Source organism: Leifsonia sp. NPDC102414 (assembly GCF_044765685.1).
Taxonomy (GTDB): Bacteria; Actinomycetota; Actinomycetes; order Actinomycetales; family Microbacteriaceae; genus Leifsonia.
The window spans coordinates 233,996-290,192 of record NZ_JBIWKN010000004.1 but is presented as its reverse complement, the minus strand read 5'-3'; the positions used below and the strand labels follow the sequence as shown (position 1 = coordinate 290,192).

At 67.3% G+C, this 56,197-nt stretch carries 58 protein-coding genes (2 of these 58 cut by a window edge); 11 read left to right on the top strand and 47 right to left on the bottom strand.

The window, feature by feature from the left end:
- Positions 1-1,665, bottom strand: the 5' portion of a protein-coding gene (locus ACIRCZ_RS16760; RefSeq protein ID WP_402854969.1) for a DUF4012 domain-containing protein. The gene continues 72 nt to the left of window position 1, outside the view; 1,665 of the gene's 1,737 nt are visible here — the first part of the coding sequence; its start codon is at positions 1,663-1,665; its stop codon lies off the left edge, out of view.
- Positions 1,666-1,981: 316 nt separating this feature from the next.
- On the opposite strand from ACIRCZ_RS16760, the gene ACIRCZ_RS16755 reads away from it, so the two are divergent.
- From ACIRCZ_RS16755 to ACIRCZ_RS16745, 3 genes are all read left to right on the top strand, one after another.
- The gene (locus ACIRCZ_RS16755; RefSeq protein WP_402854967.1) at positions 1,982-3,250 is read left to right on the top strand and encodes a nucleotide sugar dehydrogenase; all 1,269 of its coding nucleotides are present in this window, start codon (positions 1,982-1,984) and stop codon (positions 3,248-3,250) included.
- A 105-nt stretch (positions 3,251-3,355) separates the two neighbouring features.
- Positions 3,356-4,816: a hypothetical protein gene (locus tag ACIRCZ_RS16750; protein WP_402854965.1), complete on the top strand. Its 1,461-nt coding sequence runs from the start codon at positions 3,356-3,358 to the stop codon at positions 4,814-4,816.
- A gap of 31 nt (positions 4,817-4,847) precedes the next feature.
- On the top strand, positions 4,848-6,035 hold the full coding sequence (locus ACIRCZ_RS16745) for a hypothetical protein (RefSeq protein WP_402854963.1): 1,188 nt from the start codon (positions 4,848-4,850) through the stop codon (positions 6,033-6,035).
- Here ACIRCZ_RS16745 and ACIRCZ_RS16740 read toward each other — a convergent pair.
- The 15 genes from ACIRCZ_RS16740 to ACIRCZ_RS16670 form a co-directional block, all read right to left on the bottom strand.
- Entirely contained in the window at positions 6,006-7,040 is a 1,035-nt protein-coding gene (locus ACIRCZ_RS16740; RefSeq protein WP_402854961.1) for a glycosyltransferase family 4 protein, read from the bottom strand. The genes ACIRCZ_RS16745 and ACIRCZ_RS16740 overlap by 30 nt on opposite strands.
- Positions 7,037-8,464: a hypothetical protein gene (locus tag ACIRCZ_RS16735; protein ID WP_402854959.1), complete on the bottom strand. Its 1,428-nt coding sequence runs from the start codon at positions 8,462-8,464 to the stop codon at positions 7,037-7,039. Before ACIRCZ_RS16735 ends, ACIRCZ_RS16740 begins: the two co-directional genes overlap by 4 nt.
- The gene (locus ACIRCZ_RS16730) at positions 8,461-9,621 is read right to left on the bottom strand and encodes a glycosyltransferase family 4 protein (RefSeq protein WP_402854957.1); all 1,161 of its coding nucleotides are present in this window, start codon (positions 9,619-9,621) and stop codon (positions 8,461-8,463) included. Before ACIRCZ_RS16730 ends, ACIRCZ_RS16735 begins: the two co-directional genes overlap by 4 nt.
- On the bottom strand, positions 9,618-10,559 hold the full coding sequence (locus tag ACIRCZ_RS16725) for an NAD-dependent epimerase/dehydratase family protein (protein ID WP_055894894.1): 942 nt from the start codon (positions 10,557-10,559) through the stop codon (positions 9,618-9,620). The genes ACIRCZ_RS16730 and ACIRCZ_RS16725 overlap by 4 nt, the downstream gene beginning before the upstream one ends.
- Complete coding sequence (locus ACIRCZ_RS16720; protein WP_402854955.1) at positions 10,556-11,215, bottom strand: acetyltransferase; 660 nt, start codon at positions 11,213-11,215, stop codon at positions 10,556-10,558. The genes ACIRCZ_RS16725 and ACIRCZ_RS16720 overlap by 4 nt, the downstream gene beginning before the upstream one ends.
- Positions 11,212-11,841, bottom strand: coding sequence for a sugar transferase (locus tag ACIRCZ_RS16715; RefSeq protein ID WP_402854953.1), 630 nt, complete (start codon positions 11,839-11,841; stop codon positions 11,212-11,214). Before ACIRCZ_RS16715 ends, ACIRCZ_RS16720 begins: the two co-directional genes overlap by 4 nt.
- Positions 11,838-12,974, bottom strand: coding sequence for a DegT/DnrJ/EryC1/StrS family aminotransferase (locus ACIRCZ_RS16710; RefSeq protein WP_402854951.1), 1,137 nt, complete (start codon positions 12,972-12,974; stop codon positions 11,838-11,840). The genes ACIRCZ_RS16715 and ACIRCZ_RS16710 overlap by 4 nt, the downstream gene beginning before the upstream one ends.
- Positions 12,971-14,740, bottom strand: coding sequence for a polysaccharide biosynthesis protein (locus ACIRCZ_RS16705; RefSeq protein WP_402854949.1), 1,770 nt, complete (start codon positions 14,738-14,740; stop codon positions 12,971-12,973). Before ACIRCZ_RS16705 ends, ACIRCZ_RS16710 begins: the two co-directional genes overlap by 4 nt.
- A 266-nt stretch (positions 14,741-15,006) precedes the next feature.
- A complete protein-coding gene (guaA, locus tag ACIRCZ_RS16700) occupies positions 15,007-16,593 on the bottom strand; it encodes a glutamine-hydrolyzing GMP synthase (RefSeq protein WP_402855095.1) in 1,587 nt (528 codons plus the stop codon).
- 22 nt (positions 16,594-16,615) lie between these two features.
- Positions 16,616-17,065, bottom strand: coding sequence for a DUF3817 domain-containing protein (locus tag ACIRCZ_RS16695; protein ID WP_055894888.1), 450 nt, complete (start codon positions 17,063-17,065; stop codon positions 16,616-16,618).
- 4 nt (positions 17,066-17,069) lie between these two features.
- Positions 17,070-17,861 (bottom strand): SURF1 family protein, encoded by a 792-nt coding sequence (locus ACIRCZ_RS16690; RefSeq protein WP_402854946.1) that lies wholly within the window; start codon positions 17,859-17,861, stop codon positions 17,070-17,072.
- A 45-nt stretch (positions 17,862-17,906) separates the two neighbouring features.
- Positions 17,907-19,259 carry a cation:proton antiporter gene (locus ACIRCZ_RS16685; protein ID WP_055894883.1) on the bottom strand — a complete coding sequence of 451 codons (1,353 nt, stop codon included), beginning with the start codon at positions 19,257-19,259 and terminating at the stop codon, positions 17,907-17,909.
- 2 nt (positions 19,260-19,261) lie between these two features.
- Positions 19,262-19,792: a cation:proton antiporter regulatory subunit gene (locus ACIRCZ_RS16680; protein WP_055894880.1), complete on the bottom strand. Its 531-nt coding sequence runs from the start codon at positions 19,790-19,792 to the stop codon at positions 19,262-19,264.
- A gap of 87 nt (positions 19,793-19,879) precedes the next feature.
- Entirely contained in the window at positions 19,880-21,667 is a 1,788-nt protein-coding gene (locus tag ACIRCZ_RS16675) for a glycerol-3-phosphate dehydrogenase/oxidase (RefSeq protein WP_402854943.1), read from the bottom strand.
- Positions 21,668-21,703: 36 nt separating this feature from the next.
- Positions 21,704-22,822: a GuaB3 family IMP dehydrogenase-related protein gene (locus ACIRCZ_RS16670; RefSeq protein ID WP_055894875.1), complete on the bottom strand. Its 1,119-nt coding sequence runs from the start codon at positions 22,820-22,822 to the stop codon at positions 21,704-21,706.
- 44 nt (positions 22,823-22,866) lie between these two features.
- Between ACIRCZ_RS16670 and ACIRCZ_RS16665 the strand changes: the two genes are divergently transcribed.
- Positions 22,867-24,012, top strand: a complete 1,146-nt coding sequence (locus tag ACIRCZ_RS16665) for a MalY/PatB family protein (protein WP_402854941.1) — start codon at positions 22,867-22,869, stop codon at positions 24,010-24,012.
- A 9-nt stretch (positions 24,013-24,021) separates the two neighbouring features.
- On the opposite strand, the gene ACIRCZ_RS16660 is transcribed toward ACIRCZ_RS16665, so the two are convergent.
- The 4 genes from ACIRCZ_RS16660 to groES form a co-directional block, all read right to left on the bottom strand.
- Complete coding sequence (locus tag ACIRCZ_RS16660) at positions 24,022-25,710, bottom strand: ABC-F family ATP-binding cassette domain-containing protein (RefSeq protein ID WP_402854939.1); 1,689 nt, start codon at positions 25,708-25,710, stop codon at positions 24,022-24,024.
- Positions 25,711-25,822: 112 nt separating this feature from the next.
- Complete coding sequence (guaB, locus tag ACIRCZ_RS16655; protein WP_055894870.1) at positions 25,823-27,325, bottom strand: IMP dehydrogenase; 1,503 nt, start codon at positions 27,323-27,325, stop codon at positions 25,823-25,825.
- Between the two features lie 88 nt (positions 27,326-27,413).
- Entirely contained in the window at positions 27,414-28,385 is a 972-nt protein-coding gene (gene rarD / locus ACIRCZ_RS16650) for an EamA family transporter RarD (RefSeq protein ID WP_402854937.1), read from the bottom strand.
- 86 nt (positions 28,386-28,471) lie between these two features.
- Positions 28,472-28,768, bottom strand: a complete 297-nt coding sequence (groES, locus tag ACIRCZ_RS16645) for a co-chaperone GroES (protein ID WP_055894868.1) — start codon at positions 28,766-28,768, stop codon at positions 28,472-28,474.
- Between the two features lie 151 nt (positions 28,769-28,919).
- Here groES and ACIRCZ_RS16640 point away from each other — a divergent pair, with 151 nt between their 5' ends.
- Complete coding sequence (locus ACIRCZ_RS16640; protein WP_402855092.1) at positions 28,920-30,110, top strand: SAM-dependent methyltransferase; 1,191 nt, start codon at positions 28,920-28,922, stop codon at positions 30,108-30,110.
- A gap of 76 nt (positions 30,111-30,186) precedes the next feature.
- Here ACIRCZ_RS16640 and ACIRCZ_RS16635 read toward each other — a convergent pair whose 3' ends face one another.
- From ACIRCZ_RS16635 to glmS, 8 genes are all read right to left on the bottom strand, one after another.
- Positions 30,187-30,846 (bottom strand): DUF4190 domain-containing protein, encoded by a 660-nt coding sequence (locus ACIRCZ_RS16635; protein ID WP_402854934.1) that lies wholly within the window; start codon positions 30,844-30,846, stop codon positions 30,187-30,189.
- A gap of 217 nt (positions 30,847-31,063) precedes the next feature.
- A complete protein-coding gene (tsaD, locus tag ACIRCZ_RS16630) occupies positions 31,064-32,134 on the bottom strand; it encodes a tRNA (adenosine(37)-N6)-threonylcarbamoyltransferase complex transferase subunit TsaD (RefSeq protein ID WP_402854932.1) in 1,071 nt (356 codons plus the stop codon).
- Positions 32,131-32,637, bottom strand: coding sequence for a ribosomal protein S18-alanine N-acetyltransferase (rimI, locus tag ACIRCZ_RS16625; protein ID WP_402854930.1), 507 nt, complete (start codon positions 32,635-32,637; stop codon positions 32,131-32,133). The genes tsaD and rimI overlap by 4 nt, the downstream gene beginning before the upstream one ends.
- Positions 32,634-33,254: a tRNA (adenosine(37)-N6)-threonylcarbamoyltransferase complex dimerization subunit type 1 TsaB gene (tsaB, locus tag ACIRCZ_RS16620; protein ID WP_402854928.1), complete on the bottom strand. Its 621-nt coding sequence runs from the start codon at positions 33,252-33,254 to the stop codon at positions 32,634-32,636. Before tsaB ends, rimI begins: the two co-directional genes overlap by 4 nt.
- Before the next feature lie 9 nt (positions 33,255-33,263).
- Positions 33,264-33,815, bottom strand: coding sequence for a tRNA (adenosine(37)-N6)-threonylcarbamoyltransferase complex ATPase subunit type 1 TsaE (gene tsaE, locus ACIRCZ_RS16615; RefSeq protein ID WP_055894859.1), 552 nt, complete (start codon positions 33,813-33,815; stop codon positions 33,264-33,266).
- Complete coding sequence (gene alr / locus ACIRCZ_RS16610; protein WP_402854925.1) at positions 33,812-34,975, bottom strand: alanine racemase; 1,164 nt, start codon at positions 34,973-34,975, stop codon at positions 33,812-33,814. Before alr ends, tsaE begins: the two co-directional genes overlap by 4 nt.
- Entirely contained in the window at positions 34,972-35,328 is a 357-nt protein-coding gene (locus ACIRCZ_RS16605; RefSeq protein WP_055894856.1) for a holo-ACP synthase, read from the bottom strand. The genes alr and ACIRCZ_RS16605 overlap by 4 nt, the downstream gene beginning before the upstream one ends.
- Positions 35,329-35,338: 10 nt before the next feature.
- Positions 35,339-37,189 (bottom strand): glutamine--fructose-6-phosphate transaminase (isomerizing), encoded by a 1,851-nt coding sequence (glmS, locus tag ACIRCZ_RS16600; protein WP_055894854.1) that lies wholly within the window; start codon positions 37,187-37,189, stop codon positions 35,339-35,341.
- A 43-nt stretch (positions 37,190-37,232) separates the two neighbouring features.
- Between glmS and coaA the strand changes: the two genes are divergently transcribed.
- The 3 genes from coaA (at position 37,233) to ACIRCZ_RS16585 (ending at position 38,912) form a co-directional block, all read left to right on the top strand.
- Positions 37,233-38,198: a type I pantothenate kinase gene (coaA, locus tag ACIRCZ_RS16595; protein WP_055894851.1), complete on the top strand. Its 966-nt coding sequence runs from the start codon at positions 37,233-37,235 to the stop codon at positions 38,196-38,198.
- A gap of 82 nt (positions 38,199-38,280) precedes the next feature.
- Positions 38,281-38,589: a helix-turn-helix domain-containing protein gene (locus tag ACIRCZ_RS16590; RefSeq protein ID WP_402854923.1), complete on the top strand. Its 309-nt coding sequence runs from the start codon at positions 38,281-38,283 to the stop codon at positions 38,587-38,589.
- Between the two features lie 17 nt (positions 38,590-38,606).
- Positions 38,607-38,912, top strand: a complete 306-nt coding sequence (locus ACIRCZ_RS16585; RefSeq protein WP_402854921.1) for a helix-turn-helix domain-containing protein — start codon at positions 38,607-38,609, stop codon at positions 38,910-38,912.
- Here the strand turns inward: ACIRCZ_RS16585 and glmM are convergent.
- The 3 genes from glmM to rplM are packed head-to-tail and all read right to left on the bottom strand — an operon-like array spanning position 38,909 to position 41,289.
- Positions 38,909-40,270, bottom strand: coding sequence for a phosphoglucosamine mutase (glmM, locus tag ACIRCZ_RS16580; RefSeq protein WP_402854919.1), 1,362 nt, complete (start codon positions 40,268-40,270; stop codon positions 38,909-38,911). The genes ACIRCZ_RS16585 and glmM overlap by 4 nt on opposite strands.
- A 27-nt stretch (positions 40,271-40,297) precedes the next feature.
- On the bottom strand, positions 40,298-40,795 hold the full coding sequence (gene rpsI, locus ACIRCZ_RS16575; RefSeq protein WP_055894843.1) for a 30S ribosomal protein S9: 498 nt from the start codon (positions 40,793-40,795) through the stop codon (positions 40,298-40,300).
- Between the two features lie 47 nt (positions 40,796-40,842).
- Positions 40,843-41,289 carry a 50S ribosomal protein L13 gene (gene rplM / locus ACIRCZ_RS16570; RefSeq protein ID WP_055894840.1) on the bottom strand — a complete coding sequence of 149 codons (447 nt, stop codon included), beginning with the start codon at positions 41,287-41,289 and terminating at the stop codon, positions 40,843-40,845.
- A gap of 259 nt (positions 41,290-41,548) precedes the next feature.
- On the opposite strand from rplM, the gene ACIRCZ_RS16565 reads away from it, so the two are divergent.
- Complete coding sequence (locus ACIRCZ_RS16565; RefSeq protein WP_402854916.1) at positions 41,549-42,751, top strand: sensor histidine kinase; 1,203 nt, start codon at positions 41,549-41,551, stop codon at positions 42,749-42,751.
- A complete protein-coding gene (locus ACIRCZ_RS16560; protein ID WP_402854914.1) occupies positions 42,748-43,410 on the top strand; it encodes a response regulator in 663 nt (220 codons plus the stop codon). Before ACIRCZ_RS16565 ends, ACIRCZ_RS16560 begins: the two co-directional genes overlap by 4 nt.
- A 7-nt stretch (positions 43,411-43,417) precedes the next feature.
- On the opposite strand, the gene truA is transcribed toward ACIRCZ_RS16560, so the two are convergent.
- Entirely contained in the window at positions 43,418-44,287 is an 870-nt protein-coding gene (truA, locus tag ACIRCZ_RS16555) for a tRNA pseudouridine(38-40) synthase TruA (RefSeq protein WP_055894834.1), read from the bottom strand.
- Between the two features lie 77 nt (positions 44,288-44,364).
- On the opposite strand from truA, the gene ACIRCZ_RS16550 reads away from it, so the two are divergent.
- The gene (locus tag ACIRCZ_RS16550; protein WP_402854911.1) at positions 44,365-46,407 is read left to right on the top strand and encodes an acyltransferase family protein; all 2,043 of its coding nucleotides are present in this window, start codon (positions 44,365-44,367) and stop codon (positions 46,405-46,407) included.
- 19 nt (positions 46,408-46,426) lie between these two features.
- Here ACIRCZ_RS16550 and ACIRCZ_RS16545 read toward each other — a convergent pair whose 3' ends face one another.
- The 15 genes from ACIRCZ_RS16545 to rplF form a co-directional block, all read right to left on the bottom strand.
- A complete protein-coding gene (locus ACIRCZ_RS16545) occupies positions 46,427-47,458 on the bottom strand; it encodes a GNAT family N-acetyltransferase (protein ID WP_402854909.1) in 1,032 nt (343 codons plus the stop codon).
- A gap of 81 nt (positions 47,459-47,539) precedes the next feature.
- Complete coding sequence (rplQ, locus tag ACIRCZ_RS16540) at positions 47,540-48,094, bottom strand: 50S ribosomal protein L17 (protein ID WP_402854907.1); 555 nt, start codon at positions 48,092-48,094, stop codon at positions 47,540-47,542.
- Between the two features lie 53 nt (positions 48,095-48,147).
- Positions 48,148-49,143, bottom strand: coding sequence for a DNA-directed RNA polymerase subunit alpha (locus ACIRCZ_RS16535; protein ID WP_055894825.1), 996 nt, complete (start codon positions 49,141-49,143; stop codon positions 48,148-48,150).
- Positions 49,144-49,265: 122 nt separating this feature from the next.
- Positions 49,266-49,664 carry a 30S ribosomal protein S11 gene (gene rpsK, locus ACIRCZ_RS16530; RefSeq protein WP_055821293.1) on the bottom strand — a complete coding sequence of 133 codons (399 nt, stop codon included), beginning with the start codon at positions 49,662-49,664 and terminating at the stop codon, positions 49,266-49,268.
- A gap of 41 nt (positions 49,665-49,705) precedes the next feature.
- Entirely contained in the window at positions 49,706-50,080 is a 375-nt protein-coding gene (rpsM, locus tag ACIRCZ_RS16525; protein WP_055894822.1) for a 30S ribosomal protein S13, read from the bottom strand.
- Between the two features lie 169 nt (positions 50,081-50,249).
- Positions 50,250-50,363 carry a 50S ribosomal protein L36 gene (rpmJ, locus tag ACIRCZ_RS16520; RefSeq protein ID WP_021759549.1) on the bottom strand — a complete coding sequence of 38 codons (114 nt, stop codon included), beginning with the start codon at positions 50,361-50,363 and terminating at the stop codon, positions 50,250-50,252.
- Positions 50,364-50,441: 78 nt separating this feature from the next.
- Positions 50,442-50,663 (bottom strand): translation initiation factor IF-1, encoded by a 222-nt coding sequence (gene infA, locus ACIRCZ_RS16515; protein WP_011186713.1) that lies wholly within the window; start codon positions 50,661-50,663, stop codon positions 50,442-50,444.
- A gap of 186 nt (positions 50,664-50,849) precedes the next feature.
- Positions 50,850-51,680 (bottom strand): type I methionyl aminopeptidase, encoded by an 831-nt coding sequence (map, locus tag ACIRCZ_RS16510; protein ID WP_235500463.1) that lies wholly within the window; start codon positions 51,678-51,680, stop codon positions 50,850-50,852.
- Between the two features lie 6 nt (positions 51,681-51,686).
- Entirely contained in the window at positions 51,687-52,295 is a 609-nt protein-coding gene (locus tag ACIRCZ_RS16505; RefSeq protein WP_200949623.1) for an adenylate kinase, read from the bottom strand.
- Entirely contained in the window at positions 52,292-53,614 is a 1,323-nt protein-coding gene (gene secY / locus ACIRCZ_RS16500; protein WP_055894817.1) for a preprotein translocase subunit SecY, read from the bottom strand. Before secY ends, ACIRCZ_RS16505 begins: the two co-directional genes overlap by 4 nt.
- Positions 53,615-53,697: 83 nt before the next feature.
- Entirely contained in the window at positions 53,698-54,432 is a 735-nt protein-coding gene (gene rplO / locus ACIRCZ_RS16495; RefSeq protein ID WP_082581391.1) for a 50S ribosomal protein L15, read from the bottom strand.
- The gene (gene rpmD, locus ACIRCZ_RS16490) at positions 54,432-54,617 is read right to left on the bottom strand and encodes a 50S ribosomal protein L30 (RefSeq protein ID WP_055894815.1); all 186 of its coding nucleotides are present in this window, start codon (positions 54,615-54,617) and stop codon (positions 54,432-54,434) included. Before rpmD ends, rplO begins: the two co-directional genes overlap by 1 nt.
- A complete protein-coding gene (gene rpsE / locus ACIRCZ_RS16485; RefSeq protein WP_082581390.1) occupies positions 54,617-55,336 on the bottom strand; it encodes a 30S ribosomal protein S5 in 720 nt (239 codons plus the stop codon). Before rpsE ends, rpmD begins: the two co-directional genes overlap by 1 nt.
- Complete coding sequence (rplR, locus tag ACIRCZ_RS16480; RefSeq protein ID WP_055894813.1) at positions 55,333-55,704, bottom strand: 50S ribosomal protein L18; 372 nt, start codon at positions 55,702-55,704, stop codon at positions 55,333-55,335. The genes rpsE and rplR overlap by 4 nt, the downstream gene beginning before the upstream one ends.
- A 2-nt stretch (positions 55,705-55,706) precedes the next feature.
- On the bottom strand, positions 55,707-56,197 hold the 3' portion of the coding sequence (rplF, locus tag ACIRCZ_RS16475) for a 50S ribosomal protein L6 (RefSeq protein ID WP_055894811.1). The gene runs 46 nt beyond the window's last position; 491 of the gene's 537 nt are visible here — the last part of the coding sequence; the start codon falls outside the window, past its right edge; the stop codon is at positions 55,707-55,709.

Here is a 56,197-nt window from a genome sequence, read left to right as displayed (position 1 = left end):
CGCGTTGAGCTTCTTGGTCTTCGTCTCGCCGGCGTCGAACAGCACGTCGAGCGTCATCGTCTGGCCGGGGCCCATCTGCTGCACGCCCTGGGCGACCGCGTAGTCGCCGTCCGAGCCGATCATCGGGGCGGCGGACGGTTGGGCGTCGATCGCAGTGCCGAGCACCTTGTAGCCCTTGGGCGCGTACACACTGGTGCCGACCTGCACATAGCCCTGCGCGACCAGCACGCCGTTGCCCATTACGTACGGCGGCAGGATGTCGGCAGCGTTCGCGGGAGCCGTGCTGTTCAAAGCGACGCGGGTGAACACGTACCGGTGCTTGTCGGAGCACACTGCCTGCGAGACTTCCACCTTGGCCTTGAGGAAGTAGTCCATCTTGGACGGCGTCTGATCCATGAAGTACACGCCGAGCTTGTCGGTGTCCGCAGTGCTTACCGGTGGCTCCGAGTAGAACGGCGTCTGCTTGATCAGGTCCTGCTCCGCTTTGTTTCCCGTCCACATCTTGACTCGACCCTGCTCTGCCGACTGGAGAAGCGTGGTGATCAGGGTCTTCGGGTTGGCGCCACCGCCGAGGATCTTGGAGAACGCACCGACGGAGATGGTCTGGTTGATCCTGTCGACCGTCGCAGGGTCCGGGTACATCGTGTAGATGTCGATGAGCAGGATGCGGACCGCGTTCTCGGAATTGATCTGGAGCCCGGGAAGGACGTCGATCGGTCCGGTGGCCTTCAGGAGGTTGGCGAGCGTGACCGTGTCCATGGCGATGACGCCGTCGATGTCGTCGCCCTTGGCGGACTTCCACATCGTCTTCGCCACCTCGTAGGTGAGCGAGAAACGCGGGGTGATGGTGAGGTCCTGGACCTGACGGCCGAGCCCGTACGGGTACAGCTTCTTCACGTCCTCGGGGATAGGTACGACATAGTCACTGAAGGCGGGGAAATCCCGCCCAGAGGCCGAAGACTGCTTGACGAGACTGATCTTGCCCTTGTCGAGCTGGAGCAGAGCCATCGAGCCGGTCGTTCCGCCGTTCGGGAGCAGCTCTCCGCTGTTCTCGAACACGACCAGATAATTGCGAACACCCTTGTCGCCGAGCGCGCTAGGAAGCACGTGCAGCGCCTCCTTCGCCTGATTCATCTGCGTCGAGACTTTGCCGAGCATGGTGGAGAGCTGGGTCGTCGCCGAACTAACAGGCCCGATGGTCACAGACACATCGATCGCGGCGACCTGAGCGTGAGCCTTGTCGAGAGCGGCGGCCGCGCGATCGACCGTCGGCGTCGCCTTAACGAGGGGGGCGAGGTTGAGTCCCCCGTCTACCGGCTTCAGGTTCTCGATGGACACCGAGTCGAGCACTCCGACCAGGGGGCTGATCGTCTGTGTGACGACATCATCGGTCGAGGAGGCCAATGTTCGCACCGCTGTCAGATTGGGGCCGACGAACGGGATGACCTCTGCGGCGCGCCACACAACGTCACTTGTGTCGCTCCGCGCCGAGCCCACCTTCGGCTCCAGCTTTGCCAGCGTCGCCTTCGCCCCGGTCACGTCTTGAGCTACGACCTGCGACTTGAGGGTGTTCACGAGCGGCATGGCTTCTTCGAGCGAGGACTTGGCGGCAAGCGCACGAAGGCCGATCCAGAGTCCGCAGAGGACAATGACGGCGATGAGCACGCCTGCCCCTAAGTACCACCGGAAATGGCGGGATCGCGTCTTCCGGGCGTGCGAAATCGCCACGCGCGTAGGGCGGGATTCGGGCATTGAACCATTAGAGCAGACGACTGTCTGCCGTATCTGCAAATCCGCTCGGGGAAAGCCCTCAGAATGCCTGCGTCGAACACGCTCACGCGCTATTTGATCCCGACCAGGGCTGCACGTGGCCGAAGCACTGGGAGTCGTCTGATAATTTGTCATCGAGGGGCCGTGCACACACGCCCGCTTGTCCCGAGTGCATTCCGCGCCGGGCACTGTTGCATCCGAACCGGGGATCATGAGTTCACACAACAAGCGCGCCGTTATCGTCGGGCAGGGCTACGTCGGCCTACCTGTCGCCATGCGAGCCGTCGACGCGGGTTACCACGTCGTCGGCCTCGATGTCGATGACCGTCGAATCGCAGGCCTCCAGCGCGGTGAGTCATACGTCGACGACATCCCGTCGAGTGTGCTCTCGGCTGCCCTCGCGTCCGGCCAGTACAAGCCAAGCAAGGACTACGACGACGCCGTCGGATTCGACGTCGCCGTGATTACCGTTCCGACGCCGCTCAGCGAGGGCATTCCGGACCTCAGCTTCATCGAGGACTCGGCCCGTGCCCTCTCCACTCGGCTATCGGTCGGCGCGACCGTCATTCTCGAGTCCACGACATACCCGGGCACCACCCAAGAACTGCTCGTCCCCCTCCTGGAGGAGGGCTCTGGTCTCACAGCGGGCACGGACTTCTTCGTGGGCTACAGCCCTGAACGAATCGACCCCGGTAACAAGACGTGGGGCTTCGCAAACACCCCTAAGGTCGTTTCCGGCATCGACCCCGCGTCTCTCGAGCGTGTCAAGGGCTTCTACGACGACCTCGTCGAGACGACTGTCCCAGTGAGCGGAACCAAGGAGGCGGAGCTGACTAAACTCCTCGAGAACACGTTCCGGCATGTCAACATCGCGCTCGTCAATGAGCTGGCTATCTTCGGCCACCAGCTCGGCGTCGACGTCTGGGAGTCGATCGAGGCAGCATCCTCCAAGCCCTTCGGCTTCATGAAATTCACTCCCGGCCCTGGCGTGGGCGGCCACTGCCTCCCCGTCGATCCGAGCTACCTGTCGTGGCAGGTTCGGCGCAAGCTCGGTCAGTCATTCCGGTTCGTCGAGTTGGCGAACGACATCAACGACCACATGCCCGACTATGTCGCGCAACGGCTCATGGTTCTGCTCAATCGCGCAGGAAAAGCGCTGAACGGCGCGCGGGTTGTGCTTGTTGGTCTTTCGTACAAGCGGAACACCGGCGACATCCGCGAGTCCCCGTCGCTCAGGCTCATCGACGTACTCCGAGAACTTGGCGCAGAGATCGTCGGCATCGACGATCGCGTCGAGGACCATCGGTGGCCGGCTGACGTCACACGCGCGTCGTACTCAGCGGAGACGCTCGGCAGCGCCGACGCCGTGGTTCTCCTTACGGATCATGAAGAGTTCGACCTCGCGCTGCTTTCCGAGACCTCCGCACCCGTCCTCGATACCAAGAATCGTGCGACCGGTCCCACCGTCGAGCGACTCTGAGTCGCACAACCCGAGGACGGGATCGCACCCAAGGTTCGAGCCCCGAGCCGATTCTCGACGACCTTAGTGTAGGTTTGTCGCGCTCATCCCCGAAGGAACCCGTACATGTCTGACACTCGACTGCACCGCGATCCCTGGACGCTCGCTACAGTCGTGTGGACTGCTGTGGCCCTGGTCTACGTCACGCTGATCCCCGTCGGCAATAACGTGATCCTGTACCCGCTTCTTCTGTCTTTCGCTGTACTGGCCGCCGTCAACATCGTAAGGCGCCGGATCCGGCCCGATCGCGCCCTCATCCTTCCCGCAGCGATCTGGGCTGTTTTCCTCCTGCTCGGCATCGTCACCGCGATCGCTCGTGACGCCGAGTCCTGGGAGCGCACGCTGGTTTTCTTCCTCGTCTGGCCTGCCGTTTTCAGCGTGGTCGTCGTCGGATTCGACCGCAGGGTCGTCCGCACTATCTTCCTGGTCGGCGCCTACGTGAGTGTGCTGATCGGCGTCCTGTTGTTCTTCCAGGCCCTTGCACAGGGCGGCATCCTCCCCTTCCGGCGCTTCCCGGCATGGCTCGCTGGTCCTCTTCGCATGGCAGGCGACAGCGACAGCGGAATGGTCTCTCTTACTGCAGCCCCAATGCCGCCTCTCCTCTGGTGGGGTGGAATCTGGATCGCAGCAATGTTCTGCGACCCACGAGACCAGTATCTGCCGCCCATGTGGCTGAGGATGCTCGCAGGTTCACTCGTGATCACTGGCGCGTTCGCGTCGTGGAGACGCGGCATCGTGATCGTTCTCGTGGTCGCTCCGATTCTGGCCGTGATCGCGCTCGTCGCGTTGAAAGTGCGGAATGTCAAGAGGCAGAACGGTCCGCGTCTCTCGGTCTGGAGTTTCGTCCGGTTAGCGATCGTAGCGGCGTTCGTCGTCGTGCTCACCCTCGTCGCGCAACCGCACCTGTTCTCGATGTTCACGTCCGCAGTCCGGTCGTCGAGCACGGTCGTCGAAGGGCCGGCCCCCAGCCCCAGCCCTCCAGCGCAGAACATCAACGATCCTGGCCCGCTGACTGTCAACCAGGACAATACCCTCAGCGACGAGATCAGGAAGAACGAGAGCCACAGCCTCCTGTCTCCGCGGTCCCCGGCGGACTGGATCGTCGGACGCGGTTTCGGCGCCACGATCGACAGAGGGGCATTCGAGCGACAGATCCGTCCGTGGCAGACCGAACTCCAGTACCACGCGATCTTCTACTGGACAGGCATTCTCGGGGTGATGCTCGTGATCGCAGTCGCGGTGACGGCGCTGCTCGCAGTGCGCAAGGCGTTCCGTGTCGAGGACGGTCTTCGTGGATCCCTCTACGTTGCGTCAGTGGGTGCCCTGTGCGTGCTCATGGCGAACGCGACCAACCCATACCTGCAGGCCCCCGGCCACATGTGGCCGGTGTTTCTTCCGCTCATGATCACGTCGGCGATCCTCGTCGACGAGCGGCGCAGAACCACGCGGCAGGTGGACGGAGAAGTCGTTGGAGATACGGCGATGGCCGTCGCCTCCAACCCTGCGCCAACGAACGATCGGCACTGACTCCGTGGCATCTCGACGAGGGCGCGGGACATTGATCGTCGCCAGCACCGCATCCAATGCTGTCTTTTCCCTCGCGGTGCAGCTTCTCGGCCTTGTCACCCTCGCGCCGAGCGCCTTCGGCGTCTTCTCGTTGCAATACCTTGTGTTCGCGCTTGGGGTATCCGTCGGACTCTCTACGGTCAGCGAACCGTGGCTGCGCACAGACCTCATGAAGGGCCATCGCTCGTCGTGGCCCGACTACTCAAGCGCACTGCTCTATCTCAGCGCAGCGACTGCCGTCGTCACGCTCGTGCTCTCCATGATCGTGCCCGGGCTCGAGGTCGTCGCCGTCACAGGCGCCATCGCCGCGGGCGCAGGTGTCTACCGGTCGGGGGCACGCTACCACCAGGTGCGTACGGAGCGATGGCGGCTCGTACTCGCTGCCGACGCCATCGGGGTCTTCGTAACCGTCGTCGTCTGGGCGGCGCTGTTCTTCGCCACGGACCTCGATCGCCTACTCACCCTGTCCCTCTCGTGGATGATCGGGGGACTCGCCGCCGCCGCTGTGGCTCAGCGGCCGACGCTCCAGCGACCTCGTGCGCTCGTCGTGTGGTACCGCCGCCACCGCGAACACATTGTCCCTCTTCTGAAGGACTCGTCCCTGATGGACGTCGGGTCGATCGCGACACCGTTCGCGGTTGCTCCACTGCTCGGGCTCGCCGATTTCGGTGTCTATCGGGCAGTGTCAAACGTCGCGGCACCTGTCCGCCTCGTACTGAACCCGCTCAGGCCCGTTCTTGCCGGCGCTCCGTTGCCAACTTTTCGCTCGGTTCGGAGGATCGTCCTCGTCGTGGCGCTCTCGATCGGCTTCGGCGCAGCCGCCGCCGTCGCCCTCCTGATCATCGGATCGCTCGATATCGAACTGGGATCCCTCACCGCCCTCACCGAATACGCCATTCCGACCGGTCTGTTTGTCTCAGCGAACTTCCTCACGCTGTTCTACTACATGATCGCGCGCGCACACCTCTCGGGAAACGCGCTGTTGGCCGGTCGAATCGTCCAGACGGTCTTCGCGATCGTTCTGCCCATCTCGGGCGCCCTCGCCGCCCAACTCTCCGGAGCGATCTGGTTCTACGCCGTCGGAACGGCGCTGAGCGGGGTGTTCTGGGTCATCGTGGTGATTCGGGGGCGTACGTCGCCCGCCGCGGACCTAACGTCCGAAGACGATCTGCTTCCATGATTCTGCCCATGCGTTGAAACTGTAGTCGCGTTCAATGGCCGCACGGGCCGCCGCTCCACGCCGCGCGCGGCCGTCACTGCCCTCGTCGATCATTGCGACAAGAGCCTCGCCCCACTGAGTTGGGTCTTTCGCGGCGATCCCCTCTGTCCGATCGAGCACAGTTGCATTCGCTCCAACCGGGCTCGCGACCGAAGGGAGACCAGCCGCGGAGTACTGGAGTAGCTTGTACGCACACTTTCCACGAGTCCACGGGTCGTCGTCCAATGGCATGATGCCGAAGTCTCCACGAAGTAGGTTCTCGGCATACGTCTCCGAGCGCCAGTCGAGACGGGTGACCATCGGGTCGAGGTCGCCGAGCGGCGCAGCACCCGCGCTGATGACGATCAGACGAAGGCCACGCTCTCGATGAGCCAGGAGTAACGGTTCAGCGATGGTGCGCAGATATTGCTCGGTGCTCGGCGAACCCAGCCATACGGCTGTCGGAACGTCTTCATCGCGGTGGCTCTTGACCACATACTCCGAAGGCTCGACACAGCTCGGCACGATGGCGACCTCGCGCGATAGTCTCTCCGCTTGCTCGGCCAGGAACGCGTTCCCCGCGATCACGACATCCGCCGATGCGACGGCTCGCGCCCACGTGCGTCGCTTGGACCAGATGCGCTCGGTGCGCGTCAATGGCGAGAACATCAAAGCGTCGTCAAAATCGTAAACGCCGCGTTGGGCGTTACGCAGTAGTCGTTCCTCGATCGAGCCGTTACTGAACGGGCTGGCCTGCCGTGAAAGAAGCAGAGTCCCGTCGTGTCGCGACGCTTCACGGCGCAGTCGCAGCTCGGCTCCGACCACCCCGGGCAGTCGCTTTCCAAGCGCGCCCATGCTGTTGGCCGGAAGATCGAGATAGGTTGACCCGTTCGCTTCCAAGGCGAGATGGTCGATCCAATCGAACACTCGCACTCGAGCGCTCCCTGCGCTGCGGCTGTAGCTGGTGACGAAGCGCAGGTCGGTCACAGCGGAATCTCATTCTTGCCGGTTGCCTCGATGACCACCGTCCGATGCGTAAGCCATCGACTGGCGAGTGTGATCACTGCCGCGTAGATGATGAGGGAGATCACCAGAGTGCTGTTGATGCGTGTGACGAATGGAGCAAGGAACACGGTGGTGATGCAGACACAACTTATCCAGAACACCGTTTGCGAGCGGAACCTGCGGATGAACAGCCATCCGAATCCCGCCCCCATTGCGGCGGTCGCGACAAGAACTCCTGGCAATCGGAAGTCACGGTAGAACGGCTCCAGCCAGGTGAAGACGTTCGTCGGAACGCCTGTGTCGATGAACGGGCTGATCGGATCGACGTGCGGCACACCGGGAAGCACTTTCAAGACGCTGCTGAACGTGCTCGCTCCCCATGTCTGCGGATTCCAGTCACCGATAACGAAAGTCCCTCGTACCCGTTCTGGAGGAGCATCCTGATTGTCGGAACCGGCGAGCTGTAGGAACGCCATCGTTCCTGCCGTGTAGTACTGAAACGGTGCGACAAGACCAGAGCGGCCCAGCGCACTCGCGACCGCGCCGCTGCGCAAGGACTCCTGGCCGGTCTTGTTCAGCGCTCCACCGACGCCTTGGAAGACCAGCAACGCAGCGAGTCCCAACGCGACGAAACCTCCGCCGACTCGCCAGGCGACCGGCAGTCCGTTCCACCGCTGTCTGAGGTTCCGTCTGCCTTCGACACGACCTTCATCGCGCTGCACCCGCCACTCCTGCGAGACGAGGGCCGCGCACCACAGGAGGATCGCGAGGAATATGTTCGTCCGCTGCAAGAGAGCCAGCATGCTGGCCGCCAGCGCTACTGCACCAAGTACCCGGACAACGACAGGGAACGATTTGTCGATGGCTGGGCGATACACCAGGAAGACGAATAACAGCGGTCCGAGGTAAAGCAGGAGTCGCGCAGGCAGCGGCACCGACTCGAGATACGACTCTCCGTGCGCGCCTCGAATCACCGCGGGATGGAAGAGCAGAGTCGTGATTCCGAATCGCACCTGGATGGAGGCCAAGTACACGGCGAAGCCGACGCAATAGAGCGCGAATGCTGCGTAATAGACCCCTCGGGTCGCCGCGAAGGAGGTGTTGACGGACAGCCACCCGGCGCGGCGCCGTGGCGCGATGGGCTTGCCGCGCCGGTCGAGAATTGACGAGATCAGCCAGGCGCCTAGGTTAAAGGCAACGAGCCCGGTGGCGAGCGTGAGCCATGCAACAGGCTTTGCCGTCTTGTACGCGATCAAGTTGGTCGCTATCAGCACCAAGGCGCCCGCCCAAACGAGGTTGTGGCAGAGAATGAGCAGGAACGTGCGCCGCGCGAATCGATACACGAGCACAGTTGCCGCCGCCAGCATCGCCAGCAGCAGCAGGCACCATACGAAGTTCGGGATCATTGTCGCGCTCCGATCAGCGTGAGATAAAAACGCTCCTGCGCCGCCCACACCACCGAGCGGTCGAACCGCTCGCGGGCGCGCAGCTTCGCCGCGGCGCCGAAGCGCTGCCGCAGGGCCTGGTCGGCGATCACGCGTCGCAGGCCATCCGCCAGCGCCTCCGCGTCGCCCACGGGCACGACGATGCCTGTCTGACCGTCCACGACGGAGTCGACGGCGCCCGTCGCGGTTGTCGTCACCGTCGGCACGCCTGCCGCAGCGGCTTCGAGGACCACGTTGGGGAAGCCCTCGCGCAGGGTGGGCAGGCAGAGCACATCCATCAGCGGGTAGTACCTCTCCGGATCGTTCACGAAACCAGTGGTGACCGTCGTGATACCCGGGGACGGCGGGATGAGGTCGGCGACGGATGCGTCGCCCTCCACTCCCCCGACGATGAGGAGCTGGAAGGCCGTCCCCTGATTTGCAAGACGCTCTACCGCCGCGCTGAGGACCAGCAGGCCCTTGTCCTCCGTCAGACGGCCGACGAAGCCCACCACCGGCGTCTCGGTGGAAAGGACGAGCTCGGCGCGCAGGCGGTCGAGCGTCTCCGGCGACGGCAGGGAGCGCTCGAAGGCGTCGACGTCGATGCCGTTGGAGCTTCCGTCTCCGAGGACGGTGATCGCATCCGGAGACGCCAGTTTCAGTTCCACCGCTCGGGATGCGAGGCTCGCGCTCACTGCGAGCGTCTTGGTCGCCGAGCGGATCGTGAGCCGCTCGAGGAAAGTGAAGATCCGCCTGCTCGCGCCCGTCGACGTCTCCAGGCGCAGGCCGCGGAGCATGTAGACGCGCCCTGGGACCTTGGTCAGGCGACCGGCGATACCGCCGAGCAGCCCCGCCTTCGGGGTTCCGACCGAGATCACATCGGGGCGCAGGCGGCGGAGCAGACGCACCCAGGCGATCAGCGAGCGCAGGTCGGACAGCGGGGACGGCTCACGCGCCATCGTCAGCGGGTGGACCGTCACGCCGTCGACGCCGTTCAGCGCATCCAGCCGCGTGCCGGGCGAGCACACCACGTGGACGTCCCAGCCGCGCTCGGCGAGGAACTGCGGAAAGCCCGCCATCAGTCGCAACGACAGGTCGACCGTCACGCCGAGGACGATGCGCGGCCTACGCGCGGTCATCGGCTCTCGTGCCGCTCGCGATACCAGTCGATGGTCCGGCCGAGAGCCGTCTCGAAGTCCGTAGGCGCGACATCAGGGAACAGCTCCCTGATGCGGATGCCGTCCGCTTGGGAGGCGCGCACGTCGCCGACCCGCGGCTCCACGTGCTCGACAGCGATCTCGATACCCAGGTGATCCTTCATCAGATCGATGACGCGCAGCAGCGGCGTGCTAGTGCCGAAGGCAAGGTTCACCGGGTCGGTGGAGCTGACCTTGCGCTGGACGGCGTCCAGCAGCGCGGCACAGACCGTTTCGACGTAGGTGAAGTCGCGGGACTGTAGGCCGTCGCCGTGGACAGTCAGCGGCTGGCCGTTCAGGGCGGCGTCGAGGAACTTGGGGATCACGGCCGCGTACACGTGGTCGGCGGCCTGGTATGGGCCGAAGACGTTGAAGAACCGGAAGGCGAGGGTGCGCATCCCGTACGAATAGCCGTACGCGATCGTGTAGCCCTCTGTCGCGTGCTTGGTGACCGCGTACGGGCTCATCGGGCGCGTCCAGTCGAACTCCGACTTCGGCAGCTTGGTGTTGCTGCCGTAGACCGAGCTCGACGATGCGACCACCACGTGCTCCACACCGGCGAGCCTCGCGGCTTCGAGCACATGCAGCGTTCCGGTCGCGTTGGCGTGGTGTGACGGCAGCGGGGCGGCGATCGAGCGAGGCACGCTGCCGAGGGCGGCGAGGTGCACGACGGAGTCGACGCCGGCCACGGCCTCGTTCATGGCGTCCTCATCGAGGATCGACGCCTCGATGAAGCGCACATCGACGCCGTCGAGGTTCTCCAGACGACCGGTGCTCAGGTCGTCGATGACGCGGACCTCCGCGTCGGGGACCTGAGAGGTGACGTAGCGTGCGAGGTTGGAGCCGATGAAGCCGGCGCCTCCGGTGATGAGTAGTTTCATTGGTCTTTCGAGTATTGACGTGCAGGAACACCGACCACGGTGCTGCCTTCGGGGACATCTTTGGTGACGCAGGCCGCAGCGCCGACGACGCTGCCCCCTCCGACACGGAGACCTTGCAGCACCACGCTACCGGCTCCGATGAGAGTGGATGCGCCGATATGGACCTCGCCGGAGACGATCGCGCCGGGGTTGACGGAGACGAAGTCGTCCAGCACAGCATCGTGGCCGACGATGGCGCCGGGATTCAGGTGCGCACCGCGCCCGAGCCGGACATTGGTCGAGACCTGGACGCCGGAGCAGATCACCGAGCCTGGTCCGATCTGCGGAACAGAACCGACGACGGCGAGCGGGTGGATGAGCGTGGCCGGTTCGAGCCCGGCGGCGCGCAGCTTCGCGTCTACCCGCTCCCTGATGGCAGGACTGCCGATGGCGACGACGTATCGTGCGGACCCGCCTCCGGCCAGCCAGGGGTCTATCGGGCCGAGGAATGTCACGCCCCGCGCTGCCAGACGACGGGCGACGACATCGTCGGCTCCGTCGTCGAGCACACCGAGGATGTCGAAATGTTCCGGGTCGGCCGCGTTGACGGCCTCTGCGACGTCAAGCGTCTCGCGGCCGAACCCCCCACCACCGATGACGACGAGAGGAACCGTCACGCGCCGCCTCCCGACGGCTCCGCCGCACCGAACTCCGGCATGGTGACGTGACCGTCGTGAGAGATGCCCTCGCGAACGAAGACGGAGCGCACTGTGCGCACCAGGATCAGCGCATCCAGGCGGAAGCTTCGAGTGTCGACGTACTCGACGTCGAGCTCCAGCCTGCGCTCCCACGGCACGTCGTTGCGGCCGCTCGACTGGGCGAGGCCCGTGATGCCTGGCCGCACCTCGTGGCGCCTGGCCTGCCGCGGAGTGTACCGCTCCAGGTACGAGACGAGCAGGGGACGGGGACCGACGAAGCTCATGTCGCCGCGCAGCACGTTCACGAGGCTCGGCAGCTCGTCCAGGCTGGAAGCGCGCAGGGCCTTGCCGAACGTGGTGAGGCGGTCTTCGTCTGTCACGAGTCCGGCCTCGACGTCGACCGATTTCATGCTGCGGAATTTGCGCAGGGTGAAGACCGTGCCTCCGCGGCCCGGCCGCGGCTGCGCGAAGATGACGGGACGACCGAGCTTCACGGCGACCAGCACCGCGACGACGCCGATCACGGGCGAGAGCACGACGAGCAGAATGCCGGACGCCACCGCATCCAGCAGCCGTTTGCCGCTGTCATACCCTCGCCTGCTCACGAATGCGCTCCGAGGAAACCGTGGATGCGATCCTGCACGCGGTCGAGCTGTTCTCCATCGAGCACGGAACCGCTCGGCAGGGTGATGCCCACCTCGAACAGGTGCTCCGCACTCCCGTCGACGACGGCGCCCGCGTCGGCGAACGCCGGCTGCAGGTGCATCGGCTTCCACAGCGGACGGCTCTCGATCTGGTCGGCGTTCAGCCACTCGCGCAGCTCTTCGGCCGTCCAGCCGGACTCGGATGGCTCGACCAGGATGGAGGTCAGCCACTTGTTGTCGGCCTCGTCGCCAGCCCCCTGGAAGATCGTCACACCGGGAACCGGCGCGAACAGGTCGCGGTAAAGCTCGCGGACGGCGGCGCGGCGGGCGATCATGCCGTCGAGGCGGGAGAGCTGCGCGCGACCGAGCGCCGCGAGCAGGTTGCTCATCCGGTAGTTGTAGCCGATGTCGACGTGCTCGTAGTGCACGACGGGCTGACGCGCCTGCGTCGCCAGGTAGCGAGCGCGGGAGGCGAGCGACTCGTCGTCGGTCAACAGCATCCCGCCACCCGACGTGGTCAGGATCTTGTTGCCGTTGAAGGAGAGCGCGGCGGCGACGCCGAACGAGCCCGCCGGCTTGCCGCGATAGCTCGCACCGAGCGACTCCGCCGCATCGGCCAGCACCGGGATCCCGTAGCCCTCGGCCAGCGGAAGGATCGCGTCGTAGTCGGCCGACCGACCGAGCAGGTCGACGGGGACGATCGCGGCGACGTTGCGTCCCTCGGCGGAGAGCTGCCCGAGCGCCTGCTCGAGCAGGGCAGGGGAGATGTTGCCTGTGACCGGGTCCGCGTCGACGAAGAACGGCGCCGCGCCCGTGTATGCGATGGCGTTGGCCGTCGCGGCGAACGTCATCGTCGCCGTGACCACCGTGTCGCCCCGACCGACACCCAACCCGAGAAGAGCGAGATGCAGCGCGGCCGTGCCGGATGACAGGGCGACAGCGTGCTCGACGCCGACGCGCTCGGCGATCTCCCGTTCGAAGCCATCGACGTCGGGGCCGAGCGGCGCGATCCAGCCGGACCGCATGGCGTTGAGGACATACTCCTGCTCGAGGTCTCCGACATCCGGCGAAGACATGTAGATCTTGGAACTCACCGCGTCACTCCCCCGAGGCTTCCGCGCTCGATTCCGACGATCGCCGTCTCGGCCTGGTCGTCCTCCCAGCGGCGCTGCCACTCCGAGCGGTCGAGCCTGCTCGGATCGATGGGCAGCACGCGGGCGTGCGAGATGAGCGAGTGGGTGCGATGCGCGCCCTGCTCTCCGACGCCGGTCAGCTCCTCGTGCAGCTTCTCGCCGTCACGGAGGCCGGTGTAGATGATCTCGAGGCTCTTGCCTGACTGAGCGATCATGCGCCTGGCGATGTCCAGGATGCGCACCGGCTTTCCCATGTCCAGGATGAGCACCTCGCCCGGCGAGCCGATCGCGCCCGCCTGCATCACCAGCTGGCACGCCTCCGGGATGGTCATGAAGTAACGGGTCGCATCCGGATGCGTCACCGTCAGGGGCTTGTTGGCCGCGATCAGCGCCTGGAAGGTCGGCAGGAGCGAGCCTCTGCTTCCGAGCACGTTGCCGAACCGCACGGACAGGTACGAGTGACCCGTCTCCTTGCCCGCCCACGCCGTGAGGCGCTCTGCCGCCCGCTTGGAGTGGCCGAGGATGCTCGTGGGGTTGGCCGCCTTATCGGTGGAGATATTCACGAACGTCTCCACGCCGATGTCCATCGCGGCACGAAGCACATTGAGGGTTCCGAGGACGTTGGTCTTCCACGCCTCGTCCGGATACTGCTCCAGCATCGGCAGGTGCTTGAGCGCTGCCGCGTGGAACACGACCTCCGGCCGACGCGAGACGAAAATGCGCTTGACGGCGTCGGCGTCGCGGATGTCCGCGAGGATGACGTCCGTGGAGTCGAGGAGCCCATGGCCGGAGATCTGGAGCTGCGTCTGCTGGAGTCCGGTCTCGTCGCGGTCGAGCATCATCAGTTCCGCTGGGCCGAATTTCGCGATCTGCCTGCACAGCTCTGAGCCGATCGAGCCGCCGGCCCCTGTGACGAGGATGCGCTTGTTCGACAGATAGTCGGCGATGGATGCGACGTCGGTGTCGACCGGGTGCCGACCGATGAGGTCCTCGATGGACAGGTCGCGCACGTCCTTGAGGGTGGTGCGTCCGTCGTTCACGTCATCGAGCTCCGGCAGCACCTTGACCTTGAGGCCGACGGTATCGGCGATGGTGGTGACGCGCTGGAGCAGGTTGGAGTCAGCCCTGGCGACGCACACGATCAGCGCCGTCGCGCGCGTGGCGTTCGCGACCTTGACGATGTCCTTGAACCGGCCGAGCACCGGCACACCCATCAGGTGCAGGTTGCGCTTGCTCCTGTCGTCGTCGAGGAAGCCGACGGGGATGTACTCGGACTCGCGGTCGGTGAGCATCCTGCGCACCATCAGGCTGCCCATGAACCCGGCCCCGAGCAGAAGAACGGGTTGCGCATTGTCCGGGCGCATCCGCTGGGCGACGTACATGCGCTTGAGGTAGCGCACCGCACCCATCAGGCCGTACGCGATGAAGCCGGAGATCAGCATGAGGCTGCGCGGCACGCCGATCTGGCTGGAGAAGATCACGACGGGCACGGACGAGAAGAGCGCGATCGTCACCACCGTGTACGCGACGGCGCGGGCCTCCTCGAAGCTGCCATAGGTGAAGCGGCCGCGATAGACGCCGAACGTCCAGCCCAGGAGGAGCTGCAGAATGATGACGACCAGGCAGAGGAAGAGCACGGGGACCCAGTGCACCCTTGAGACCACGAAGTCGTAGCGGAACACGACGGCAGCGACGACAGCGAGCACCCACGCGACCGCGTCCGTCAAATACTGGACGCCGAAACGAATGAAGATCGACTCACCACGCGCTCGCGTCTCATCTTGGACGTGAGTGCTCCAAAGCCAGTTCTTCACGGACATCGGTGGTGCTGACTCGCTTTCGTATCACGGCTGCAGCGGGGTTGGCACAACTGCAGTCGCCATTTTCCCACACATCCTCGAGGTTTTCGTACCCTACGGTATTTAGCACGCGTTAAGGGCCGGGACGCGCGAGCACCCCGGCCCTTGTCAGGCGGCGGCCGGAGCCGGTCCGCCTACTCCCATTCGATCGTTCCCGGCGGCTTCGACGTGACGTCGAGCACGACGCGGTTGACGCCGTCGACCTCGTTGGTGATGCGGTTGGAGATCTTGGCGAGCAGGTCGTACGGCAGGCGGGTCCAGTCCGCCGTCATGGCGTCCTCGCTCGAGACAGGGCGCAGCACGATCGGGTGGCCGTACGTACGTCCGTCGCCCTGGACGCCGACGGAGCGCACGTCGGCGAGGAGCACGACCGGGCACTGCCAGATCTCGGTGTCGAGACCGGCCGCGGTGAGTTCGGCGCGCACGATCGCGTCGGCGTCGCGGAGGAGGTCGAGGCGCTCGCGGGTGACCTCTCCGACGATCCGGATGCCCAGGCCGGGGCCCGGGAACGGCTGGCGGCCGACGATGACCTCCGGCAGGCCGAGCTCGCGGCCGATGGCGCGCACCTCGTCTTTGAAGAGGGTGCGCAGCGGCTCGACGAGCTCGAACTGCAGGTCTTCCGGGAGCCCGCCGACGTTGTGGTGGCTCTTGATGTTCGCCGTGCCGGAGCCGCCGCCGGACTCGACCACGTCCGGGTACAGGGTGCCCTGCACGAGGAAGCGGATCGGGTCGCCCTCGCTGGCCGCCTCGGCGATCAGGTCGGCCTGGGCCTTCTCGAAGGTGCGGATGAACTCGCGGCCGATGATCTTGCGCTTCGTCTCCGGGTCGCTGACGCCGGCGAGAGCCGAGAGGAACTGCTCCTCCGCGTCGATGGTGACGAGACGGACGCCGGTGGCCTTGACGTAGTCCTCCTCGACCTGGCGGGCCTCGTCCTTGCGGAGCAGGCCGTGGTCGACGAAGACGCAGACGAGCTGGTCGCCGACGGCCTTGTGCACGATGGCCGCCGCCACAGCGGAGTCGACGCCGCCGGACAGACCGCAGATGACGCGGCCGGAACCCACCTGGGCCCGGATGGCTGCGACCTGGTCGGCGATCACGTTGCCGCTGTTCCAGTCGGCGGGGATGCCCGCTGCGCGGTGGAGGAAGTTCTCCAGCACGGCCTGGCCGTATGCGGAGTGCTTCACCTCGGGGTGCCACTGCACGCCGTAGAGCTTGCGCTCGTCGTTGGCGAAGGCCGCGACGGGGGTGGAGTCGGTGGATGCGAGGACCTCGAAGCCCTCCGGCGCCTTGGACACAGAGTCGCCGTGGCTCATCCACGCGGTCTGCTCTTCCGGCTGGCCGTCGAGCAAGACGCCCGAATCCGAGATGCGCACCGCGGTCGAGCCGTATTCGCGCAGTCCGGTGTGGGCGACCTCGCCGCCGAGGGCGGTGGCCATCACCTGGAAGCCGTAGCAGATGCCCAGCACGGGGACGCCGAGCTCGAAGATCGCCTCGTCGAGCTGCGGCGCGCCGTCTTCGTAGACGCTGGACGGTCCTCCGGAGAGCACGATGCCGGACGGCTTCTTGGCGGCGACCTCCGCTGCCGTCACGGTGTGCGGCACGATCTCCGAGTAGACGTTGGCCTCACGGACCCTGCGCGCGATCAGCTGCGCGTACTGCGCACCGAAGTCGACGACGAGGACCGGGCCGGACGGGTTGGCCGAATCGGCCCCTCCGAGCAGGTCGGCGAATGCTGGATCGGTGCTAATTTGATGCCTCCACGAGGGTCGCTTCCTCGGCCTCACGGCCGGCCAGATAGGACTTCACCTGCTTGGTGATGCGCGTCTCCACGAAGAACGAGAGGAACGGGACGACGCCACCGAGGGCGATCGCGACGAACTTCGTGAAGTTCCAGCGCATCAGGCTCCAGAGCCGGAAGTCGGAGAAGAGGTACACGACGTACAGCCAGCCGTGTGCGATCAGGATGCCCGTGCTCAGGTCCACGCCGGTCGGCGTCACAGGATCGTTCACCGGCACGAAGGCGAAGACGCCGTGGTTGCCGAACGCGAACATCTGGTAGCCCATGCCGTACTTGATGATCATCTCTACACAGAGGAGCAGCAGCATGATGCCGGTGATGTATGCGAACACCTGGTAGAACCGGAGCGCCCCGCGGATCTTCGGGAAATCGGCGAGCTTGGGAGCGAGGGGCATGGGTCTATTCTACTTTCCCGAGCTGCGTCGCCGTTCCGGCCGCGAGCTCGCGCAGTTCGTCTTCCTTCTCCTTCGCGTCCTTCACCAGGCGATACCAGAGGAAGACCGCGAATCCGGCGAAGATGATCCACTCCGCCGCATAGAAGATGTTGAGCCAGTTGAGCGTGCGCTCCTGGATGGGCGGGGGCGACTCGATCTTGGTCAGACCGGCCGGAGGCGTCTTCTCGACGACGTAGGCCGAGTACACGTCCATGCCGTCGACGCCTGTCCAGAGGTTGTAGAGCGCCGCGACCGACATCATCGTCATCACCGTCGGGTGTTTCTTGTCCGTCGGCGCCTCCGGGCCCTCCGTCGGCAGCAGACGGCCGACGATCGCCTGTTCATCGGCCGGCTCTGCTGCGAGACGCTTCATGGCGGACGTGGCGGTCGCCTCGTCGGCCGCCCAGCCGCGCGCGACCGCGAGCGCGACCGGCTTCGCGCCGTCCGCGCCTGGCACGGTCACGTGCGCGACGACCCACCAGCCGGAGGTTCCGTGGTTGAGGCGGCCCTTCAGCAGCTGGTAGTCCTCTGGCACGAACGACCCGGTCACCGTGACGTACTGGCCTGTCGCCGTGTCGGCGATCGGCCCACCCGGCTTCGCCACCTGCGCAAGCGGCAGGACCGTCTCGCTCGGCACGTCGACGACCGTGCCCGCTGCGACGGCGCGCTCGAGCTGCCACTGGCCCAGCCACGCGAATCCACCTGCCAGCAGGAGAGCGAAGACCAGCGCGCCGATCCAGCGAGGGCGCAGCATCATCTGGAACAGCGTGGTCTCTCCACTGCCGGTGGTCGTGCTAATGGCTCAGTCCCGCTTTCGGTCGCTGCTGTCTTGCTGCATGGCCTGGTCGACGACGCGGTCGATGGCCTGCCGGGTGTCGTCCGAGCGCGCCTCAGGGTCGAGGTCGGCCGTGGCAGCCTCCACCAACGCGATCTCCTCGTCGAGCATCGGATCGCGTTCGGGTTTCGTGGCGCGCTTCTTCTTCTGGCGTTTGCCGGTCCGAAGAATCATCGCACCGATCTTCTCGGAGTTTGCTGCGAGGATCGGGCCGATGACGGCCATGATCAGCACGTAGAGCCCGGCGAACGGCTGGATGCGTTCATCCAGCCCTGCGCTCAGCGACAGCGTCGCGAGGATCAGCGCGAATTCGCCGCGGTTCTGCAGGATGACCGTGGTGTTGATGCCTGCCTGTGCGCCCATCCCGTTGATCCACGCCACGAACTGTCCTGCGAGGATGTTCAGCACGATCGTGAGCAGCACGGCCAGCAGCACGGGAACGACCACCGATGGGAACTGGGCGGCGTTCAGCGCAAGACCGAAGTTGAGGAAGAAGAACGCGGCGAAGACGTCGCGCAACGGGATGGCGATGTGCTCGATCTTGTTGCGGTACTTCGTGGCGCCGAGCACGAGACCGATCAGGAACGCTCCGATCGCGTCCGTGACGCCGAGCACCTCCCCGATCCCGGCGAACAGCACTGCGAAGCCGAAGAACAGGATGGTGAAGAGCTCGTCGTCCTTGGTGTGGAACAGCTTCGAGACGTAGCGGCCGCCCCAGCGCGCGATAGTGAACATCACGACGAGGAACGTGAATGCGATGCCGAGTTTCGCGACGATCGGCCAGAAGTCCGTCTCGCCGCTCAGCACCACGGAGACGATCGCGAGGTAGATCGCGATGAAGATGTCCTCGACCACGGTGACGCCGAGGATCATCGGGGTCTCGGTGTTGGCCAGACGTTTCAGCTCGATCAGCAGCTTGGTGACGATCGCGCTGGACGATGTCGCCGTCATGCCGGCGATGATCAGCGCCTCGCGCGTCCCCCAGCCGACCATGAAGCCGAAGATGAGGCCGACGCCCATGTTGACGACGATGTACGAGCCGCCGGAGATGATGAGCTTGCCGAAGTTGCCGAAGAACTCGTCCTGATCGAACTCCAGGCCCAGATTGAACAGCAGGAGGATCAGACCGAAGATCGCGATCAGCTCGATGTAGTTCGACTCGAGATTGAGCGGGAACCACCCGGTGTGCGGGCTGGCGAGCAGCCCGACGATCATGTAGATGGGGATCGCGGGGAGACCCACCAGCTTGCCGAGGCGCCCGAGCACGTATGCCACGAGCAGGAGGACGCCGAGAATGATGAGGTCTTCGCCGAGATGCATGGCTACCCCCCTGGCGGTGCGTCGACGGTGGCGCGCACGGGCAGCTCACCCGAGCGGAAGAAGGCGAACGCCTTGGCGACCTTCTCTGGCGACCCTGCGACGACGAGCGTGTCGCCGGGAAACACCTTGAAGTCGGGGGCGGGCGCCGGGTTCGCGGAGTCCCCGCGCACGACGGCGACGACCGTCAGTCCCGCGATGCCGCGGTCCGCAGGGCTGCCGAGCTGCTGCCCTGCGATGTGGTCTTCGTAGTCGACGCTGAACCAGTCGATGCTGAGGCCAGGGATCTGGTCGAGCGCGGTCAGCGACTCGGTGATCTGCGTTCCGCCGAGCAGTTCGGCGAGCGTGTGGGCCTCGTCGTCGTTGAGGCGCAGCGACACCTTCGTCACGTCCGCGCCGTCTTCGTGGTCTGAGAAGGTGATGAGGTCGCTGTGCCCGGACCGGTGGGCGATCACGCCGACCTTTCCGCCATCGTCTGTGACGAATGTGTGCAGCACCCCGACCCCGGGCAACTTGACCCGTCGAACGTCAACCATGTTCCGTCTCCAATTGTGTTGGGGGCAGGTGCACCAAGAATACCGGAGCCACCTGAAGGTGGCTCCGGGCTTGATGGTGTACGGGCCCTACTTCGCCGTCTTTGGCGCCTTCTCGGCTTTCAGTGCTGCTGCGTCGACATCCACGATGTCCGGCGCCTCCAACCGGATGCGGTCGGCCGACTCGTCATCCGGCTGCAACTGGCTCGCCCGCTCGGCGGCGACGCGCTCCAGATACGTCCGCACCTCGCGCTCCTCCCGCGCCTTGTCCCAGCCGAGCACTCCGGCCAGGAGGCGCGCGGCGACCGGAGCGGCCGAGACGCCGCGGTCCCACGCCTCGATCGAGATGCGGGTGCGCCTGGCGAGCACGTCCTCCAGGTGCAGGGCGCCCTCGTGCGACGCCGCGTACACGACCTCCGCGCCGATGTAGTCGTCCGCTCCCGGCAGCGGGTTGCCGAGCTCGGGGTCGTCGCGCACGAGGTCGAGGATGTCCTCCGCCATCGTGCCGTACCGGTTGAGCAGGTGCTCGATCCTGGCGACATGCAGGCCGCTGTCCGCTGCGATGCGCTTGCGCCTGTTCCACGCGGCCTGGTAGCCCTCCGCGCCGACCAGCGCGATGTCCTTCGTCGCACTGCTCGGGATCTTGCCGTCGAGCGCATCCACTGCCGCGTCGATCGCGTCCTTCGCCATGATCCGGTACGTGGTCCACTTGCCGCCGGCGATCACGACCAGGCCGGGCACGGAGTGTGCGACCAGGTGCTCGCGGGACAGCTTGGAGGTCTCCTCCGACTCGCCGGCGAGCAATGGGCGGAGCCCGGCGTACACGCCCTCCACGTCTTCACGGGTCAGCGGGATGCCGAGCACCGCGTTCACGTGGGCGAGCAGGTAGTCGATGTCCGCCGCGGTCGCTGCCGGGTGCGCCTTGTCGAGGTGCCAGTCGGTGTCCGTGGTGCCGATCAGCCAGTGCCTGCCCCACGGGATGACGAAGAGCACGCTCTTCTCGGTGCGCAGCAGCAGGCCCATCTTCGACTGGAACCTGTCGCGCGGCACGACCAGGTGGATGCCCTTGGATGCGCGCACCTTGAACTGGCCGCGCTCCCCCACCATCGCCTGGGTGTCGTCCGTCCACACGCCGGTCGCGTTGACGACCTGCTTGGCGCGGATCTCGAAGCGCTCGCCTGTCTCCAGGTCGTGCGCCTGCACGCCGACCACGCGCTCGCCCACCTTCACGAAGCCCTCGACGCGCACCCTGGTGGCCACGTGAGCACCGTAGTGCGCGGCCGTGCGTGCCAGGTTCGCGACGTAGCGGGCGTCGTCCACCTGGGCGTCGTAATACGTGATGCCTCCGACGAGCGCGTCGTTGGCCAGGCTCGGGATGGCGCGCTGCACCTGCCGCTTGGACAGGTGGCGGTGGTGCGGAACCCCCGGCGGGCGCAAGCCGGTGTAGGAGAAGATGTCGTAGAGCATCATGCCGGCGCCGACGTACGCGCGCTCGATCACCCGCTTCTTCAACGGGTAGAGGAACCGCACCGGCTTCACGAGGTGCGGCGCGATCCGCTGCAGCAGCAGCCCGCGCTCGATCAGCGCCTCGCGCACCAGCCGGAAGTCGAGCTGCTCCAGATACCGGATGCCGCCGTGCACCAGCTTCGACGACCTGCTCGACGTGCCGGATGCGAAGTCACGCGCCTCGACCAGGCCGACGCTGAGACCACGGGTGACGGCATCCACTGCGCTGCCGGTGCCGACGATGCCGCCTCCGACCACGAGGATGTCGAGCTCGGTGTCTTTCAGCGCAGCGATCGCATCAGCTCGCTCTGCCGGGCCGAGCCGTGACGGATACGTCACGGCGGGGTTGGACGTCGATCCTTGTGTGACCATCGTTCTCTCCCTCACTCGGCCGCCTTCGGCCGACTCTTACTGCGCTTGGTACGGTGCGACGACGACCTCGACGCGCTGGAACTCCTTCAAGTCCGAGTATCCCGTGGTTGCCATCGAGCGTCGCAGGGCTCCCACCAGATTCGCAGAGCCCTCTGCGACCGGCGCCGGTCCGTAGAGGATCTCCTCGAGCGGGGCGACCTGTCCGACCTCGACGCGGTTGCCGCGCGGGAGCTGCGAGTGGTGCGCCTCCGCACCCCAGTGGTATCCGCCGCCCGGTGCGTCCGTCGCCCTGGCAAGCGTCGTGCCGAGCATGACGGCGTCCGCTCCGCAGGCGATGGCCTTGACGATGTCGCCGGAGCTGCCGAGCCCGCCGTCCGCGATGACGTGGACGTAGCGTCCGCCCGACTCGTCCATGTAGTCGCGGCGAGCGCCGGCGACGTCTGCGACGGCGGTCGCCATCGGCGCGTGGATGCCGAGGGTGGAGCGCGTGGTGGACGCTGCGCCGCCGCCGAAGCCGACGAGCACGCCGGCTGCGCCGGTGCGCATCAGGTGCAGGGCGGCGGTGTACGTGGCTGCTCCACCGACGATGACGGGCACATCCAGCTCGTAGATGAACTTCTTGAGGTTGAGCGGCTCGACGCTCTTGGAGACGTGCTCTGCCGAGACGGTGGTGCCGCGGATCACGAACAGGTCGACGCCTGCTGCGACGACGGTCTCGTAGAGCTCCTGGGTTCGCTGCGGCGAGAGAGCGCCTGCGACCGTGACGCCGCCCTCGCGGATCTCGGCGAGGCGCGCGGTGACGAGCTCCGGCTTGATCGGCTCCGCGTAGATCTCCTGCATCCTGGCCGTGGCGTTCTCGGCGGACAGGGAGCGGATCTCGGCGAGCAGGGGCTCAGGGTCTTCGTAGCGGGTCCAGAGTCCTTCGAGGTCGAGGACGCCGAGGCCGCCGAGCTGGCCCATCATGATCGCGGTGGTCGGGGAGACGACCGAGTCCATGGGAGCTGCGAGGAACGGGATGGAGAACTGGTACGCGTCGATGGACCACGACACCGACACATCCTCGGGGTCGCGGGTGCGCCGGCTCGGAACCACAGCGATGTCATCGAAGGCGTAAACGCGGCGAGCGCGCTTGGCGCGCCCGATCTCAATCTCCATACTCACCCGTTCAGTCTATGGCGGAGGGCTGGCAGAGTGGTCTCATGACCGTCGAAGCCTCCCCGCTCTCCCAGCTCAGGATGCGCACCAGCGAGAAATGGCGCGCATATCCAGACGACGTCCTCCCGCTCTTCGTCGCCGAGATGGACTACCCGCTCGCCGAGCCGATCGCGGATGCGCTGCACGCCGCCGTCGCGCGCTCTGACACCGGATACATCGGGCCGGACGACAGGGCGAAGCGCGCGTTCGCGGGCTTCGCTTCCTCCTCCTGGGGATGGACGGTGGAACCGGAACGCACCCTCACGACCGCGGATGTGAGCGTGGTGATCGTCGAGTCGCTGCGACTGGCGATCGAGCCGGGCGACCGCGTCATCATCACTCCCCCGGTCTATCCGCCGTTCTACGAGTTCATTCCAGAGGCCGGCGGCGTGGTCGAGGAGGTGCCGCTGCTGTCGTCGGAGACCGACGGCTGGTCGCTCGATCTGGACGGGATCGAGCGCGCATTCGCCGGCGGCGCCAGGGCGTTTCTGCTCTGCAACCCGCACAATCCCCTGGGGCTGGTCCACTCGGCGGAGCAGCTCGCCGCGGTGGCCACGCTCGCTGCGCGCTACGACGCGACGGTGGTGAGCGACGAGGTGCACGCACCGCTGACCCACACCGACGCGACGTTCACGCCGTTCCTGTCTGTGTCCGCGGACGCGCGCCGCCACGGCATCGCCGCCCACGCCGCCAGCAAGGCCTGGAACCTCGCAGGACTCAAGTGCGCGCTCTTCGTGACGGCGGACGACAGGATGACCGACCGCATCCGATCGCTGCCGGTGGAGGTGGAGGTGCGCACTAGCCACTTCGGGCGCATCGCGACAGAGGCCGCATACCGCGACGGACGCGACTGGCTGGTGGATGCGCTGGCCGCGATCCAGGCCAACCGCGCGCTGCTCGGCACCCTGCTGGCCGACCAGCTCCCCGATGTGCGCTACCGCGAGCCGCACGCGAGCTACCTCTCCTGGCTGGACCTGCGCGGGCTCGGCTGGGGCGACGACCCCAGCGCCCGCATCCTGTCGGAGGCGAAGGTCGCGCTGAACCCCGGCACCGACTTCGGAGCGCAGGGCGCCGGGTTCGTGCGGCTCAACTTCGCGTGCTCGGCAGAGGTGCTGACCGAGGCGATCGCGCGCATCCACCGGATGCGCTGAGCCCGGATCTCAGCGCGCCCGCGCCACGCGCCCCTCGTCCCACACCGGCTCGTCCGCCTCGTAGACCTCGCCGTCCTCGCCGAACACCAGGAACCGGTCGAAGCCGCGCGCGAACCAGCGGTCGTGCGTCACGGCGACCACCGTGCCCTCGAAACCCGCCAGACCTTCCTCCAGCGCCTCGGCCGAGACGAGGTCGAGGTTGTCGGTCGGCTCGTCCAGGAGCAGAAGGGTCGCCCCTGACAGTTCGAGCAGGAGGATCTGCAGGCGCGCCTGCTGGCCGCCGGACAGCGACTCGAACGTCTGCTCCGCTGCGGCGGCGAGTCCGTAGCGGTCGAGAACGCGGCTGGCCGCCTCTCGCGGCATCCCGTCTCTGCGGTCGTCGCCGCGATGCAGGATGTCCAGCAGGGTCCTTCCTACCAGCTCCGGATGCTCGTGGGCCTGCGCGAAGAGCCCGGGCGCCACCCGCGCGCCGAGCTTCGCAACGCCCGTGTGCGGAACGGGTGCTCCGGCGACGTCCGCAGACGCGAGGTGCCCGGCGGCAGGGTCGGGGTCCGTCCCTCCCGCCGCGAGAAGCCGCAGGAAGTGCGACTTGCCTGAGCCGTTGGAGCCGAGCACCGCGACCCGCTCGCCGAACCAGATCTCGGCGTCGAACGGGCGCATCAGCCCGGTCAGTTCCAGGCCGTGGCACTCGACGACGCGACGTCCTGTGCGCGCACCGGTGAGGCGCATCCGCACGTTCTGCTCGCGCGGGCGCGCCTCTGGCGGGCCGGCCTCCAGGAACTTCGCGAGCCTGGTCTGCGCCGCCTGGTACGCCGAAGCGAGATCGCTGTTGTACTTCGCCTTCTCTTTGAACCGCAGCACCAGCGCTTTCAGCTTGGCGTGCTCCTCGTCCCAGCGCCTGCGCAGCTCCCCCAGCCTGGCCATGCGCTCCTCGCGCGCCGCGTGATAGCCGCCGAAGCCGCCGCCGTGCGTCCACGTGGTGTTGCCCGCCGCGCCGAGCTCCAGCGTGACGATGCGGTCGGCGGCGCTGGCCAGCAGCTCGCGATCGTGCGAGACGAGCAGGACCGTCTTCGGCGTCGAGCGCAGCTGGTCTTCCAGCCAGCGTTTGCCAGGCACATCCAGGTAGTTGTCCGGCTCGTCGAGCAGCAGCACCTGGTCAGGCCCGCGCAGCAGCGCCTCCAGCACGACGCGCTTCTGCTCGCCACCGGAGAGGGTCCGCACGGTGCGGAGCCTGGCGCGCTCGAACGGGATGCCGAGGGCGGCGACGGTGCAGTGGTCCCACAGCACCTCGTGCTCGTACCCGCCCGCATCCGCGTACTCGGCGAGCGCCGTCGCATAGCGCAGCTGGGTGTCCGTCTCGTCGCGCACGATGATCGCGTCCTCGGCGGCGATCAGCCGCTCGGCCGCCCCGCGCACCGTAGGCGGAGCCACCTGGATGAGCAGGTCGTGCACGGTCCGGTCGTCGCGGACGTGCCCGACGAACTGATCCATCACCCCGAGCCCTCCGTCGATGGCCACCACGCCGGAATCCGGCCGGAGCTCGCCGCGGATGATGCGCAGCAGGGTCGACTTGCCCGCACCGTTCGCGCCGATCAGCGCGGAGACACGGCCGTCGCCGACCCGGAAGCCGACGTCGTCGAGCAGAGGCCGTCCGTCGGCGAGGGTGTACGAGACACCGGCGACGTCGATGTGACCCATGAGGAGAACTCCTGATCTGGATGCGGACAAAGCCTTCCAGAATAGACGAAACCGCCGCCCACGGGGAGGGGACGGCGGTTTCGTTCAGCGGAGTGACCCGGCGTAGCCGAGCTCAGCGTGTGTAGTTCGGCGACTCCACGACCATCTGGATGTCGTGCGGGTGCGACTCCTTGAGCCCTGCGGGGGTGATGCGCACGAACTTGCCGCGCTCCTTGAGCTCGGGGATGGTGCGGGCGCCGACGTAGAACATCGACTGACGCAGGCCGCCGAGCAGCTGGTATGCGACGGCCGACAGCGGGCCGCGGTACGGCACCTGACCCTCGATGCCCTCGGCGATGAGCTGCTCGTCGCTCGGAACGTCCGCCTGGAAGTAGCGGTCGCGGGAGTACGAGGTCTTCTTGCCGCGGGTCTGCATCGCACCGAGCGAGCCCATGCCGCGGTAGTTCTTGAACTGCTTGCCGTTGACGAAGACCAGGTCTCCCGGCGACTCCGAGGTTCCGGCGAGCAGCGAGCCGAGCATCACGGTGTCCGCACCGGCCACGAGCGCCTTCGCGATGTCGCCCGAGTACTGCAGACCGCCGTCGGCGATCAGCGGCACCCCGGCCGGGCGCGCGGCGAGCGAGGACTCGTAGACCGCGGTCACCTGCGGAACACCGACACCGGCGACGACGCGGGTGGTGCAGATGGAGCCGGGTCCGACGCCGACCTTGATCGCGTCAGCGCCGGCGTCGATGAGTGCCTGAGCGCCGGAGCGGGTGGCGGCCTGGCCGCCGATCACGTCGACGTGCTTGGCGCGCGGCTCGTGCTTCAGCCTGCTGATGATGTCGAGCACGCCGCGGCTCTCTCCGTTGGCCGTGTCGACCACGATGACGTCGACGCCGGCGTCGATGAGGGTCATCGCACGCTCCCAGCCGTCGCCGAAGAAGCCGATCGCTGCGCCGACGCGCAGCCGGCCCTCGTCGTCCTTTGTGGCGTTCGGGTACTTCTCGCTCTTGTCGAAGTCCTTGACCGTGATGAGCCCGCGCAGGCGACCGTCGGCGTCGACCAGGGGGAGCTTCTCGATCTTGTGCTCGGCGAAGATGGCGACCGCGGAGTCCGGGTCGATGCCGACAGGAGCGGTGATCAGGGGCATCCTGGTCATCACGTCGCGCACATAGGTGGTGGTGCGCTCGAACGGCGACACGAAGCGCATGTCGCGGTTGGTGATGATGCCGACGAGGGTGCCGTCCGCCTCGACCACGGGGAGGCCGCTGACGCGGAACTGGCCGCAGAGCGCATCCACTTCTTCTACGGTGGCGTCCGGGGTGGTGGTGACGGGATTGGTGATCATGCCCGACTCGGACCGCTTGACCTTGTCGACGTGCGCCGCCTGGTCTTCGATCGAGAGGTTGCGGTGCAGGATGCCGATGCCGCCCTGCCGCGCCATGGCGACGGCCATGCGGGACTCTGTGACGGTGTCCATCGCGCTCGAGAGGAGCGGAGCGGAGACCGAGATGCGCTTGGTGAGCCGCGAGGAGGTGTCGACCTCACTCGGGATGACGTCCGTGTACCCGGGAAGGAGCATCACGTCGTCGTAGGTCAAACCGATGAAACCGAACGGATCCGACTGATCCATTTCACCCCTTAGTCGTTGCGGAGTTGGAAGAAGTCCGCCGCCACCAGCGCCTGCGGATAATCAATCGTAACGGCAGAACCCTGGTGGTTTATTCCACGGTCGCGACGTCGAGTTCCGCAGCTTTCCGGCCGGAGCGGCTGGCGACGATCATGTCGACGCACAGGATGAGCAGTGCGAACCACACGATGGCGAAACCGAACCAGCGCTCTGGCGGCATGGCCTCGTGCAGCACCACCACGCCGACCAGGAACTGGATGAACGGGGCGAAGTACTGGATGAACCCCATGTAGACCAGCGGCAGCCTCCGCGAGGCAGCGGCGAAGAAGAGGAGAGGCACGGCGGTGATGACGCCGGTACCGACCAGCGCGATCGTGTGCCAGACGCTGACCGTGCCGAGCGTGACGCCGACCGTCGCCCCGACCACGACGAGCTGTACGATGGCGACGGGGGTCAGCCACATGGTCTCCAGGGTCAGCCCGGAGACCGCATCCACTGCCCCACCGACGCGCTTCTTGATGAGGCCGTACAGTCCGAACGAGAAGGCCAGGATGAGCGCGATCCACGGCATCGAGCCGTAGCCGATCGCCAGGACGACCACCGCGATCACGCTCACGCCGACCGCCACCCACTGCGCGACCCGCAGCTTCTCGCGCTGCACGAGCACGCCGAGGAAGACCGTCACGATCGGGTTGATGAAGTACCCGAGCGCCGCCTCGACGACATGGCCGCTGACCGTCGCGAGCACATAGGTCTGCCAGTTGACGTAGATCAGCGCTCCAGCGACGCCCATGGTGAAGACGACCCGCTTGTTCAGCAGCAGGGAGCCGAACGCGCGCCATTTCCTGGTGACCGTGAGCAGGATGGCGCAGAAGACCAGCGAGAACAGCACCCGCCACGCGACGATCTCCCACGCGCTCGCCGGCACGAGCGACAGGAAGTAGATGGGCAGGATGCCCCAGAGGACGTACGCGGAGATGGCGTAGACGAGACCGGAGCGACGGTGTTCGGACAGGGGCTTGGCGGTGACGGGCTCGCTCTGTGATGTTTCGCTCTGGGGCACGGAGTGATCCTACGCGCGACGAGGGACACGGAGAACGACGAAGGCCCGGATGCGCGTGCGCATCCGGGCCTTCGAACAGCCTGTCGTCAGCGGACGACGACGGCCAGAACGTCGCGAGCGGAGAGGACGAGGTAGTCCTCTCCACCGAACTTGACCTCGGTTCCGCCGTACTTGGAGTAGATCACCTTGTCGCCGACGGCGACGTCGAGCGGAACGCGGTTGCCGTTGTCGTCGATGCGGCCGGGGCCGACGGCGACGACTTCGCCCTCCTGCGGCTTCTCCTTGGCAGTGTCGGGGATGACCAGACCAGATGCAGTGGTCTGCTCAGCCTCGACCTGCTTGATGACGATGCGATCCTCGAGCGGCTTGATGGAGACCGACACGGTTGACCCTCTTTCCTACAAACACAGGCGTGAACAAAGACGTGAGTTAGCAGCCTCATAGTGAGAGTGCTAACACGAGTTTAGAGGGTGCGTTAGCAGTCACGCAACGTGAGTGCCAAGAGGGTGACGCGGAGGAGGTAGCGTGAGTCGCATGGACCGGTCGGAACTCGTCGAGCTGCTCTCCACCGAGGGGCTGCGGCTGCTCGATTCGCTTCCGCCGTACCACTCGGAGCGCGACGTGCTCCGGATGGTCAGCGACCTGCGCAAGGCAGGCCACTCCCCCGGGCTGGTCGCCGCCGTGCTCACCCAGGCCAAGCTCCGCTCGAAGGCCACGGCCAAGTTCGGCGACTTCGCCGAGCGGATGCTCTTCACAGAGGCCGGGCTCGAACAGGCGACCAGGCTGCCGGTCGCCGCCCGGCACGCCGGACGCTTCCAGTCGGCGGGGCTCGAGCGCGTCGCCGACCTCGGCTGCGGCATCGGGGGCGATGCGCTCGCCATCTCCGCGCTCGACATCGAGGTTCTCGCCGTCGACGCCGACGAGGTCACCGCCGCGATCGCCAGCTACAACCTCGCCCCGTTCCCCCGCACGACGGTGGAGCACAGGAAGGCGGAGGACGTCGACCTGCGCTCGTTCGACGGCGTCTTCCTCGACCCGGCCAGGCGAACGGCAGGGCACGGCCAGACCTCCCGTCTCACCGACCCGGACGAGTACTCCCCATCCCTCGGCTTCGCCTTCGAGCTGGCGACGGGACGGTCCGTCGGCGTCAAGCTCGGACCCGGCCTCGACCGCGACCTCATCCCCTCCTCCGCTGAAGCCCAGTGGGTCTCGGTGGACGGCCAGGTGGTCGAGATGGGCCTCTGGTTCGGTGTGCTCGCGCGCCCTGGCGTCGGCCGCGCCGCCCTGGTAATCAGAGGCGACGAGGCCAACGAGCTCACCGCGCGCGCTGACAGCGACGACGAGGCGACCGGCGGGCTCGGCGACTACCTCTACGAACCGGACGGCGCCGTAATCCGCGCCAGGCTGATCGGCGACCTCGCGCGCAGCGTCGACGGCCGGATGCTCGCGGACGGCATCGCGTACATCACCTCGGACACCCTCTCCACCACACCGTTCGCCACGGCTTTCCGCGTGATCGAGACGCTGCCGTTCAACGAACGCGACCTGAAGCGCGCCCTCCGCGAGCGCGGCATCGGCACCCTGGAGATCAAGAAGCGGGGCGTGGATGTCGACCCTGCCACGCTCCGCAAGCGCCTCTCCCTGAGCGGCTCGGCGTCCGCGACCTTGCTGCTCACGCGCGTGGCAGGCAAGCACACGGCGATGCTGGTGGAACGCATCCACTGACCCGATCGACTGGCCGGAGACGACGATGGGCCGGGACACGCTCGCGCGCATCCCGGCCCATCGGACAGCCGGAGGATCAGTATCCGCTGTAGTAGTTGCTGCTCGCGCTCACGGCGATGATGAAGATGATGATGACCACCCAGATGATCACAGAGAACAGCACACTGACGAATCCGGTGATGATGCCGGTGAGCCAGAAGCCCTTCGCGGCCGGTTCCTTCCTCTTGCCGATGAAGCCGAGGATGATCGCGGCGACGCCGAACGGGAAGCCGATGCCGTAGACCCAGCCGAGCACGACGCCGATGATGCCGCCGACCATCGACAGGATGCTCAGCGTCGGGGACTTGGCGGGCGCCGCGTACGGCTGCGCGTATCCGGGGGCAGGCTGGCCGTATGCGGGCTGGCCGTATGCGGGCTGGCCGTATGGCTGCTGCTGGCCGTACGGCTGCTGCTGGCCATAGGGCTGCTGCTGCCCGTACGGCTGCTGGCCATACGGCTGCTGCTGGCCATACGGCTGCTGCTGCCCGTACGGCTGCTGCTGACCGTACGGCTGGCTCGGTGCCTGCGGCTGCTGGCCGTAGCCCGCGGGCGGAACGGGCGCCGCCGGGGGCACGGGCGCTGCCGGCGCCTCGGGCGGGACGGGAGGAACCGCGCCGGTCTGCGCCTCTCCGGTCGGCACGTCGCCGCTCTGTGCGTTGGGGTCCACCGGCTCCGCCGGCACGTTCGGATCGGTCATGAGACCCATCTCCTTCAATCCTGAGAAATTCCTGTAACGCAGCCAATGCTGGCAGCGCGTGCACAGGGGTGTCAACGACAGTCCCCCATCGGCGCCCCCTCGAACCACCATACCGATCGGGATGCGCCACCGTGAGCGTCCGCACAGGAATGGGGACCGCAGTACCACTCGGTCCGGCGGCCGCGCGATACCTCGGTCGTATCCGCGCCCCCGCAGGTCAGCGCATGACCTGGATCTCGGTGACAGGGAGGGTCGAGTCCGCCGAGAAGCCGAGGGTGCTCGGCTCGTGACCGGCCATGATCAACTGAGCGCCCAGAGCGGCGATCATCGCCCCGTTGTCCGTGCACAGCGACAGGGCGGGGATGCGCAGCTCGACCCCCGCGGCCGTCGCCCGCTCCTGAGCCACCTGCCGAACCCGCGCGTTCGCGACCACTCCTCCGCCGAGCAGCAGCCGAGGGACGCCGTGGTCGGCGCAGGCGGCGAGCGCCTTGGTGATCAGCACATCCACGACGGCCTCGCGGAACGAGGCGGCGACATCGGCGACGGGCACGGGCTCTCCCGCATCCTGCCGCTGCTCGACCCAGCGCGCGACCGCGGTCTTGAGCCCGGAGAAGGAGAAGTCGTACCTGTGGTGCTCCAGGTCTTTCGGCTTGGTCAGGCCGCGGGGGAACCGGATGGCCTTCGGGTCTCCGTCGACGGCGACCCTGTCGATCTGCGGCCCGCCGGGATACGGCAGCCCGAGGACGCGCGCCACCTTGTCGAACGCTTCGCCCGCCGCGTCGTCGATGGTCTCGCCGAGCAACTCGACGTCGGTCACCAGGTCGCGGACGAGCAGCAGCGAGGTGTGGCCGCCGGAGACGAGGAGCGCGATCGTCGGCAGCTCGACGGGGTGACCCTCTCCGCCGTGGGCGTCGAGGAGGTCGGCTCCGACGTGGCCGACCAGGTGGTTCACCGCGTACAGCGGCTTGCCGAGCGACAGGGCGAGCGCTTTCGCCGCACCGACGCCGACCATCAGCGCGCCGGAAAGCCCCGGCCCGCTAGTGACGGCGACTGCGTCGACGTCGGCCAGGTCGATGCCGGCGTCGGCGACCGCTGTGCGCAGCGTCGGCGTCAGCGCCTCCAGGTGGGCACGCGCTGCGACCTCAGGAACGACGCCGCCGTAGCGCGCGTGCTCGTCCATCGACGATGCGATGGTGTTGGCGAGGAGGGTCGTCCCCCTGACGATGCCGATGCCGGTCTCGTCGCAGGAGGTCTCGATGCCGAGGACGAGGGGGTTCTCTCTGTTCATGCCGTCGTCTCTGTGGTCGTGGCGATCGTCGTCTGCGGGGCCGGAACGGCGAGCCGCATCACGATCGCGTCGACGCCGTCCGGCTGGTAGTAGCGGGGACGCACGCCGATCTCCTCGAAGCCGAGCTCGCGGTACAGGGTCTGCGCCCCCGGGTTGTCCGCGCGCACTTCGAGGAACACCTCACGCGCCCCTCGCTTGCGCGCCTCGCCGATCAGCGACAGCATCAGCACGCGGCCGAGCCCCCTGCGGCGGGCGTGCGGGGCGACGGCGATGGTCTGGATGTCGCCCTCGCCTGCACCCTCCGGCGCCAGCAGTCCGGCGTAACCGTCGATCCGCTCCGGATGCTCAGGCTCGAACGCGACGAGGTAGTACCCGTTCGCGCTCGCCACCTCGGAGCGCATCGAGTGCTCCGACCACGCATCGGAGACGAAGGTGGCGCGTTCGAGCTGCATGATCGCATCCACATCGTCGTCGGTGGCGCGCCGGAGCTGCCAGGCGGTCACGCGCTCACCCGCTTGGGGCCGGAGGAGAGCGTGACGTCCGGCGACCGCAGGTAGAGCGGCTCGTCGGCGTCGAACGACAGCCCGTTCGCGTAGCGCAGCTCGGCGATCATCCCGAGCGCGCCGGCCGAGACAGTGGATGCGTCGAACCGGGTCATCCCTGCGTGCGGCAGGTCGTCCGGCTTCGTCAGTCCAGGGCCGTCCAGACGCACCGGGATGCCGTGCTCGTCCACCCCGGAGTACGCGGACCAGTACAGCTCCTTGCGGCGGGCATCCGTCACCACCAGCAGCTCACCCAGTGTTCGCGCGCGGTAGCGCTCGAACGCGACGGCGTCGTGGCTGACGACGGGCACGAGCGGCTTCCCAGCGCCGAAGGCGAACGCCTTGGCCGCCGCGATGCCGACGCGCAGCCCGGTGAACGGGCCGGGTCCCATGCCTGCGACGACGCCGGACAGCGCGCTCACGGGAACGCCGGACTCGGCCAGCACCGCCTCGATCAGCTCGCCGATGACCTCGGCGTGCCGCATGGTGTCGGCCTCCGTGCGCTCGGCGATGACCCCGCGGTCACGATCGACCACGGCCACACTCGTTCCGGCGGAGGTGTCGATGGCGAGAAGCATGGATCAAGCCTAAACGGGTTCCGGCGACGAGCCGGAGGCCCAGCGGGGGCCGTACCCGTTCACCGTGACGGTGCGCGGCTCGTCGGCGTCCAGCTCGGCGTCGTCGTCCGTGTCGTCCTCGCCGTCGCTCGCGGAGTCTCCCGCCACGTCCGCGGCGCCCGTGGGCCGCGCGATCTGCACCTCGAGCCACGACTCCGTCACGCCGTCGAGCATCCCCGCGCCCCACTCCACCACCACGACGGAGCGGGCGAAGTCGATGTCGAGGTCGTCCAGCTCCAGCGCGCTGCCGAGGCGGTATGCATCCACGTGCACCAGCGGCGGTCCGCCGACGACGCTCGGATGCGTTCTGGCGAGCACGAAGGTGGGGCTCGTCACCGGGCCGCGCACCTGCAGGCCGTCGCCGATGCCGCGGGTCATCGTGGTCTTGCCTGCGCCGAGCGGGCCGCTCAGTACCACCAGGTCGCCCGCGCGCAGGATGGCCGCCAGCTCGACGCCGAAGGTGTGCATGTCCGCAGCGGTCGGCACGACCCTGGTCACCGGCGGCCAGACGTAGCCGGTCACGGCATCCCCACGTAGCGGCGGCGCACTCTGGCGCCGATGCGCGTCACGATCTCGTAGTTGATGGTGCCCGCGGCCTCCGCCCAGTCGTCCGCGGACGGGACGCCCGTGGCAGGGTCTCCGAAGAGGACGACCTCGTCGCCGACCTGCACGGGATGGTCGTCGACGTCCACCACGAACTGGTCCATGGCGATGCGGCCGCAGACGCGGAACGTGCCACCTGCGATCGCAACGGGGGCGGTGTTGGAGGCGTGGCGAGGGATGCCCTCCGCGTAGCCGAGCGGCACGAGCGCCAGGGTCGTGTCGCCTGACGTGCGATAGGTGTAGTCGTAGGAGACGCCGGTGCCAGCCGGCACGCGGCGCACGGCAGCGACGCTGCCGCGCAGGGTCATCACCGGACGCAGCCCCAAGTCGGCGCTCGACCGGCCGGCGAGCGGCGACAGGCCGTAGATGGTGATGCCCAGGCGCACCAGGTTGAATCGCGTATCCGGGATGGTCAGCGCCGCGGCGGACGCGGCCAGGTGACGCAGCTCTGGTCGCAGTCCCGCAGCCGCAGCACGGTCGAGACCCCTGGTGTAGACGGCGACGGCGGCGCGGTCGTCCTCCGGCGACGCGTTCGAGACGTGACTGAAGACGCCGCGCACGACGATGTCACCCGCGTGCTCCAGCTCGCGGGCACGGGCGAACGCCGCATCCCACTGCGGCTCGGAGATGCCGTTGCGGCTGAGGCCCGTCTCCAGCTTCAGCTGCACGAACGCCTGCCCGTGCAGGACTCCGCGCTCCACCAGGGCGCGCCGCGCGGCCGCGACAGCGTCGAGCTGCGCGATCGAGGACACCCCGATGTCGACGCCGGCGGCGATGGCGGGGGCGAAGTCCGCATCCGGGTCGTGCAGCCAGGCCAGCAGCGGCGCCTCGATCCCGGCGTCCCTCAGCTGCATCGCCTCGGTGAGGTCGGCGACGCCGAGCCAGTCCGCTCCCCCGGCGAGCGCCGCCCGCGCGCACTCGACGGCGCCGTGGCCGTACGCGTTCGCCTTGACGACCGCCATCACGTGCTCGGTGCCGACCACCTCGCGGAGATGCGCGACGTTCGCCGCAAGCGCCCCCAGGTCGATCACGGCCTCGCGGAAGTCCGCGCGCTCCTCGGTCTCGTGAGCGATGGTCAACTGTCCCTCTCCGTCACCACGAACGCCGTCGCCACCCCTGCGTCGTGCGTCATGGTCACATGGATGTGCGCGATCCCCCGCTCGCGCACGTCCCTTTCGATCACGTTGTGGAGCACGAAGCCAGGGTTGCGCTCGTCGTCCGCGACGATCTCCATGTCGTGCCAGCGCACGCCCTCCGAGCCGCCGAGCGCCTTGATGAGCGCTTCCTTGGCCGCGAAGCGCGCCGCCAGCGAGTGCACAGGCAGGCCGCGCTCCGCGTCGGTGAAGAGCCGTTCCCGCAGGCGCGGCGTCCGCTCGAGCGAGCGGGCGAAGCGTTCCAGGTCGACGACGTCGACCCCGATCCCGGCGATCACGGCCCCTCCGTCACTCGACGGTGACGGACTTGGCCAGGTTGCGCGGCTGGTCCACGTCGAGACCCTTGGCCGCGGAGAGCTCCATGGCGAAGATCTGCAGCGGCACCACGGCGAGCAGCGGCTCGAACAGCGGAGCGGCGAGCGGGATGCGGATGACCTCGTCGGCGAACGGCAGCACGGCGGCGTCGCCCTCCTCCGCGATCGCGATGACGCGGGCGCCGCGGGCGCGGATCTCCTGGATGTTCGAGACGACCTTCTTGTGCATCTCGTCCGACCAGCGCGGGCTGGGAACGACGACGAAGACCGGCTGGCCGGGCTCGATCAGTGCGATCGGGCCGTGCTTCAGCTCACCGGCCGCGAAGCCCTCCGCGTGGATGTACGCCAGTTCCTTGAGCTTCAGCGCACCCTCCAGGGCGATCGGGTAACCGACGTGGCGGCCGAGGAAGAGCACGGAGCGGGTGTCGGACATCCACCTGGCGAGCTGCGCGATCGTCTCGTGCGATTCGAGCACGGAGGCGATCTTCTCCGGAACGGCCTGCAGCTCGTCGATGGCGTCGTGCTGCTGCGTTTCGGACAGCGTGCCGCGCACGCGCGCCAGGTGCAGGCCGAACAGGTAGAGAGCGGTGATCTGCGCGACGAAGGCCTTGGTCGACGCGACGGCGACCTCTGGGCCGGCGTGCGTGTACAGCGCGGCGTCCGATTCGCGCGGGATGGTCGCGCCCTGCGTGTTGCACACGGAGATGGCGGTCGCGCCTGCCTCGCGGGCGTACTTGACGGCCATCAGGGTATCCATCGTCTCGCCGGACTGGCTGATCGAGATGACGAGGGTGTTGTCGGTGATGACGGGCTCGCGGTAACGGAACTCGTGGCTCAACTCGACCGTGACGGGCACGCGCGCCCACTTCTCGATGGCGTAGCTGCCCACCAGGCCCGCGTAGGCCGCGGTGCCGCAGGCGATGATCGTGATGCGGTCAATGGTCGAGAGCTTGTCGTCGCCCAGCACGTCCAGCTCCGGGATGTGCACCGTGCCGTCGACGATGCGGCCGCGCAGGGTGTTCGCGACCGCGTCTGGCTCCTCGGCGATCTCCTTGGCCATGAACGACGACCAGCCGCCCTTCTCTGCGGCGGAGGCGTCCCAGGCGATCTCGAACGGCTCCACCTCGACCGGGGCGCCGGAGAAGTCGGTGACGGTGACCGCATCCGGGGTGATGGTGACGATCTGGTCCTGGCCGATGGCCAGCGCGTTGCGGGTGTGCTCGACGAACGCTGCGACGTCGGAGCCGAGGAAGTTCTCGCCGTCGCCGAGGCCGATCACCAGCGGCGAGTTGCGGCGCGCGCCGACGACGACGTGCGGCTGGTCCTTGTGCAGTGCGAGCAGCGTGAACGCGCCCTCGAGGCGGGAGACGACGCGCTGGAACGCCTCGTTCAGATCGCCCGTCGTGCGGTACTCGCGGCCGAGGAGCACGGCGGCGACCTCGGTATCCGTCTCCGACTCGAAGGTGAAGCCGTCCGCGAGCAGTTCGTCGCGCAGGGTGGCGAAGTTCTCGATGATGCCGTTGTGGATGACGGCGAGCTTGCCGTCGTCTCCGAGGTGCGGGTGGGCGTTGCGGTCGGTCGGTCCGCCGTGGGTCGCCCAGCGGGTGTGGCCGATGCCCGTTCCGCCGTTCGGGATGGGGTGCGCCTCCAGCTCACCGGCGAGCGCGGACAGCTTGCCCGCCTTCTTCGCCGTGCCGAGCTGGCCGTCCGGGCCGATCACGGCGATACCGGCCGAGTCGTACCCGCGGTACTCCAGCCGCTTCAGGCCGCCGAGCAGGACCTCAACACTCTTGTCGGTACCGACGTACCCCACGATTCCACACATGCTGCCGATTTTAGCCTGGCGCGACACCCTAGACTTGTCGCCTATGGCGGTGAACGGCGCAGCACAGGGCGTATCCACAGGCAACGGCGACTCGTCCCCGTTCGTCGAGCTGAGCAGAGCCGACTGGGCCGACCTCGCGCAGAGCACGCGGCTTCCGCTCAAGGAGACCGAGATCGTGCAGCTCCGGGGCCTCGGCGATCCTCTCGACATGCGCGAGGTCGAAGAGGTCTACCTGCCGCTCAGCCGCCTGCTGAACCTCTACGTCGGCGGCGCGAAGCAGCTGCACAGGGTGACCAGCCAGTTCCTCGGCGAGCGCGCCGCGAGCACACCGTTCGTGATCGGCGTCGCCGGTTCCGTCGCCGTCGGCAAGTCGACCATCGCGCGCCTGATGCGGGAGCTGCTGTCCCGGTGGGACGACACACCCCGCGTCGAGCTCGTCACCACCGATGGGTTCCTGCTGCCGAACGCGGAGCTGGAGCGTCGCGGCCTGATGGACAGGAAGGGCTTCCCCGAGTCGTACGACCGCAAGGCCCTCCTGCGCTTCGTCACGGCCGTCAAGAGCGGCGCGGCCGAGGTGCGCGCGCCGTTCTACTCGCACCTCAGCTACGACATCGTGCCGGACGCCGAGATCGTGGTCCGGCGGCCGGACGTCCTCATCGTCGAAGGGCTCAACGTGCTCCAGCCTGCCGGCGGGGGGAACCGTCTCGCCGTCAGCGACCTGTTCGACTTCTCCGTCTACGTGGATGCGCGCACCCGCGACATCGCGCACTGGTACCAGGAGCGCTTCCTCAAGCTGCAGCGCGGGGCGTTCACCAACCCCAAGTCGTACTTCCACCGCTTCGCCGAGCTGACGGAGGAGCAGGCCAGAGCGCGCGCATCCAGCATCTGGGAGTCGATCAACGAGCCGAACCTCACCCAGAACATCCGGCCGACGCGCTCCCGCGCCAAGCTGGTGCTGCGGAAGGGCGCCGATCACACGGTGAGCTCCGTGCTCCTGCGGAAGCTCTGATCAGGGCATAGATCCCCCAGGCGTGCATCACCGGGGTTTTCGCGCTCTGTTATCTAAAGCGCGCGTTATTCCATCATGAGGTATGGCCGCTCCACACTCTCGCGCCGCCGAGCTGTTCGGCGAGCGCGTGCGCGCGGCCAGGATCGCCCTCGGCCTCTCACAAGAGGACGCAGCGCACCTCGCCGACATGCACTCGACCAACTACGGACGGATCGAGCGCGGGGAGGCCAACGCCGAGCTCCACACGATCGTGCGTCTGGCGACAGCGCTGAACGTCGATCCGGGCGACCTGCTCAAAGGCCTCTACGGCGACGAACTGCTGCCGAAGCGCACACGGTCGTACACGGTCGCCGATTTCATCGCATCCAGGAAGGCGGCGGGCGGCCGCTGAGCCGACCGGGAGACATCGTGCCGACACAGCGTTCGAACGCCGCAGCGATCCTCGGCGACCGCATCAGGGATGCCAGGATCACTCTCGGCCTTCCGCAGGCGGACATCGCGCACCTCGCGGGGATGGACGTCGCGAACTACGGCAAGCTCGAGCGCGGCCAGAGCAATCCGACCCTGGAGACGCTCGTGCAGGTGTCCACCGTGCTCGGCACAGACCTGGGCGCCCTCACCGCCGGACTGAGCGGCACGGACATGCTTCCGCCGTCGGAGCGCGTGTTCACGGCCGCGGACTTCATCGAAGCCCGCGGCCGCAGAAACCGCTAGAGCGACAGCCGATCGCGCACGACGGTCGCGAGCTCCTCGGCGAGGCGCTCTGCCGTGTGGATGTCCGCCGCCTCGACCATCACGCGCACCAGCGGCTCCGTGCCGGACGGGCGCAGGAGGACGCGGCCGGTGTCGCCGAGCGTCGCTTCCGCCGTCTGCACGGCCGCCTTGAGGCCGTCGTCCGTGTGAACAGCGTGGTGGTCGACGTTCTTGACGTTCACCATCACCTGCGGGTACACGGTCATCACCTGGGCGAGCTCCGCGAGGGTCTTGCCCTGGCGCGCCATCTCGCTGAGCAGGTGCAGGCCGGTCAGGATGCCGTCGCCGGTCGTGGCGAACTCGCGCATGATGACGTGCCCGGACTGCTCTCCACCGAGGGAGTAGTCGTTCTGGTTCATCTCCTCGAGCACGTAGCGGTCGCCGACCGCCGTCTCGACCACCCGGATGCCGTGGTCGCGCATCGCGAGCTTCAGCCCGAGGTTGCTCATCACCGTGGCGACGAGCGTGTCGTCGCGGAGCTTGCCGCGCTGCTTCATGCCGACCGCCAGGATCGCCATGATCTGGTCGCCGTCGACCACCTTGCCGTTCGCGTCGATCGCGAGGCAGCGGTCGGCGTCGCCGTCGTGCGCGATGCCGACGTCCGCGCCCGCCGCCAGAACGGCGGCGGCGAGGTTGTCGAGGTGCGTCGAGCCCACCCCGTCGTTGATGTTCATCCCGTCCGGCGAGTCGCCGATGACGGTGACGCGGGCGCCCGCATCCGTGAACACCTCAGGAGAGACGCCGGCGGCTGCACCGTGGGCGCAGTCGAGGACGACGTGGATGCCGTCGAGGCGGTGCGGCAGGCTCGCCAGCAGGTGCAGGACGTAGCGGTCCTCCGCGTCGGCGAAGCGACGGATGCGCCCGACGGCCGCGCCGGTCGGAGCCAGCTTCTCGAGGGAGAGGTGCTCCTCGATCCTGTTCTCCACGATGTCGGGCAGCTTGGTGCCGCCACGGGCGAAGATCTTGATGCCGTTGTCCGGCGCCGGGTTGTGCGATGCGGAGACCATCACGCCGAAGTCGGCGTCGAAGTCCGCGATCAGGAACGCGGCCGCCGGCGTCGGGATGACCCCGGCGTCGTACACGTCGATGCCGGAGCTGGCGAGCCCGGCGGATACGGCCGCAGAAATGAACTCGCCCGAGACACGAGGGTCACGGGCGACGATCGCCGACGGGCGCTTGCCCGCGGCACGCCGCGCCTCCGCGCTGCGGCCTTGCGTCAGGACAGCAGCAGCTGCCTGAGCAAGGCCGAGCGCGAGGTCGGCGGTGAGACTACCGTTCGCGAGTCCGCGGACTCCGTCGGTTCCGAAGAGGCGTGGCATGAACCGAAGCCTAAGCGCTGTCGACGCTTAGCGCTTGGAGAACTGCGACGCCTTGCGGGCCTTCTTGAGACCGGCCTTCTTGCGCTCGATGACGCGAGCGTCACGAGTGAGGAAGCCTGCCTTCTTGAGGGTGGCACGGTTGTTCTCGCGGTCGATCTCGTTGAGGGCACGAGCGATCGCCAGGCGCAGCGCGCCGGCCTGGCCGGAGGGGCCACCACCGGTGATGCGTGCGATGACGTCGTAGCCGCCGATGAGGTCGAGGACCTTGAACGGGTCGGTGATCAGCTGCTGGTGCAGCTTGTTCGGGAAGTAGTCGGCGAACTCACGGCCGTTGACCGTGATGCTGCCGGAGCCGGGAACGAGGCGCGCGCGGGCGATGGCCTGCTTGCGACGGCCGACGGCCGCACCGGGAACGGTGAGGACGGGACGCTGCGCCTGGGGGGCCTCGGAGGCCGGGGTCTCGGTCGAGTAGGACTCGACGTTGTCGGCCTGGGCCGACTCGATGCTGTCTGCGATCTTCGCCACGATGGTGATAATCCTTTATCTCTGAGTCTGAAAGGTCTGTCGGTCGCTTACTGAGCGACCTGGCCGAGGGTGTACGGCTTCGGCTGCTGGGCGGCGTGCGGGTGCTCGCTTCCCGTGTAGACCTTCAGCTTGCGGAGCTGGGCGCGGCCGATCGAGTTCTTGGGGAGCATTCCACGGACAGCCTTCTCCACAGCGCGGATCGGGTTCTTCTCGAGGAGCTCGGCGTAGGTGACAGCCGTGAGGCCGCCCGGGTAACCGGAGTGGCGGTACGCCTTCTTCTGCGCAGCCTTGGCGCCGGTGAGGGCGACCTTGTCCGCGTTGACGATGATGACGAAGTCGCCGGAGTCCATGTGGGGGGCGAACGTCGCCTTGTGCTTTCCACGGAGGAGAGCGGCGGTGTGGCTGGCGAGACGGCCGAGCACGACGTCAGTCGCGTCGATGATGACCCAGTCGCGCTGGATCTCGTCTGCCTTCGGGGTGTAAGTGCGCGTCACAGTAGTGGCTGCTTTCTGTATCGAACGGAGGTGTTCGTGAATCCCACTCCCTGGCTGTTCCACTCCTGGATGAGGAGGGAACCTGCCCTTCGGAGGGCTCACGTTCGTGTGTCGCACCGCAGAGGCGCGGACACCAAAGATCAATAGTACGCGACAGGCGGGATGCCGGTCAAACCGCGGGCGGGAAGCACTCAGCCCCAGGGTTGAAAACCGGGCGAATGCGATGCGCCTGCTCCGTCAGCACCATAGCGTGATGCGCATGGTCAAGCTATTCCCCGTCGCTCAGCGCTCCATCGAGCCCGTGATCGCGATCGCGTTCTTCCTGTTCTGGGCGTTCGCCGAGGTCGGGCGGCACCAGCTCGTCGCAGGAACGCTCCGCTACACCCTGCCATGGTGGGCTGCGCTCCTCGGCCTCTCCTTCGCCATCGCGATCTGCCGGATCTGGCCGATGATCGCAATGGGCGTCTCCATCGTCGTGGCAGTCGGTCAATTGCTCGTTCCCGCGGCGGCCTTCGGGGCGGGATACGGATCGACGGACTGGCCGATGGCGGTCGGTTTCCTCCTGGTGGTGATCGGCGTCAGCGCGTTCATCCCGAGCAGGTGGCGGGCTTTGTCATTCGCATTCGCGATCGCACTGGCGGTTTCCACACCCTTCGCCGGTGGACCGATCACTCTCGACAGCCTTTTCGTTCTCGCCACCTCGCTCCTTGCATTCGTCTGCGCCTGGCTGCTCGGCTTCTTCGGCCGCGCCTGGCAGCAGAAGCTGCGCAGCGAAGCGCTCCTCGCCCAGACCACCGACGAGCTGCGCAGCGCAGAGGTCGACCTGCTCGTCTCACAGGAGCGCGACAGGATCGCCCAGGACGTGCACGACATCATGGCGCACTCGCTGTCCGTCATCATCGCCCAGGCGGACGGCGCGCGGTTCGTCGCTCCGGCCCGCCCAGAGGCGGTCTCCGAGTCGCTGGAGAACATCGCCGCGTCCGCCCGCACCTCGCTCACGGAGGTGCGGATGCTCATCCAGACTCTTGTCGCCGACCCCATCGGCCACTCCACCCCGACTGTCGACGACGTCGGCGAGTTGGTCGAACGGATGCGGACGGCAGGGCTCGCCGTCGAGCTCAAGCAGTTCGGAGACGCCGACCCGCTGACCGGAGCGCAGGAGCTCGCCGTCTACCGGATCGTGCAGGAGAGCCTGACGAACGCGCTCAAGCACGCGGGGACGGAGCCGTCCGCCCGCGTCTCGCTCGACTGGCGCGGCCAGGGCCTCGCCATCGCGGTGACCTCCAGCGGCACTCCAGGGGAGCGGGAGACGCAGACCACGAAGTCGCGCGGCCTGTACGGGATGCACGAACGGGCACGGCTCGCGGGCGGTTGGCTCACCGCGGGGGTCGACGACGACGTGCCAGGCGGATACGTCGTCACCGCGTTCATCCCCACCGCGGCCGTCGGGCAGGCGTCGTGAGCGCGATCCGGGTGGCCGTCGTCGACGACCAGGTGCTCTTCTGCTCCGGCCTCGCCATGCTGATCGAGTCGCAGCCCGACCTCGCGTTCGCGGGGTCTGCGCACGATGGGGAGGCGGCGGTCGCCCTGGTCGAGCGCGAACGGCCTGACGTGGTGCTGATGGATGTGCGGATGCCCGTGCTCGACGGAATCGCGGCGACCGAGCGCATCCTGTCCGGTGTCCAGCGGGACGGCGCCGGCCTGGACAGTGCCCCGAAGATCATCGTGCTCACGACGTTCCAGCGGGACGAGGCCGTCGCCCGCGCTGTGCGGGCCGGCGCATCCGGGTTCATCATGAAGGACACGACGCCCGAGTTCGTGCTCGCCGCCATCCGCACGGTCGACGCCGGTCACGCGGTGATCGCCCCGAAAGACACCGCAGAGTTGTTCGGCGGGCAACGGCGTGCCCCCGTGCCCGACGCGATCGCCGACCTCTCCGCCAGAGAAAAGGAGGTCTTCCTCCTCGCGGCGCGCGGGCTCAGCAACGCCGAGGTCGGCCAGACGGCATACATCAGCGAGGCGACGGTGAAGAGTCACATGCGGAGCATCCTGGCGAAGCTGGCGCTCACCTCGCGCGTGCAGCTCGTCGCGTTCGCCTACGAGAACGGGCTGGTGCGCTGAGCCCGGCCTAGAGCGTCCGGCGCGCCCTGGTCTGCTCCGCGCGGATCGCGAGCCCGACATCGTCCGGGTAGCCGACCTGCTGGAGCGTCAGGCCGCGGGCGGGCATCACCGCGAACGCGTTGGTGCGCTGCTGCCCGTCGCGCAGCGCCACCAGCTCTTCCGGTGTCAGCTTGCCGTTGCCGACCCCGACGCACGCTCCGACGAGCGAGCGCACCATGCTGTGGCAGAAGGCGTCGGCCTTCACCTCGGCCACGAGCACCCCGTCGTCGTCCCGGCCCCAACCGAAATTCTGCAGGGTCCTGATGGTCGTCGCGCCCTCGCGGGGCTTGCAGTAGCTCGCGAAGTCGTGGAGCCCGAGCAGGCCGAGCGCCGCCGCATCCATCGCCTCGACGTCGAGCGCGGAGGAGACCCAGGCGGTGCGGTGCCGCTGCAGCGGGTCGCGGAGGGATGCCGTGTCGGCGATGCGGTATTCATAACGCCGCCAGATCGCGGAGAACCGCGCGTCGAAGCCGTCCGGCGCGATGCTCGCCGCCGTAACGATCACGTCGGGCACGGGGCCGAGGACCCCGTTGACCCTGCGCGCCAGCACCTCGGCAGCGGGGAGGACGGGCAGCGAACCCCTGCGGCGGCGCAGGACGGCGACCTGCGGTTCCGTGAGGTCCACGTGGGCGACCTGCCCTGTCGCGTGGACGCCGGCATCCGTGCGTCCGGCGACGGTCAGGATGGGCGCGTCGCCGTACCGACGGAAGATCGTCGCGAGGGCCGACTCCAGCTCGCCCTGCACGGTCCGCTGCCCCGGCTGGCGCGCCCAGCCGTTGAACTCGGTGCCCTGGTATGCAATGTCGAGGCGGAAGCGGGTCGTCACCAGGTCGTTCACATCACGATTCTACGGAAGGGCCGACCACTGTCAGGAGCCGTTGCTATCGTGGTCCCTTCGCGATCCCCCGACCCGCTATGACTCCACAGACTTCTCCCTCCCCCAGCACAGCGCCCACCAGAATCCACCAACCGCATCCCGTTCGACAACATCCGGCGTCCCCCCAACGGCTCACCGTCCGTCCCGCCATCGCTGTCCGGCCGGCCGGGCACCCGCCGTTCGCAGGCAGGGCGGCCCGCCGCTACGCCGGCCTCGACGGGCTGCGCGCTCTCGCCGTCGCCGCCGTGCTCGTCTACCACCTGTTCCCCGGCATCCTGCCCGGAGGTTTCATCGGCGTCGACATCTTCTTCGTGGTGAGCGGGTTCCTCATCACCAGTCTGCTGATGCGCGAACGCTCCAGCACAGGATGGATCGACCTGCGCAGCTTCTGGGTGCGAAGGGCGCGACGCCTCGTGCCAGCGATCGTGGTGCTCGTCGTCGTCTGCTCCGCCGTCGCACTGGCCGTGGGCGGCGACGTGCTCGTCGGGCTGCCGAGGCAGATCCTCGGAGCGGCGACGTTCAGCGCCAACTGGCTGTCGATCGCTGCGGACAGCAGCTACTTCGCCCAGGATGCACCTGAGCTGTACCGCAATCTCTGGTCGCTGGCGGTCGAGGAGCAGTTCTACCTCGTCTGGCCGCTCGTCATCCTGGCCATCGCGCTGCTGCGGCAGTGGTGGGCACGGCTCGCGGTGGTCTCGCTCGTCGCTTTGGCATCCGCCGTCGCGATGTTCGCCGAGTACCCGGCAGGGGGCGACCCCACCCGCGTGTACTTCGGCTCTGACACCCACAGCTTCGGGCTGGCGATCGGCGCAGCGCTCGCCATCCTGATCGCCCGCGCTAGGCCGCTCGACCTCGATGCAGGCGAGACGGCGATGCAGGTGTTCGTCCGGCGCTGGCTGCCACCGCTCGGCGCGCTCTCCTTCACCGGGTTGGTCGTGGCGTGTGTGCTGCTGCGCGACGACGCGGCCTTCACCTACCGCGGCGGCCTGGTGCTGGTGAGCGTCCTCAGCGCGTTCGCGATCTGGGCGGCGGTCGCGCCCGGCGCACGGCTCGGCCGCGTCCTCGACGCGCGTCCGCTCCAGGCCGTCGGCGCGCGCTCGTACGGGCTGTACCTCTGGCACTGGCCGGTCTTCGTGCTCGTCTGCGCCGTCGTTCCGAACGAGCACGACCCCGTGATGGCGCCCATCGTCGGGTTTGGCGCCCTGGCCATCGCGTCCGCCGCCGCCTTCCTCTCCTACCGCTGGGTGGAGCAGCCGATCCGCAGGCACGGGATGCGCGGCGTCCTCGCCGCCGCCCGCATCCGGATGCGCGCATCCCGCGCCGCACGCGCTGGGGGCATCGCGGTCGCGAGCGCGGCAGCGCTGCTCTCGGTCGCGACCGTCGCCGCGATGATCGTCGCGCCGTCCGCCACCGGAGCACAGCGCCTCATCGAGAGCGGCGCAGCGTCGCTCGGCGGTCAAAGCCCCGGCGCGCGGCCGAACGCGGGAGGGGCGGTCCCTCACGACCGTCCGCACCTGCGCATCCCTCCCGACCCGCAGCCTGTCGCCACCGGCGCCGACATCTCGGCGTTCGGCGACTCGGTGATGCTCGCATCTGCACCGGCACTGCAGGAGCGCTACCCCGGCATCCGGATCGACGCGGTGGTGTCCCGCCAGATGAGCGCCGCACCCGCCTTGGTCCGCGCCGCTGCTGCTGCGGGCGAGCTCCGCCCCGTCGTGCTGGTCGGTCTCGGCACGAACGGCTCGATCGGTGAGGACACCCTCGGCGCACTCACCGACGCGATCGGTCCGAGCAGGAAGCTCGTCCTCGTCACCGTGCAGGCGCCGCGCTCCTGGACAGACGGGGTCAACACCACCATCGCCGGTTTCGCCGCCGCTCACCCGAAGCAGGTCGCGATCGCACCCTGGCGAGAGGACATCGCCGGCCACCTCGACCTTCTCGCCGACGACCAGATCCACCCCGGCCACCGCGGTGGCCTCGTCTACGCGGACGCACTCAGGGACGCACTACTGAAGCTGGCAGCCAACTCCCCCGTCCGCGTCGCCGATCCGTGGGACAAGGCGGGCCCGCGCCCCCAGTGAGCCACGGGATCGCAGGGACTCAGTACACCCGCACCAGGCTGAGCTCGGCGTTCGTGCGGACGAAGCCCATCCCGGTGTACAGGCCGAGCGCGCCGGACGGGTTCTCCGCATCCACCGACAGCGTCACCTTCTCCCAGCCGAGCGCTTTGCACGACTCCATCGCCCTGCCGAGCAGCGCCGGCGCGATCCGCTTGCCACGCGCGCTGCGGATGGTGCCGACCATGCCGATGTATGCACCGGTGAACCCTTGCGTCTCCCAGTCGCCCTCGTTCACCTGGTTCAGCACGAAGCCGACGACCTCGTCGCCGTCCAGCGCGAGGAACGAGATGTCCGGCCGGAAGGTGCCGCCGATCCATGCGGTCCACTGCTCCTCGCTCATCGGTTGGCTGGACCAGTGGTCGCGGAACGAGTCGTTGTGCGCCACAAGGGTCGCGGCCGTGAGCTCCTCCCGGAAGGGGACGATCCGGATGCCGTCCGCCGGCTCGACCTCGGGGATCGCGTCGGCGAGATCGCGCTCCAGCTCGAAGAAGTACCGCGCGGTCTCGAACCCGTCGCGGTGGAACAGCCGTGCTGCGTCCTCCGCGCGCTCGTCCGCGTACGCCATGATCCACGCGGGGAGCCTCTTCTCCGACGCGGCGAGCTTCTGCTCTGCGCGCGCCCTCGACCAGGCCAGGAGCTCCCGACCGATGCCGCGGCCGCGCAGCTCGGGATGCACGCCGCCCTCCAGGAACACGCGCACCAGCGATTCTTGCAGCGGAGGCATCGTGGTGACCCCGACGGCGACGAGTGCGCCGTCCAGCCCGAACCCGAGAAGCGTGTCCTCCGTGAGCTCGACGAACGAATAGTCGAACAGCTCCTGCACCTCGTCGCGGGTGTGCAGCCACTCCGGGTGGTCCACCGCATCCATCGCCCGCTGCGCCTCGGTCACCGCGTCCACGTCCGCCTGCGTTGCGGGGCGCCACTCGGCGATCAGTGGATGCGTCGGGGTGTGCGGCTGGGGAGCGGTCACGCGCTCGTTCACGGGCAGGAGGTCGTCGTGGTGGTCGGCCATGCCCCAAGCCTAACGACAGGGCCGGAGAACGACGAAGGCCCCGCATCCAGTGGATGCGGGGCCTTCGGGAACCGTGAGAGGTTACGCCTTCTCGGCCTCGGCCTCTGCGGTGGTCTCCTCCGGGGTGACCTCTGCGTCGGCGGTGGTCTCCTCGACGACCTCGGCCTCCGCGGCCTCGGTCTCGGCGGAAGCGGACTCGGCCGGAGCCTCGTCGGCGGCCGGAGCAGCCTTCGGAGCAGCAGCCTTCGCCGACTTGGTCGACTTCACCTTCGGGGTGACGGGCTCGAGAACGAGCTCGATCTGCACCATCGAAGCGTTGTCGCCCTTGCGGAAGCCCAGCTTGGTGATGCGGGTGTATCCGCCGTCACGCTCGGCGACCAGCGGAGCGATCTCGGTGAACAGCTCGTGCACCACGCCCTTGTCGTGGATGGTGGCGAGCACGCGACGGCGAGCGTGCAGGTCGCCGCGCTTCGCGAACGTGATGAGACGCTCGGCGATCGGACGCAGGCGCTTGGCCTTGGTCTCGGTCGTCTTGATGCTCTTGTGGGTGAACAGCGCAGCGGCCAGGTTGGCGAGCATCAGGCGCTCGTGCGCGGGGCCGCCTCCGAGGCGGGGGCCCTTGGTGGGCTTAGGCATGATCGGTTATCTCCAGGTGTGAAAAGTCAAAAGGCGTCGTCGGAAGACAAGCCTCAGATGGTGGTCTCGTCTTCTTCGTAGCCGCTGTAGAAGTGGGCGCCGTCGAAGCCGGGGACCGAGTCCTTGAGCGAAAGGCCCATCTCGGTCAGCTTGTCCTTGACCTCATCCACCGACTTCTGACCGAAGTTGCGGATGTTCATCAGCTGCGTCTCCGAGAGCGAGACGAGCTCGCTCACGGTGTTGATGCCTTCGCGCTTGAGGCAGTTGTACGAGCGGACCGACAGGTCGAGGTCCTCGATCGGCATCGACAGCTCGGAGCTGAGGACGGCGTCTACCGGCGCCGGGCCGATCTCGATGCCCTCTGCTGCGGTGTTGAGCTCGCGGGCCAGACCGAACAGCTCGGTCAGCGTGCGACCGGCCGAAGCGATGGCGTCGCGCGGGCTGATCGCCGGCTTGGTCTCGACGTCGACCACGAGGCGGTCGAAGTCGGTGCGCTCACCGGCACGAGTCGCCTCGACGCGGTAGGTGACCTTGAGGACCGGGGAGTAGATCGAGTCGATCGGGATCTGACCGGCTTCGCTGTACTCGTTGCGGTTCTGGGTCGCGGACACGTAGCCACGGCCACGCTCGATGGTCAGCTCGACCTCGAACTTCGCCTTGTCGTTGAGCGTCGCGATGACCAGCTCGGGGTTGTGGATCTCCACACCGGCCGGAGCCGAGATGTCCGCAGCGGTGACCTGGCCGGAGCCGGTCTTGCGGAGGTAGGCCGTGATCGGCTCGTCGTGCTCGCTGGAGACGACGAGTCCCTTGATGTTCAGGATGATCTCGGTGACGTCTTCCTTGACACCCGGGACCGTGCTGAACTCGTGCAGCACGCCGTCGATGCGGATGCTGGTGACAGCCGCGCCGGGGATCGAGGAAAGGAGGGTGCGGCGAAGCGAGTTGCCGAGCGTGTAACCGAAACCGGGCTCCAGGGGCTCGATCACGAACCGCGAGCGGAACTCGGAAATGTTCTCTTCGGCGAGCGTAGGACGCTGTGCAATGAGCACTGTTGATTCCTTTCGGCTAAGTGTCCGCTATATGACACTTGCGTTAGTGGGTATTGAGTTGTCGCGGACAATCGGCGACGACCGCAGCGCGGCCGCCGCCGATTGCGGCGGAAGAGAACTACTTAGACGCGGCGACGCTTGGGCGGGCGGCAACCGTTGTGCGCCTGCGGGGTGACGTCGTTGATCGAGCCGACCTCGAGGCCGGCGGCCTGGAGCGAACGGATCGCGGTCTCGCGACCGGAGCCCGGTCCCTTGACGAAGACGTCGACCTTCTTCATGCCGTGCTCCTGCGCCTGACGCGCAGCGGACTCGGCGGCGAGCTGAGCGGCGAACGGGGTCGACTTGCGCGAACCCTTGAAGCCGACGCCGCCGGACGATGCCCAGCTGATCACCGCACCGGTGGTGTCGGTGATCGAAACGATGGTGTTGTTGAACGTCGACTTGATGTGGGCCTGGCCCACGGCGATGTTCTTCTTCTCTTTCTTGCGCGGCTTGCGAACGGCCGACTTGGGTGCTGCCATGATTTCTCCTGAATCCTATGGGCGAGGCTGCTGGCTAAGGCCTAGCGAGCCTTCTTCTTGCCGGCCACGGTGCGCTTCGGGCCCTTACGGGTGCGAGCGTTGGTCTTGGTGCGCTGACCGCGGACCGGGAGGCCCTTGCGGTGGCGGATTCCCTCGTAGCTGCCGATCTCGACCTTGCGGCGGATGTCTGCCGCGACCTCGCGGCGGAGGTCACCCTCGACCTTGAAGTTGCCTTCGATGTAGTCGCGGAGGGCGACGAGCTGGTCGTCGGACAGATCCTTGACGCGGATGTTTCCGTCGATTGCGGTGTCGGCGAGGGTCTTCAGAGCCCGCGTGCGGCCGACGCCGTAGATGTAAGTGAGTGCGACTTCCACGCGCTTCTCGCGCGGGATGTCAACGCCTGCTAGACGTGCCATTGTGGCTTCTCCTGTGAGTGAGTGGAGGTCTGCAGCAGTTCCGGTGCCCCGGCCTCCAACCGGGGGTGTCCCCCGCGACGCTCACGCGTCACGGGATCTGGAACTGCCATATTTCGATATTGAGTTATGGGTGGCCGGCGGGAGAGCATCCCACCGGCCGGAACCGCGATTAACCCTGGCGCTGCTTGTGGCGCGGGTTCTCGCAGATGACCATGACCCGGCCGTTACGACGGATGACCTTGCACTTGTCGCAGATCTTCTTGACGGAGGGCTTGACCTTCATATTTCTTTACCTTTGTTCGCTGTCCTCGTACCTCGTCAGGGGCTACCCGGTGACGAGGCCGTTACTTACAGCAGACCTTTACTTGTAGCGGTAGACGATCCGGCCACGGGTCAGGTCGTATGGACTCAGCTCCACGATCACGCGGTCCTCGGGGAGGATGCGGATGTAGTGCTGGCGCATTTTGCCGGAGATGTGGGCGAGGACCTTGTGACCGTTGGTCAACTCAACGCGGAACATCGCGTTGGGAAGAGCCTCGATCACGGATCCTTCGATCTCGATGACGCCGTCTTTTTTGGCCATAGCCTCACTGTCGCTAAAAGTCGTGGTTTGCTGGTCGTGCGTTGATTGTGGTGACGGCACGCAAGAAACGTGCCTAAGACACCAAGGATCAATCTTATGGGATTGTCTGGCGTTTCGCCAATCCTTGTGTATGATCTGCGCACGCTCTCCGCGAACGAGCAGGTCGGACCGGGAATCCCAGGGAGATCACGCGATCGGGGCCGGGGTGATTCCGAACGGCGCGAGGCCCTTCGCTCCCCCGTCCGCCGCGGTCAGCACCCAGATGCCGTCCTTGTGCACGGCGACGCTGTGCTCCCAGTGCGCAGCGGACGATCCGTCCTCGGTGGCGACGGTCCAGCCGTCGTCCTTCACGTACGTCTCCGGGTCGCCGAGGACGACCATCGGCTCGATCGCGACGACGAGTCCCGGCTTCACCTCCGGCCCCTTGGCGCGGACGCGGTAGTTGAACACCGGAGGCTCCTCGTGCATTCTGCGCCCGATGCCGTGTCCGATGTAGTCCGTCAGGATTCCGTATGCGCCCTGCGAGAGGATGTGGTCCTCGACCGCTTCGCCGACTTCGTTGAGATGCGTCGCCGTCGCGAGCCTGGCGATACCGTGCCAGAGCGACTGCTCCGTGACGTCGGAGAGCTTCTGCCGCTCGGCGACGAGTTCCGGCCGTGCTGGGTCGGGGAGCACGAAGCTCCGCGCCGAGTCGCCGTTCCACCCGTCGAGGATCGCGCCGCTGTCGATCGACACGATGTCGCCCGGCTGCAGGATGCGCGCTCCAGGGATGCCGTGCACGACTTCGTCGTTCACCGACGAGCAGATCGTGTGATGGTAGCCGTGCTCGAGCTTGAAGTTGGGCTTGCCGCCCGCGGCCACGATGGCCTGTTCAGCCACCTCGTCGAGCTGGAGTGTCGTGACCCCGGCGACCAGCGCATCCCGGACGGCGTCGAGCGACGCAGCCGTCGCGAGCCCGGGGGGCACCATCAGCCGGAGCTGCGCAGGCGACTTGTAGATCGAACGCTTGAAGACCAACGGAGCCTAGGCCACGGACTGGTCGCGCTCGGCGAGAGGGCGGATGCCCCGCTCGGCCAGCGCAGAAGTGATGCGTGCCGCGACCTCGTCCATGTCGCCGAGGCCGTCGACCTCGACGAGCAGACCGCGCTGACGGTAGACGTCGATCAGCGGAGACGTCTCACGGACGTAGACCTCCTGGCGGTGCCGGATGGCTTCCTCCGAGTCGTCCGCCCGGCCCTGCTCCTGCGCCCGCTTGGTGAGGCGGGCGACGATCTCGTCCTGGTCCGCAACGAGCTGGATGACAGCGTCGAGCTTCTGCCCGTTCTTCTCCAGCAGCTCGTCCAGGTATGCCACCTGGTCGAGCGTGCGCGGGTAGCCGTCCAGGAGGAAGCCGCCGGCTGCGTCGTCCTCCGCGATGCGGTTCGTGACGAGCTCGTTGGTCAGGCTGTCAGGAACGTAATCGCCTGCGTCGACGATCGCCTTGACCTGCAGGCCGAGCGGCGTCTCGTTCTTGATGTTGGCCCGGAAGATGTCGCCCGTGGAGATGTCGGGGATCCCGTATGCGGTGGTGATGCGCGAGGCCTGAGTGCCTTTGCCCGCTCCGGGAGGTCCGACGATCAGCATACGGGTCAACGCAGAAGCCCTTCGTAGTGCCGCTGCTGGAGCTGGGAGTCGATCTGCTTGACCGTCTCCAATCCGACACCGACGATGATCAGGATGGATGTGCCGCCGAACATGAAGTTCTGGCTGGCTCCGATTATCGCGAAGGCTACCAGAGGAATCAGTGCGACGAGTCCCAGATAGATCGACCCTGGCAGCGTGACGCGGGTGAGCACGTAGTCGAGGTACTCGGCCGTCGGGCGACCGGCGCGGATGCCGGGGATGAAGCCGCCGTACTTCTTCATGTTGTCCGCGACTTCTTCCGGGTTGAACGTGATGGCCACGTAGAAGTACGTGAAGCCGACGATCAGCAGGAAGTAGAGCAGCATGTAGAGCGGGTGGTCGCCCTTGGTGAGGTAGTTCGTGATCCAGGTGACCCAGGGTGCAGGCGCCTTGCCGGCGGCCGGCTGGTTGAACTGGGCGATCAGCGCCGGCAGGTAGAGCAGCGACGACGCGAAGATCACAGGCACGACGCCGGCCATGTTGACCTTGATCGGGATGTACGTGTTGTTGCCACCGTACGTCCGCCTACCGACCATACGTTTGGCGTACTGCACGGGGATGCGCCGCTGCGACTGCTCGACGAACACGACGGCCATCACGATCAGCAATCCGATCGCGATCACGATCAGCAGCGTCTCGATGCTCTGCGACTGGGCGATGGCCCACAGCGAGCTCGGGAACTGGGCAGCGATCGAGGTGAAGATGAGGAGCGACATGCCGTTGCCGATGCCGCGCTCTGTGACGAGCTCGCCCATCCACATGATGAGACCCGTACCGGCTGTCATGGTGATGACCATGAGCATGATCGCGTACCAGGAGTCGTCCGTGATGAGCTGCGTGCACTGCGAGACGGCGGTGGTGCCGAAGAGTGCGCCGCTGCGGGCGACGGTGATCAGCGTGGTCGACTGGAGGACGCCGAGTGCGATCGTGAGGTAACGCGTGTACTGCGTGAGCTTGGCCTGACCGGCCTGACCCTCCTTGTAGAGGGTTTCGAAGCGCGGAATGACCACGCGCAACAGCTGCACGATGATCGACGCGGTGATGTACGGCATGATGCCGAGCGCGAAGATCGAGAGTTTGAGGAGCGCGCCACCCGAGAACAGGTTGACGAGCGAGTAGAGACCAGAAGTGTCCTGGTTGGCGTTGAGACAGGTCTGCACATTGCCGAAGTCGACGAACGGCGCCGGGATGAACGAGCCAAGGCGGAACAGGGCGATGACGCCCAAGGTGAAGGCGATCTTCCGGCGAAGATCTGGTGTGCGGAAGATCCGCGCAACGGCGCTAAACAAAAGTGCGTCCTGCTTTCCTGTAAGGAGTCAGCCGGGTGACCGGAGAAATACCGGTCACCCGACTGTACAGCTTTACGGTGTGGCTACTTGACCGAGCCACCCGCGGCGACGATCTTCTGCTCTGCAGAGCCGGAGACCTTGTCGACCGCAACGTTCAGCTTAACCGCAATGTCCCCGTTGCCGAGAACCTTGACCTTCTCGTTCTTGCGAACGGCGCCCTTGGCGACGAGGTCGGTGACGGTGACGTCACCACCCGACGGGTAGAGCTCGGCGAGCTTCTCCAGGTTCACGACCTGGTACTCGACGCGGAACGGGTTCTTGAAGCCGCGAAGCTTCGGGGCACGCATGTGGAACGGCAGCTGGCCACCCTGGAAACCGGGGCGGACAGAGTAACGAGCCTTCGTACCCTTGGTACCGCGGCCAGCCGTCTTACCCTTGGAACCTTCACCGCGTCCGACGCGGGTCCTGTCCTTCTTGGATCCGGCGGCGGGGCGCAGGTGGTGGACCTTGAGCACGTGCTCGCGGGTCTCAGCGGGCGCAGCCTTCTTGGCAGGGGCCTTCGCGGCCGGCTTGTCAGCCTTGGCGACGGTCTCGTCCTTCGAAGCGGCGGCAGCCTTGGCAGGAGCCTTGTCGGCAGCGGCCTTGGCGGGAGCCTTCTTCTCGGCGGCGGGCTTGTCGGCAGCGGCCTTCGCCGGAGCCTTCTTGGCCGGAGCCTTGTCGGCGGCGGCCTTGGCAGCCGGCGCCTTCTTCTCAGCGGCCTTCTTCTCAGCGGCCGGCTTGGCGGCAGCCTTGGTGGTTGCTTCCTTTTCGTCAGCCATTAGTCAATCTCCTCGACCTTGACAAGGTGAGCGACGGTGTTGACGTACCCGCGGTTCTGCGAGTTGTCCTCGCGAACGACGACGTCACCGATGCGCTTGAGTCCCAGGCTGCGAAGGGTGTCGCGCTGGTTCTGCTTCTCACTTACTTTGGACTTGATCTGCGTGATCTTCAGACGCGCAGCCATCAGGCACCTGCCTTCGCGGTCGCGGCGGCCTCGGCCGCCTGGGCCTCGGCACGCAGCAGGCGAGCCGGAGCCACCTGGTCGTAGTCGAGTCCGCGGCGAGCGGCAACGGCACGAGGCTCCTCGAGCTGCTGCAGCGCCTCGACGGTCGCGTGCACGATGTTGATCGTGTTGGACGAACCGAGCGACTTGCTCAGGACGTCGTGGATACCGGCGCACTCGAGGACGGCGCGGACAGGACCACCGGCGATAACACCGGTACCTGCTGCGGCGGGGCGCAGGAGCACCACACCGGCGGCTGCCTCACCCTGCACAGGGTGCGGGATGGTGTTGCCGACGCGCGGGACGCGGAAGAAGTTCTTCTTCGCTTCCTCGACACCCTTCGAGATCGCCAGCGGGACCTCGCGCGCCTTGCCGTAGCCGACACCGACCAGACCGTTGCCGTCTCCGACGACGACGAGGGCGGTGAAGCTGAAGCGACGCCCACCCTTGACGACCTTCGAGACGCGGTTGATGGTCACAACGCGCTCGAGGAACTGGCTCTTGTCCTGGTCGCGGCTGCCGCGATCACGGTTGGGGTTGCGCTCGCGACCACCACGGCGGGCCTCGCGGGGCTCGCTCTGGGTGTTGGTGGTCGATGCCGCAGTCTCAACCGGCGCCTGGGCGTCGGTCGTCTGCTCAGAGGCCACGGTCTGCTCCTTGTTGTTCTGTTCGTCGCTCACAGGTTCAATCCACCCTCTCGAGCTCCTTCGGCGACAGCTGCGACGCGACCCGCGTACTTGCTGCCACCACGGTCGAATACGACGGCGTCGACGCCAGCGCTCTTGGCGCGCTCGGCGACGAGCTCGCCAACCTTGCGTGCCTTGGCGGTCTTGTCACCGTCGAAGCTGCGGAGGTCCGCCTCCATCGTCGATGCCGACGCGAGGGTGTGACCCTTGCTGTCGTCGACGACCTGCACGAAGACGTGACGGGCCGAACGGTTGACGACCAGGCGCGGACGGAGAGCGGTGCCCTCGACCTTCTTGCGAAGACGCGCGTGACGGCGGCCGCGTGCAGCGGACTTGCTCTTTCCTCTGGTTCCGAGAGCCATGGTTACTTACCAGCCTTTCCGGCCTTGCGGCGGACAACCTCGCCGGCGTAGCGCACACCCTTGCCCTTGTAAGGCTCGGGCTTGCGGATCTTACGGATGTTGGCGGCGACCTCACCGACGGCCTGCTTGTCGATTCCGCTGACCGTGAGCTTGTTGTTGCCCTCGACCGTGAACGTGATGCCCGCGGGCGGCTCGACGTTGACCGGGTGCGAGAAGCCGAGAGCGAACTCGACGCCCGCGCCCTTCTGCGCAACGCGGTAACCGGTGCCGACGATCTCGAGTCCCTTGGAGTAACCCTCGGTGACGCCGATGATCTGGTTGTTGATCAGGGTGCGGGTCAGGCCGTGGAGCGAACGCGATGCGCGCTCGTCGTCCGGACGGGTGACGAGCACCTGTCCCTCTTCCAGCTTGACCTCGATCGGGCTGGCGACGGTGAGGCTGAGCTCACCCTTCGGGCCCTTGACGGTGACGGCCTGGCCGTCGATCTTCACAT

What these genes read in the sequence shown, in the direction of transcription:
- ACIRCZ_RS16640 (WP_402855092.1), top strand. Translation starts at nt 28,920, where the DNA reads ATGGACCGGTCGGAACTCGTCGAGCTGCTCTCCACCGAGGGGCTGCGG.
- ACIRCZ_RS16565 (WP_402854916.1), top strand. Translation starts at nt 41,549, where the DNA reads ATGGTCAAGCTATTCCCCGTCGCTCAGCGCTCCATCGAGCCCGTGATC.
- tsaB (WP_402854928.1), bottom strand. Translation starts at nt 33,254, where the DNA reads ATGCTTCTCGCCATCGACACCTCCGCCGGAACGAGTGTGGCCGTGGTC.
- ACIRCZ_RS16660 (WP_402854939.1), bottom strand. Translation starts at nt 25,710, where the DNA reads ATGGGTCACATCGACGTCGCCGGTGTCTCGTACACCCTCGCCGACGGA.
- ACIRCZ_RS16670 (WP_055894875.1), bottom strand. Translation starts at nt 22,822, where the DNA reads ATGGAGATTGAGATCGGGCGCGCCAAGCGCGCTCGCCGCGTTTACGCC.
- rplO (WP_082581391.1), bottom strand. Translation starts at nt 54,432, where the DNA reads ATGGCTGACGAAAAGGAAGCAACCACCAAGGCTGCCGCCAAGCCGGCC.
- infA (WP_011186713.1), bottom strand. Translation starts at nt 50,663, where the DNA reads ATGGCCAAAAAAGACGGCGTCATCGAGATCGAAGGATCCGTGATCGAG.
- coaA (WP_055894851.1), top strand. Translation starts at nt 37,233, where the DNA reads ATGGCGGTGAACGGCGCAGCACAGGGCGTATCCACAGGCAACGGCGAC.
- ACIRCZ_RS16690 (WP_402854946.1), bottom strand. Translation starts at nt 17,861, where the DNA reads ATGATGCTGCGCCCTCGCTGGATCGGCGCGCTGGTCTTCGCTCTCCTG.
- rpsK (WP_055821293.1), bottom strand. Translation starts at nt 49,664, where the DNA reads ATGGCAGCACCCAAGTCGGCCGTTCGCAAGCCGCGCAAGAAAGAGAAG.
- guaB (WP_055894870.1), bottom strand. Translation starts at nt 27,325, where the DNA reads ATGGATCAGTCGGATCCGTTCGGTTTCATCGGTTTGACCTACGACGAC.
- ACIRCZ_RS16735 (WP_402854959.1), bottom strand. Translation starts at nt 8,464, where the DNA reads ATGATCCCGAACTTCGTATGGTGCCTGCTGCTGCTGGCGATGCTGGCG.
- ACIRCZ_RS16695 (WP_055894888.1), bottom strand. Translation starts at nt 17,065, where the DNA reads ATGCCCCTCGCTCCCAAGCTCGCCGATTTCCCGAAGATCCGCGGGGCG.
- ACIRCZ_RS16680 (WP_055894880.1), bottom strand. Translation starts at nt 19,792, where the DNA reads ATGGTTGACGTTCGACGGGTCAAGTTGCCCGGGGTCGGGGTGCTGCAC.
- ACIRCZ_RS16725 (WP_055894894.1), bottom strand. Translation starts at nt 10,559, where the DNA reads ATGAAACTACTCATCACCGGAGGCGCCGGCTTCATCGGCTCCAACCTC.
- rplR (WP_055894813.1), bottom strand. Translation starts at nt 55,704, where the DNA reads ATGGCTCTCGGAACCAGAGGAAAGAGCAAGTCCGCTGCACGCGGCCGC.
- ACIRCZ_RS16550 (WP_402854911.1), top strand. Translation starts at nt 44,365, where the DNA reads ATGACTCCACAGACTTCTCCCTCCCCCAGCACAGCGCCCACCAGAATC.
- tsaD (WP_402854932.1), bottom strand. Translation starts at nt 32,134, where the DNA reads ATGAACAGAGAGAACCCCCTCGTCCTCGGCATCGAGACCTCCTGCGAC.
- ACIRCZ_RS16665 (WP_402854941.1), top strand. Translation starts at nt 22,867, where the DNA reads ATGACCGTCGAAGCCTCCCCGCTCTCCCAGCTCAGGATGCGCACCAGC.
- glmS (WP_055894854.1), bottom strand. Translation starts at nt 37,189, where the DNA reads ATGTGTGGAATCGTGGGGTACGTCGGTACCGACAAGAGTGTTGAGGTC.
- ACIRCZ_RS16590 (WP_402854923.1), top strand. Translation starts at nt 38,281, where the DNA reads ATGGCCGCTCCACACTCTCGCGCCGCCGAGCTGTTCGGCGAGCGCGTG.
- rpmD (WP_055894815.1), bottom strand. Translation starts at nt 54,617, where the DNA reads ATGGCTGCGCGTCTGAAGATCACGCAGATCAAGTCCAAAGTAAGTGAG.
- ACIRCZ_RS16685 (WP_055894883.1), bottom strand. Translation starts at nt 19,259, where the DNA reads ATGCATCTCGGCGAAGACCTCATCATTCTCGGCGTCCTCCTGCTCGTG.
- ACIRCZ_RS16635 (WP_402854934.1), bottom strand. Translation starts at nt 30,846, where the DNA reads ATGACCGATCCGAACGTGCCGGCGGAGCCGGTGGACCCCAACGCACAG.
- rpsM (WP_055894822.1), bottom strand. Translation starts at nt 50,080, where the DNA reads ATGGCACGTCTAGCAGGCGTTGACATCCCGCGCGAGAAGCGCGTGGAA.
- ACIRCZ_RS16750 (WP_402854965.1), top strand. Translation starts at nt 3,356, where the DNA reads ATGTCTGACACTCGACTGCACCGCGATCCCTGGACGCTCGCTACAGTC.
- ACIRCZ_RS16675 (WP_402854943.1), bottom strand. Translation starts at nt 21,667, where the DNA reads ATGGTCACACAAGGATCGACGTCCAACCCCGCCGTGACGTATCCGTCA.
- rplQ (WP_402854907.1), bottom strand. Translation starts at nt 48,094, where the DNA reads ATGCCTAAGCCCACCAAGGGCCCCCGCCTCGGAGGCGGCCCCGCGCAC.
- ACIRCZ_RS16730 (WP_402854957.1), bottom strand. Translation starts at nt 9,621, where the DNA reads ATGACCGCGCGTAGGCCGCGCATCGTCCTCGGCGTGACGGTCGACCTG.
- ACIRCZ_RS16755 (WP_402854967.1), top strand. Translation starts at nt 1,982, where the DNA reads ATGAGTTCACACAACAAGCGCGCCGTTATCGTCGGGCAGGGCTACGTC.
- glmM (WP_402854919.1), bottom strand. Translation starts at nt 40,270, where the DNA reads ATGCCACGCCTCTTCGGAACCGACGGAGTCCGCGGACTCGCGAACGGT.
- ACIRCZ_RS16545 (WP_402854909.1), bottom strand. Translation starts at nt 47,458, where the DNA reads ATGGCCGACCACCACGACGACCTCCTGCCCGTGAACGAGCGCGTGACC.
- rpmJ (WP_021759549.1), bottom strand. Translation starts at nt 50,363, where the DNA reads ATGAAGGTCAAGCCCTCCGTCAAGAAGATCTGCGACAAGTGCAAGGTC.